Genomic DNA, 57,671 nt, shown 5'->3' with positions numbered 1-57,671 from the left:
ATCGATGCCGCAGGTTAGCATTGCGCTAGCTCCAGCAGGGTTTGTACCCGCACTTTAAGCTGTTCACGATCAGAGTTGGAGTAGTCGGTTTCCACCTTGAGGTAGGGCAGTCCCAACTGCTGCTGGACGTAATCTTGAATGAGTACCGCTTCCACGTTGTAGGTGTGACAGGCCTGCCATACCAGTTCGATCACCACATCCGCTTGGTACTCATCAGCTAGGCGCTTGAGCAGATCCTGTCGGCCCTGATTTGGAGTCATGCAGGAGCAAGGCGTATTAAAGTGTTTGCGAGCGATCGCTTCCAGCGGGTCGCCCTGTTCGTTTACCGGCTCAAATACGCCTTTGATGCCAGAGCAGGCCTCTTGCACCACCACGATGCCGCCGCACTCCTCAATGACCTCAATCAGTTTCTCGGTGCCTTGGCCGGTAGGGCAGCCGGTCAGCAGCACTCGAGGAGCACCTGCAGGTGCCGCTTGATAGCCCGAGTGCTGGCGCTGCTTGGCCATCTGCAGGAACTGTCGCATCTGATGCAAATTCTGCTCAAAGCCTGCCACTCGGTAGCGGGTTTGCGCTACCTCATAGCCGGAAACGATGGCTGGGCGATGTTTGCCCAGCTCCTGAATTTCGAGAATCAAAGCTCGCTCTTGGTTCATCTTACGAATGGCTTGAGACAGCTTGTCGTTGGTGATCTCAACCCCAAAGTGTTGCTCGAGTTTGAGTTTGAGATCCTCCACTTCCCGCAGCCAGTGCTTAAACGCCAGCTCGTTATCAACCTTTTGGGTGAGTTCCAGCACATGAATCGGCTTGGTACGCGCCATGATCTCGTACATCTTTTTCTTACCGTCGCAGGTGGTTTCTGCCACGAACAGATCGGAGTCATTTACCAGCGGACATTTGCCGCTGACCACGTAGCCAAAGGAGGATTTGATCAGTGGACACAGGTTCGACGGCAGCAGAGTTTCTGCATCGGCGATGGAGCTTTGGCTGCTGCCACACAGACAGATAGGCACAGCATCTGCGGCCAAGATCAGATCCCTTGGGGTGTACTCACAGTAGAAACCGACGATGCCTCGCCCCTTGGCCTTTTGCTCTCGAACGTATTGGATCTCACTAGAGATCGCCTTTTTGAAGTACTCCAGAGGTGCGGTGCTGATGCTGCTCTCCTCGGTGGAGATGGTACCCGGAGTGGTCTGTGTGGTTTGGGGACTAAACATAGGAATATCCTGTAAATTATTCGTCGGCAGCGACGGTGGCGGTGCAGATCGCCTTTACGGCGGCGATGGCGCAGTCGACATCCTCCGCTGTAGTGGTGGCGCCGAGGCTGAAACGGATGCTGCCCTCAGGAAACGTGCCAAGGGCGCGATGGGCCGCCGGAGCGCAGTGCAGCCCGGTGCGGCAATATATTTGATGCTGATTTCCCAGTAGGTCGTCCACCTCGCCGTTATCCATACCTTTGATAACAAAAGAGACCACCGCCGTTCTTGGAGCATTCATGGCTGGGCCGATAAGACGAACATTGGGCAGTTGGCTAAGACCCACCATTAAGCGCTGACACAGGGCTAACTCTTGTTGATGCAGCCGGTTGATACCCTGTTGCTGCAGCCACTTCACGCCAGCATTCAGACCGGCGATTCCGGGCAAGTTCGGTGTGCCGCTTTCCAGTGCGTCGGGCAGAAACTCCGGTTGGTTTTCCGATTCTGACAGGCTGCCAGTGCCACCGAGTATCAGTGGTTTGATGCCATTTTTCTGGGCTCGGGTATTAATTATCAGGCCGCCGGTACCCATGGGGCCCAGTAGGCCTTTATGACCGGTGAAGGCCAGCAGATCGATCTTAGCGCTCGCCATATCTATGGGCAGATGACCTGCGGTTTGGGCGCAGTCTGCCAGTAGTAGACACTCATGCTGGCGGCAAAGCTCGCCGATGGCATCCAGAGGCTGTAAGGTGCCAAAGGCGTTGGAGGCGTGGTTGATGGCCACGAGCTTGGTGTTGGTAGAGAGGGATTGAGCCAGCAGCTTTAGGTCAATCACTCCGGATTTGGGATCGCTTGCTATCTTGGTAATGCGCACACCTTGCTGCTCAAGTAGGCGCAGAGGGCGCATCATGGCGTTGTGCTCTAGGCTTGACACCAGCACTTCATCCCCCGGCTTGAGTAGGCCAAATAGAGCCAAATTTAAGGCTTCGGTAACGTTGGCGGTAAATACCACTTCGCCGGCCGCTTCTGCGCCTAGAAAGGTCTTTAATCGCTCCCGAGTTTCAAATAGCAACCGAGCGGCGCGATTGGCAAGAGGGTGACTGCCTCGTCCCGGATTGGCACTGCCCTCACTGGCATAGTGCGACATCGCCTCGATGACACATTGAGGCTTTGGATTGGAGGTAGCGGCGTGATCCAGATAAACCATAAACAGACACTGAGTTAGCGACCCTCAAGGGCCAAAGTTCTATTTCTATGGTTTGGTTTCTCCATCTTGATTACCGTGATCTCATTCACGGTGTGCTTTTATAAGGGCTTGGGTTAAAAATTGCGCTGAAATCATCATTTTGATAGCTATTTTTCTAAGTGGTATCGAAATGATAGTGGTCTTTATTTGTGATGGGGCGTTCATTGGATTTGGGCTGGCAGTATCAATTGTTGAAGAGTCTAGAGGTGATGACAGCACAATCTGATATTTAAGTCTTTAAAATCAATTTATTAGCATGATTCTGTTATCGATTTAGTGGGCAGGAAGATACAGGAGAAGCGCGAGCCATCATGAAAGTGTCAGCTTAGGGCCGTTTGGTTGAAATTGTGGTATTAGATAGGCATTTTTAGAAAATAGATGAACTATTATAACGATAGTGATGAGCTGAGGTGACGGGCTTCACGAATGGGGTTTCCGTTGCTTTTCCTTATGGTTGCCATACAAAAAAGGCGATGCAAAATGCATCGCCTTGGGAGTCAGAAAGAGCGCTTATTCTTCGCTGTGCTTGGACTTCTTAACGAACTCGGTCAAGATGACGATGCGCTGGCCATTCACACGGCCTTCGATGTGCAGCGGGTTGTTGGTGGTGCCGATGTTGCGCACTGCAGTACCACGCTTGGCGGTGAAGTTACCGCCTTTCACGACGAGATCTTTAATCAGGTGCACGGTGTCGCCGGCAACGATTACGTCACCATTGCTGTCACGGTGAACGATGGCATCTGGATCTTCCTCTTCTGGAAGGCCTAGATCAGCCCAAGCTTTGACGTCCTCTTCCATGTACATCATATCCAGCAGATCTTGAGCCCAGGTTTCGCCCTTCGCAACCAGTTGGTGCAGTACGCGATAAGCAACCACTTGCACAGCGGTTACCTGGCTCCACATGGCGTCGTTAACGCAGCGCCAGTGGTTTACGTCAAGTTCGCTGCCTTCGGCCAGTTCGGTTTTGCACTTCAGGCAGGTCAGTACTGCCTTGTCTTCGTGGCTTTTGTCTACCGGCGGCACATCGTAAACGCTCAGCTGATCGTTACTGCCACACAACTCACACTTGGAGTCACCACGCACCATCAGGGTGTTTTCAATGCTCATGATTTTTCTGTCCGAAAATAGAAGGTAATCGACAATTATATCAAGCCTACTCGGGATTCGGTCAACCGAGTTGGTCGCAGAAATTGCAGCGAGAGACTTAAAGGACGGTTATTTTCCCGTGGAGACACCAAAACTAGAACAAAAAAGGCCGCAATCGAGGTTGCGGCCTTAGGTTTCAAAAGGAATTAGCTCCTAACAAATGCGCGGTAGCAGCTCGCCTTTCGGCAGTTCGAGATAGCGCTGACTGCCCCAAGGGGAGGTCAGTACCACCTTACCAAGGTGCTGTTCGACCACGGTGCCGATGATGGCGGCGGTGGGTTGGCTTAAACGCAAAATCTCTAGGGCGGCGTCCCCTTGCTCTTTGGGCACGGCAAGTACGAAGGTGCCTTCGTTGGCCAGCTCCATCGGTTCAAACCCAAACAGTTCACACAGCCCTTGAACCTCATCGGTGATGGGAACCTGCTCTTGGGTAACGTCGATGCCCAACTGGCGACCATTGGCCCACTCATTAAGCACGGCAGCCAGTCCGCCTCGGGTGGCGTCGCGCATCGCTTTAACCTCAATTCCGGCATTCAGCAGTCGTTCGACATCAGGCCATAGGGTGGCGCAGTCGCTGCTGAGATTGCCCTCAAGGCTCATTCCTTCACGGTTAGCCAGAATGCAGGCTCCGTGACGACCAATGTCCCGAGACACCAGAATCAGGTCGCCCGCTTCTAGGGACTTCCAGTTAGGCGCTGCCAGACACTCGCCAACCCCAGAGGTGTTAATGAAGACGCCGTCGGCTGCACCTTTGGGCACCACCTTGGTGTCGCCACAGACGATCTTGGCACCGCTTTTGGCCAGCTCGTCGGCCATGGACTTGACCAACTGTTCTAGCTCGCTGAAGGTTAGCCCCTCTTCGATGATGAACCCACAACTTAAGTACTGAGGACGTGCGCCAGCCATGGCCAGATCGTTAACGGTACCGGCGATGGCAATCTTGCCCAGATCGCCTCCGGCAAAGGTGCGGGGGCTGACGGTAAAGCTGTCGGTGGTAAAGGCGATGGGGCCGGTCATTTCCAGCCGAGCGGCATCTTCGTCTCGAAGCAGGATGTCATTGCCAAGATACTTAAAGAACAGCTTTTGGATCAGCTGATTCATCTCAACGCCACCACCGCCGTGGCTCAGTTGTATGCGGCGTGGGGAAGGGGTGCTGGTCATAACTGAACTCCGGCGTATTTGTAGTGGGCATGGCAGGCGCCCTCGGAGCTGACCATGCAGCTGCCCATGGGCGATTGTGGGGTGCAGCCTCGGCCAAATACCTTGCAGTCGTTTGGCTTAGCGAGACCCTTTAAGATGGCGCCGCAGAGGCAGGCTTTGTGATCATCCAACTCTTCAGTCGGCAGTTGCTCGGCAAAGAGCAGTTCAGCGTTGAGATGGTTAAACTCAGCTTTTAAGGTGAGCGCCGATTCAGGTATGTTGCCTAGTCCACGCCAACGGAATTTGTCTCGAATGGCGAGGGTGTCATCGATCATCTTCTGAGCTTGCAGGTTGCCATCCATGTCGACTGCGCGGCGATATTGGATCTCCAGTTCGGCTTTATCGGCGAGCTTTTGTTCCACCAGCATCAATACCCCTTCGAGGATGTCCACCGGTTCAAAGCCAGAGACCACCACGGGAGTTTGGTAGGCATCAACAATAGGTTGGTAGATTTTAGCGCCGGTGATCACGCTAACGTGTGACGGGCCAATGAAGGCATTCACCTGGGCTTGGCCATCTGCCATGACGGCGTGTACCGCCGGTGGCACCAGTACGTGATTAACGTGCAGCAGCAAGTTGGTGAGCCCCAAACGCTCAATCTGCTGCACCAGTACCGCGGTCATCGGCGTGGTGGTTTCAAAACCGATGGCGAAATAGACCACGGTTTTGTCAGGGTGCTCCTGAGCCAGTTTGATGGCGTCCATGGGATCGTACAGGGGGCGAACGTCGGCACCTTGGGCTCGTACTTGAGACAGGCTGGACTTGGAACCTGGCACCCGAATCATGTCACCTAAGGTGCACAGAATCACTTCGGGTTGAAGGGCCAAAGCGATGGCCTGATCGATGCGCTCTTTGGGCATGATGCACACCGGACAGCCTGGGCCATGAATAAATTCGATGTTGTCGGGTAGACTCTGATGCAGGCCATATTTCATGATGGAGTGGGTATGGCCGCCGCACACCTCCATGATTTTGAGCGGTTCACTGAGGTGTTGCGCTCGCTCGGCGATGTTGGCAAGCAGTGCTTTAATCGCTTTGGGATCGCGAAAGCCTTGATAGAGGTCGTTCAGCTGCAGCTCAGGCATGTTCGGTACCCATCTTGTCGATGATCTCTTTGTACAGCTCAAGGCTCTCTTGCGCCGCTTCATTGTCGATCTTGTTCATGGCAAAGCCGACGTGGATCAGCACATAGTCCCCGATAGCCAGAGGCTCGTTAATGAGGTGGGTGCTGACCCGTCGAGTTACCCCCATGGTGTCCACGGTGGCGGTGGTGTCTTCTGGGTGCAGCTGCACCACTTTCGATGGGATAGACAAACACATGAGCTGCAGTTCCTGTAATTATTGTTCGAGTAGTATTCAATGCTTGAGCCAAAGCTGCCTTGATTTTGGACAGCTTTGGGTCGTTAATCTTGGGGCTTAACCGGCCAAAAGCATCAACCCTGTGGCCAAAGAAACTCCCCCGGCACAAGCGAAGGTGCGTTTTACGTTCTTCTGACTGGTGAGGAAGTGGCGGTTAAACAGCAATACCGCGCCACCAAATAGGCTGAAACACAGCAGCACACCAGCCACAAAGGCCGCCACGAGAGAGAGGTTGATGCTGGCGGCATCCACCACACCCAGAGTGACCAACATGCCTCGTACGCCGCCCATGCCCATCAGTGCGCCGAGAGCCAAAGCGGACGCTTTGTCTTTTTTGTCATGTTCGTGGGCTTTGCCAAACCAGATGTGGATGTGAGGCTTACCCTCGTGCATATGCTGGCGGAATTGAATTTGATTGGTGAGCGCCATGTAGAGCAGATAGGCACCCATCAAGCAGATCACTGAAGCGGCAATGAGATCGCCACTGGCGGTGACCCACTCCGGTAGAGGGTAGAGGCTTAAAATCTTGGCGAACACCAACAGCATTAGGCCATGACCTATGGCGAACAGCAGTACGTTTGCAAAAGCGGCCTTGCTCTGCTTGCCGATGGAGAAGTTGGCTATCACCACCAGATGGTCAGGACCAAAGCTGTGGAGGATGCCGTAGAAAAATAGGATGAGTAGGCCAGTTTCCATAAATGTCTCGCTAATTGGATAGGTCTGAGGATTGGGACTGGTTCAGTGCGAACCACAACTGACCCTGGGCCAAGCTGCTGTCGTTGACGGCAGTGCGCATTGGCCACAACCAACGCTCGCTGTCTATGTGGTGCTGAAGCTGTTCCAGCAAAATTCGGTTCTGCATAACGCCCCCAGCCAGCACAAGTGGCAGTTGAGGGTGAGCGTTTGCGATCTCAGCGATGAGCTGAGCAATCCCTTTAATGAATCCCAGCGCCAGAGCGGGGATCGATTCGTGTTGGCGGTTAATCATGGCCTCAACGAGTGAGTGGGTATCGATATAGCCGTCGACTGTGACCGATAACTTAAGTTCAACATCGGTTTCACAAGTGAGATCTTGATCGCCAGATAGGCCGGATTCGGCGATCGCTTCCAGCATCATGCCGGTTTGGCCATCAAAGTCGCTGTTAAGACAGACACCAAGCCAGGCCGCGACGGCGTCAAATAAGCGGCCCATGGAGCTGGAGTAGGGACTGTTGATGCCCCGCTGCCACATCCGGTGCAGGTTGGCCACCTGGCTTGAGCTCAGGCCAAAGCGCTTAGGCCAACACGAAGCTTGCACCTGCTCGAGACTCATCTGCTCAAACATCAGCGACAGTGCGATGCGATAGGGCTGCTTAATGGCCTGTTCGCCGCCAATGAGGCGAAACGGTTTGATGTGATGCAGTCGCTCATAGCCGTTAACGTCGGCTTTGAGTACCTCACCGCCCCACAAACTGCCATCGTCTCCAAGGCCGGTGCCGTCGAAGGCAAAACCCAGAACAGGGCCTGTGTGCTGATGCTCCGCCATCACCGCCAGTAGGTGGGCGTAATGATGCTGTACCTGCAATAGTGGCAGCTGTTTAGCGTGAGTGTATTGCTGTGCCCACTGGCTTGAGCCATAGCCTGGGTGGCGGTCGGAGACCACCATCGATGGCGTCAGTTGGTAGATGCGACTGAGCTGTTCTAAGGTGTGTTCAAAGTAAGTTTCGGTGGCCAGATTATCCAGGTCGCCGATGTGAGGACTGGTGATTTGGCGGCTGCCAAAGGCCAGCGATAGTCGATTCTTTTGCTGAGCGCCTACCGCCAGAATGCAGTGGTCGTCAGAGAGCGAGAGTGACGGCGGCAGCGGCTCCGTTTGTGGGGCGATGCCCCGCGCCAGTCGCCACCATTGGGGGCGACCGCACACCACTTGGACGACGGAGTCATCACAAGGGTTTAGGATGGGGCGATCGTGATCCAATATGCCGTCGACCACCGAGCCCAGTTTCGCCAATAAAGGCTCAAGTTCCGTAATGACTGGCTCGCCGGAGAGGTTGGCGCTGGTGGCCACCAGTGGCCGCTTAAGTTGGTTGAGTAGCAGCTGATGGATTGGCGTATAGGGCAAAAACACCCCGAGGCGGTCGATGCCAGGCGCCACATTCGCCGCAACGGCAGTTGGCCCGTTGTCAGTTTGAGCTTGGCGGCGCATGATCACTACCGGCCGCTCCTGGCTGGTGAGCATCTGCCATTCGGCGTCATCGCCCTGCACTAAGGTTCGCGCCGCAGTCTCGTTGGCCACCATGACCGCCAGTGGTTTGCTGGGGCGGTGCTTACGTTTTCTTAACGTGGCCACGGCCAACTCGTTGCTGGCATCACACATTAGGTGGTAGCCACCTAGCCCTTTAACGGCGATGACTTGCCCCTTGGCCAAGGCGTCGATGCATTGCTGCAGCGGCGCTTTACACTCCACGGGCTTACCGTCGGCGCTGCGCCAACTGAGCTTGGGGCCGCAGTTAGGGCAGCTTACGGGTTGGGCGTGGTAGCGGCGATTCAGTGGGTCTTGGTACTCTTTGGCGCACTCGGGGCACATCTCAAACTCGGCCATGGCGGTTAAGGGCCGGTCGTAGGGCAGATCCCGAATGATGGTGTATCTGGGGCCGCAGTTGGTGCAGTTGGTAAAGGGGTAGTTGTAGTAGCGACTGCTGGGATCGCCAATCTCCGCCAAACATTCCGGGCAGGAGGCTTTGTCGGTGGCCAGCGCCACTTGGGCCCCTTGCTTTGCTTGGCTAGCGATGATGCTAAATTCAGTTTCGGTGTCAATGACTGGGTGAGAGGTGATCTCGAAGCGATCCACCTTGGCCAGTGGCGGCAGTTGATGCCGCATCGCCTGTTCAAACTGTGCCAGCGCTTCCAGAGGGCCTTGAACTTCGATAAACACCCCGTCGGCATCGTTGAGTACGTTGCCGGTGAGTTGATTTTCGATGGCGTGGCGGTAGACAAAGGGTCGGAAGCCGACCCCTTGTACTGTGCCGCCAATCTGGTAGTGCTGACGGGCGATCATGCACGGCGCCTTTGTTGCAAGAACAGGCCGCCCATGGCCAGATTGTTGCCTTCGAAGTCGGTCTCTTGTGGCAGCAGCAGCGTGAAGTTATTGCCCAGACGCCGGTGGATGCGATCCAGCAAAATCGGCGAGTGGAACTCGTCTCCAGCCAGTGCCAGTTGATCGATGCCGATGTCATCGTCCAGTTGCTCAACCCAGTTGGCGATGAAGTCCGCCAGGGAGTCAACCACGCCGTAACATACCCCTTGGGCGCTCTGCTCATCGGCCAGGCTGTAGCTCAGGCAGGCTTGTAGGGCCTTAGCCACTTGTAGGGTGAGTACCTCCTGTTCACGCTTCAACTTGAAGTCGATGCGAGGGCTAAATTTGCCATCAAAGCCCAGAGCCAGAGCGGTAAATTTCTCTGCCGCCAGACGCGCATCATCTTCAGGGCTGGCGACCTGAATGAGCCAAGCCACTAAGGCGTACAAGCTGGAAAGGCCACCGGCCATGTCGCTGTTGCACTGCTCCTCTAGCGCTTTGGCGCGTTCAGGCTGAGCTTGCTTGAAGCGTTCCACCAACCGAGCCCCGGTATCTGGATTGGCGGCGATGGTTTCCAGTACTTTGCCTGCGCCGGGCAGGGCATCAGGCAGTTTCACCAGCCATTGATATTCACCCTGTTTGTCCTGATACAACAGGCCAGATTGGCGCTGGCGACTTAAGAACAGTACCGCGGTAACGCTGTTTTGCGGCGCGGTTAACTGCGCCGTATGCAGGGCACAGGCGGCGGCCCATTTATCGGCAATGGTGGCATCCAGCTCTGGGGCAGGTTTGACCTGAAGCTGGTCGTTGTCGATGCTGGCGCTGTAACCGCCAATTACTGCGCCATCCCATAGGGGCTTTGCAATCGATGGGGCTTTGGGTTGTTGACGGTGGCTCAGTGCCAATGGCTGCTGATCGAAGATGCTGAGCAGCAGTTTAGGTTGATTGTCCTCGACCACCACGGCATCAATGCCCTTGGCGGCCAGCGCTTGGCTTAGCGCAAGGGTCAGGCGGTCGTCCGCCAGATGCACTCGGTGCAGTACTGGGGCTAACTGGTGGCGTTCAATGAAGCTGTCTTTGGCCAGCAGTTGCAGCATCGGTTTTTCTAAACTGGAGAGCAGGCGAATGCCCTCGTTGGAGATGTGCAGCGCTTCATTTAAGGCATCAATGCGGCAGAACAGCAGCTGTTTATGGGTGCTAAGGTTGAGCTCGGTAAGCTTATGGAAACGTCTGACCGTGCCACCAATGTTGAGTTGGCACACTCCGGTTTGCATAAACTGCTCAACCGCTTGCTCAATCGGTTCGGCGCTCAGTGCTTCACTGCCGCAGTAACGGCAATCGTCAAGGTGTTCCTGGCAGTGGAAGCAGTAGGGAGACTGGCAGGGGCTGTGGCTTAAGGCCAGAGTATCACCACTGAAGTCATCAATCTGAACCATGTTGCTCTGCTTGAGCCAGCAGGAGAGTGACCACTGCTGGCCGACCTGCTCGGCCAGTTGGCTTAGCTCCGCCAGATTGCCTTCGGCTTCGAAGTAGTAGTTGTTGCCGTCGATGCCGGTGGCGAAGACATGGGGGTGGCTGAGCAGTTGGTTGCACTGCTGGGCATAGTAGGGAACAGGGCGGTGGCAGTGGAAGTTAAATCTGAGCTTCATAACGGGCGGCTCCGATGGTGGTGCTGGTATCTAGCGCCAGTTGTTGAATGTCGACATCTCGCACTTTGGTGGCGTGGATGCCGAGGCTCTGTAGGTGTTCGATTAGGGCGCGTTCCATAGTGGGCAACGCCGCTTGCACCTGCTCCGTGAGCTGGAAGCTCATGGACTCCAGAACCGTTGGAATCACCCCAAGCACATAGGTGGTTGGGCGATCGCCAATCATGTCCATCATATTCAGGGTTTGCAGCATCTCCACTTCGTGGGCGCTGCCTTGCCAGTCCACTTGGGCTGGGGCTTTGTCGAAATCGAAAAAGAAAACTTGGCCGTAAACGGCGTTGGCGGCATTGATGGTGTCCACCACCACCATGTGGTCATAGGGAGCAATCAGAGGGATTAAGGCGTTGGCAAGGGTGCCGCCGTCCATAAAATCGAGCTGGACGCCATCCTCTGACTGAAACTCATAACAGTACTGGATGTAGTTGGCAAAATGTACGCCGATGCCTTCATCGGCGTACAGTACATTGCCAATCCCCAGTATGAGGATCTTTTGTGGCATTTAGTGCTTGTCCTTCATTGGGTGGTAGTCGTAGCCAGACACGATGGAGTCCACCGAGTTGTGCTTAAAGCGAATGCCGCTAAACACCGCCATGTACACATGGATGACCACGAAGATGACAAAGAACCAAGTCAGGAAGTGGTGCAGTTCGCGCACGAATGCCAGAGTGCCAAACATCGGAATTAATGCTTCGGCAATCGGCATAAAGGCGCCACCAATTCCTTCGTGATAGACGTGTGCATGCAGGATAAGTCCGGTAATGCACATCACCACAATCACTAGGGTTAGCCCAATGTAGGTCACGTACTGCAGTGGTCCATAAACCCCTGACTTATGCATGTGGCCCATGTACATGTAGGCTTTGAGGTTCTCAATCCACGCTTTGGGGCTGATGGCGTCCTTGAAGGAGCGGCGCTCGATGTCACTCTTACCGAAGAAGTAAAGATAGAATCGAGCTAGGGTGATCGCACAGAGTGCGAACCCTGCCACCAGGTGGCCAAAGCGTACCCAGCCCTGCATCAGATTGTCGGTACCGCCGTACTGCACCAGAAATGGCCAGGACAGGTAGAAACCGGAAATCACTAGCAGCACAATGGCAAGTGCCCGCAGCCAGTGACAGATCCGAATGATCGGGCTAAAGATCAGATCCCTTGAGTGAGGGTTGTTAGCCATAGCTCCTCCTTTAGGCGTTTGGCGCCACGTGGAACTGCCCCAGATCCTGACCCTTGTAGTCCATCACGTGCACTGCACAGGCCATGCAGGGGTCAAATGAGTGGATGACTCGAATCACCTCGAGAGGCTTGGTTGGATCTTCCAGCTTCATGCCCACCAGAGATTGCTCGAATGGACCGACTTTGCCCATGGCATCCACAGGACCGGCGTTCCAAGTGGTCGGTACCACCGCCTGGTAGTTCTCGATCTTGTTGCCTTTGATGCGAATCCAGTGACTGAGCAGGCCGCGAGGGGCTTCGATGATGCCCACACCCTTGTACTCTTTGTTGGGATCCATCTGCGGCTCAACATAGGTGGACTCATCTACCTGAATGTTGCTAACCAGAGCGTCGAAGGTCTTCAAGCTGGTCTGCGCCACCAAAATGGTCTGCACCAGACGCGCCGCAGTACGGCCCAACGTGGTAAACAGAGCATCGATCGGCAGGCCGGTCGCTTTCAAGACGAAGTTAACGGCGTCGACAACGGCCTTGTTGCCCTTGGCGTAGCTCACCAGCAAGCAGGACAGTGGGCCCACTTCCATTGGCTCGCCGTTGTAGCGAGGCGACTTAACCCAGCTGTACTTGCCCTCTTCGTTAAAGGTAGGCAGCTTGCCGTAAACGGTGTCACGCTCAATAAAGCCGGTGTAGTTTGGCTCGGTAACGCCATCGTATGGGTGACGGGCTGCGCCATCTTCATACCAGGCGTGGGTGACGTCCTCTTCGATCAAGCTCAGGTCGATCTCTTGAACGTTGGCCAGATCGCCCTCCATGATCACGCCGGAGTCGAACAGGTATTCGCCGTTGCCCAGGTAGAAATCTTGTGAGGCGAGGAAGTTCTTCACGCCTACGCCGCCAAGTACCGAAGGTTCAGTCTTATAGACGTCAGCAGCCATCAGCACGTCGGCCAGATAACCTCGGTTGATGAAGTCCATTACGGTGGCGTGCTTGTCTTTCCACTCCTGCAGACGAGCAGGGCTTAACATGTCACGCACTGAGGTTACACCGCCCACAACCAGAGATTGAGGGTGCGGCTGCTTACCACCGAAGATGGCCAGCATCTCTGCAGCGATACGCTGAATTTCCAGTGCTTTTAGGTAGTGAGATACGGCGATCAGGTTCTGCTCAGGGCTGAACTTGTAGGTGCCGTTGCCCCAATACGCGTTGGCGAATGGTCCCAGCTTACCGGTGTCCACAAGGCCCTTAACGCGTTCTTGAACCGCACGCAGTTCACCTTCGCCGGCGTTGATCGGCTTGTCGGAGTACTGCATGGCAACCTGAGCCGCTTTGGCAGGATCCGCAGACAGGGCGGAGACGATATCCACCCAGTCCAGAGCGTGCAGGTGGTAGAAGTGCACCACGTGGTCGTGCATATACAGGGAGGCCTGCATCAAGCTACGCAGCAGTTTGGCGTTTTCTGGAATTTTTACATCCAGTGCATCTTCAACCGCTTCGATACTGGCACGGTAGTGGGAGTAGGTGCACACACCACAGATACGCTGAACAATCAGGCCCGCATCCATTGGGGTACGGCCTTTCAGGATGGTTTCGATGCCACGCCATAGGGTGGAGCCGGACCAGGCCTTGGTGATGACGTTATTCTCATCAACCTCAACCTCGACACGAAGGTGTCCTTCAATACGGGTAATGGGGTCGACTACGACTCGTTTGCTCATCACTTATCCTCCACGTCTTTGGCAAACACGCCAGCAACGGCGTGGGCGCCAATGCCAACTGCGGTGACACCGAGAATGGCGGTGCCGATCATGTCCGCGGTCATATCCAAGCTGTGGATGTCGCGGCGGCCTAATGGCTTCTCAAAATCAGCCATGGCGTCCCAGAAGTTCGGCTCGGAACAGCCAATGCAGCCATGACCTGCCAATACCGGCCAGCTGGTGTGGTGGTTGAAGCGCTCGGTTGGGCAGTTGTTGTAGGTGTATGGCCCTTTACAGCCCACCTTGTAGAGGCAGTAACCGTCTTTGGCGCCTTGGTCACCAAACTTCTCAACGAATTCACCGGCATCGAAACGGCCACGACGTTCACAGTTGTCGTGAACTCGAGCGCCATAAGCCCATTTTGGACGGTTGTACATATCCAATGCGGGCAGCTTGCCGAACATGATGAAGTACATCAGGGTACCCACAATGTTCTTTTCACTTGGAGGACAGCCACCTAGGTTAACCACGGGCTTGTGAATCACTTCGCCTACGCCTTTGGCTTCGGTTGGGTTAGGCGATGCCGCCTGAACCCCACCAAATGCGGCACAGGTACCTACAGACACAATGGCTGCGGCGCCTTCGGCGGCGTGGTGGATGATGTCCAGACCGGTGTGCCCCTTACAGCCAACCGTCAGGAAGTGACCGTTGTTGGCGGTAGGAATGGCCCCTTCTACTGCCAGCACATAGCCGCCTTTATAGGCTTCCAGCGCGTGCTCAAGGTTCTCTTCCGCTTGCCAGCCGGAGGCGGCCATCAAGGTTTCGTGATATTCCAGAGAGATGTGGTCAAAGATCACCGCATCGATGGAGGGGGTGTCTGCGCGAATCAGAGATTCGGAGCAGCCGGTACATTCCGCCATGTGCAACCAGATAAGCGGCACACGGTCAGCGATCTCAGCCGCTTGCGCGACCAGAGGACTGAAGGAAAGCGGGAGGGAAAGCATGGTGGTGACCTTAGCGGTCCAAGTCATGAAATCACGACGAGAAATACCATGTTGTTCCAATTTTTGCTGTAGCGGGGTGCTTTTAACTGGAGTTATTTTTTGTAACTCAGCTATACGCTTTTCTCCCCGGTTATATAAAGCATCGTACTGTCCCATATATAGATCCTTTTTTGGGGTACAACTAGAGTGCCCGTAAAGTGTATGAAGTTCGAATATTGAATTAATGATTTAAATCAATATTCCTTGGGACTATCAGAATGATTTCACAAAACCTTATTTGAACTGTGATCTGGGTCACTTTGTGTTGTTGTGGCTAGTGAAAATGGTGATCTATATGGATTTTACGTTGTTTTATAACGATTTTTCTTACTGAAAACTTTTACTATGAAGCTGATTTATTAGGCGAAAATCAGGTTTTTGAGACAAAAAGTCCCAAAGGTCAGTTGAGCGAAAATCCGTTTGGGTCGCTTTTCACTATTTTTATCCTAATTTTATTTTGTGCTTTATATATGAAAAAAAAGAATGAACCGAATTCTGAAAATAAAATTCGGCTCACTCTTATTAAAAACTATTTGCGAAATATAGGATAAATCTGATAGGTAAAGTCGAAATAAGAACTATTCCTATAAAACCAAGCTAATCGTGCTTTGGGGTTATTTTTAAACTCCGAGTCATTCTCGAGTTTTTGTTTAAATTTTTTGGCCAGTTCTGGGTCACTATCCAGCATCTGCTGTGCTAGTGGTTCTACGGCATAGGCCTCGATGTATTCGGTGCGAGTAAAGATGGTGTTGAAGAATCCCCATTGCAGCAGCGAATCGCTGCTTTGTGGCTCAAGCAGCAAAATTGCCAGATCCCCAAGAGGTTGTTTGGTGTCGACTCGCCAACTTCCTTTTGGAAGTGTGCGTTTTTCATAGATAAGGTTGGCAGTGGCGGAGACTCGCTGGCGACCTTCATAACTGCTGGTAGCAAATTTAGGCTCAGTGAGCCGATAGCTGCTGCCCTCGATGACCTGCTCCTGTTCCAAACGAGTCATCTGGATACCATGAACTTGTAGGCGCTCGATGACGTGATGCCATTGCGGAGGAATGTAATAAGCCTGTGGGCGCTCAATGCGAACCTTCGCTTTGGTGTTGCCGATTACCGGCAGGTTAGGGTAGAGCTTTGGCGTTCCTAGCCAGCGCACTACCTCGCTGCCACTGATGGGGCTGGTTTCAATGCGGTAGTCCACGCCTTTGAAATCCCAACCCTTGGCTTGCTGCTCGGAAGACCAGCTAAGGGTAATTGGCGAACTGTGGCGCTGCTGATCCGCGTTGACCGCTTGTTTAAGGCTAGCGCCATCGGATGCCAACAGTTTTAGGCTCTGTTCTAGCATCACATAGGTGCCCAAAACCCGCTGCTGATAGGGTTTTAAGCTGTGGTTTTCTAGCAAAATGGTGGGTAGATGTCGGGCATCGCCGTAGCCGTTGGAGTATCGAGGTGAGGCATTCCATAGGCTTAGGCCCTTACTCATGTCGCCATTATCGATGGCAAACACCAATGGCCCAGGAGTGTGCCCCATCTGAGTGAGCCTGGCATCCATCGCTGGACGGTAGGTGTGTTCCAACCACTGATGGATGGCGGGGCTGTAGCCGACATCTAAGTTATAGCCATAGGTGACGTCGTACTGGTAGTCGATGCCGTCGGTGACGTGGGCATCGATATAGAGATCAGGCTGCCATTGGTTGATGGCTTTGAGCATCGCCTGCATCTCAGGGGTATCGGCTTTGGCGTAGTCTCGGTTGAGATTGAGGTTAGTGGAGGTGGTGCGCCAGCCCATGGTGACTGGCCCACGTTGGTTTACTCGGTTGTAAAGCCCACGGCGTTCGTGGCCGTCAGCATTGAAAATAGGCACAAACAGTAGGTTGGCGCCTTTCAGTAGATCGGCTTTGTCCCCTTGAACGATGTCTCGCAGCAGCATCATGCCCGCATCTTTACCGTCAATTTCACCTGCATGGATCCCTGCCTGCCACAGCAAGGTGGGTTTGCCATTGGCGGCTAAGGCTTCAGCGTTGCTGGCACCCGAGTCGGAGGCGATGATCATCCACAGCTGTCGTCCTTGGGCGCTTTGTCCAATGGACACTTTTTGAAGCTTATCGCTGGTTGCTACAAGCTTATCCAGCCAAGCAAAACTGGCTTGGTAATCGGGGGAGTCGGCAAGTCGCATCTGTTCTGCTGGCGTTGCCAGAGGGTCGTCGGCGCTTCGTTGCAGTGATTGACTGGCACCGCTGAAAGGCAGTTGCGGCGGGAGAATCGAATCGTTGATGTAGTGGCCGTGAGAGCCGGCAGCCAAGATAAGTGGCAACGCTGCCAAAGTAGTCATTTGAGATGTCCTTATACTAGGGTCTGTTGACCTTTTGTGTCTGTTTTTTGCGCTTTAGGTCTATTTTCTTAAGTTTGAGTATCACCACTGGGGTGACTTAGATAGTAAACAAGCGCCCTACGGGGTCTGACTAACGGTTTATACCAAATGCAGTAATGCTCTGTGCAGTTCAGAAGCTCTCACAAGTTTTGAATCAAGGCAGCGTTGCGAAGGAATGTTGGTACCTTTCGAACGACGCTAACGCAGAGTCGGAGCTTGTGAGAGCTTCCCGGAGGGCTGATTTAATCGGCTCTCATACTGCGTTAGTAAACCTCACTTTAGACCCACTAGAGCTTCACTTTACTGCCTTGTCTGAGCACCAATTAATTTCAGCTGAATGAACAGACCATTAGTGCAATTGGTATCACTCTGCGTTAAACGATTTCGACGTAGAACCACTATGCCTTTAATCGTTTGCCTTGATTAAAACCCGTTATCCTAGACCAAAATTTCATCACAAAAGATAAACAAACCCTATGGTCTGTTGACCTTTTGTGTCTGTTTTTGCGCTATTGGTCTATTTCCCTAGGCTTGAGCATTACCAAAGATAAACAGACCTTAATTTTTAACCTCCATCTTAAGCTCAGTCGGTGCTAATACAACCAATCCAACCACTTATCTTTTGAGTGACGCCAGTTCAATTTGCAACTGATTCTTATTACATGGCACCAAATTTGATCTCGATCATCCTTATTTAAAGTTGCATCAAAAATGCCTTTTAAACTGTTTTGGGGAGGATTATGCTTTGCTCACATAAACATTCAAATGATATGCAACATTAAAGGAGCGCCCTGTGTTTTGTATTCAGTGTGAGCAAACCATGCAAACCCCAGTGGCCAATGGCTGTCAGTACGCCATGGGCATGTGTGGAAAAACTTCCGAGATTTCTGATCTTCAAGACGTACTGGTGTACATGCTGCAGGGCGTAAGTGCTTACGCAAATGCAGCTCGTGAAGTGGGCGTGGTGGATGCCGCTGCTGACGCTTACATTCCACAGGCGTTCTTCTCAACTCTGACCAACGTAAACTTCGACGCTGAACGTCTGGTGGCCTACACCGCAGAAGCGGTAGCGGCTAAAACCCGTTTGAAAGCAGCCTATGAAGCGGCCTGTACCGTGCAGGGTGTAGAACCGAAGACCCTTGTTGGTGCTGCTCAATTTGAGATCAGTGCTGAAAAAGCGGCCATGCTAAGCCAAGCGCCTCAGACTGCGGTAAACCGTGATGTGGAAACCATCGGTGAAGACATTTTGGGTCTGCGCCTACTGAACTTGTATGGCCTGAAGGGTGTGGCGGCTTACATGGAGCACGCTCGCATTCTGGGTCAGCAAGATGTTGAAGTATATGGTGAGTTCCATCGCATTATGGCTCGTCTGGGTGAAGACCCAAGCGATCTGAATGAACTGCTTGAACTGGCGATGGCCACCGGTCACCTGAACTACAAAGTGATGGAGATGTTGGACAAGGGCGAAACCGATGCTTTCGGTCACCCTGTACCAACCAAGGTTAATATGAAGACCGTTGCCGGTAAGGCAATTCTGGTTTCAGGCCACGACCTGATTGATCTGCAGCACATTCTGGAGCAGACCAAAGACAAAGGCATTAACGTTTATACCCACGGTGAGATGTTGCCAGCCCACGCATACCCAGAGCTGGGTGGCAATTACCCGCACTTGGTGGGTAACTATGGTAGTGCGTGGCAAAACCAGCAGAAGGAGTTCGCCAACTTCCCTGGTGCCATCGTAATGACCTCCAACTGTTTGATTGATCCAAACCCGGGTTCCTACGCCGATCGCATGTTCACTCGTAACATCGTTGGGTGGCCTGGCGTGGTTCACCATACTGGTGATGATTACAGCGCAGTAATCGAGAAAGCGCTGGAATGTGAAGGCTTTAAGTACGACGAAATCCCTCACTACACCATGACCGGTTTTGCACGTAACGCCCTGATGGAAGCCGCTCCAGCGGTTATCGAGCAGGTTAAAGCGGGCAACATTCGCCACTTCTTCTTGGTTGGCGGCTGTGATGGTGACAAGCAAGAGCGCAACTACTTCACTGAGTTCACCAAAGCAACTCCAGATGACACTCTGATGCTGACTCTAGCGTGCGGTAAATTTAAGTTCAACGATCTGGAGTTCGGTGACGTAAACGGCATTCCTCGTCTGCTGGACGTGGGTCAATGTAACGATGCTTACTCTGCCATCCAACTGGTGATCGCGCTGGCGGAAACCTTCGAATGTGGCGTTAATGACCTGCCTCTGTCTTTGATTCTGTCTTGGTTTGAGCAGAAGGCAATTGCCATCCTGCTGACTCTGTTGGCATTGGGCATCAAAGACATCCGTGTTGGTCCTACCGTACCGGCGTTTTTGACCGAGAACCTGATCAACCACCTGAATGAGCAGACCGGTCTGCGTCTCATCACCAACGTTGAGCAAGATTTGAAAGACATTTTGGGCTAACCAAAGTCTAGGGTTGGGGGCTGCGGCCCCCTTTTTTTGTTCCCAGACCGTTTTTTATCAATACCGCTTTTTGTTTTAGATTTGTATTGCTGTAGGAGCCTTTGATGCAACTGACCTGCACCGAAATTCGCCAAGAAACCGCTGACGTTAACACCTATCTGTTTCAGTCGAACTCCGATATCGATTTTATCCCTGGCCAGTTTTTGCCGCTGCAAGTCAGCATCGATGGCCAGCAGCACAGCCGTTGCTATAGCTTGGCATCGATTCCCGGAGACGATCATTTGGCGCTGACCATCAAGCGCATCGACGGTGGTCTGGTATCGAACTACTTGGCAGACCATGCCAAGGTCGGGGACGCTTTTGCCACTCTGCCAGCAGCGGGAGAGTTTCACTATCAGTATGCCAAGCAGGGTAAGCTGTTGCTGCTTAGTGCTGGCTGTGGCATCACGCCGGTGTACTCTATGTTGCGTCAGCGTTTGGCTCAAGATGCGGATGCCGACATTGTGTTTGTACACAGCGCCTCACACTCAGCGGATCGTATCTTCGTCAATGAGCTTGAAGCGTTAGCGGCCGCTCACCCAAACCTGACGTTGCACTGGGTGATCTCCAACGATCCCCAAAAGGGGCAGGTTCAAGGTAAGTTGGATGCGCGCCTGTTGTTGTCTTTGGCCACAGACATTCGAGATCGCACGGTACTGATGTGTGGTCCAGAGGGCTATATGTTGGCGGCCAATGAGTGGTTTAAGGCTCTGGGTGTGGCGGAAGATAAGGTATTCCAAGAAGCTTTTCACAGTGCGGTAGCGGATTACGCCAGTGGCGAATCACAGCAGGAGAGTGCCCAAGCTGGATACACCATGACGGTAGGCGACAAATCGGTGGCCATTGGTGAAGGCCAAACGGTACTGGAAGCGCTGGAGAGTGAGCAACTGCCAATTTTTGCGGCCTGTCGTTCAGGCGTGTGTGGCAGTTGCCGATGTAAAAGCAGTGATCCCACTAAAGTAACCAGCACTGCGGCATTGGCGTTGCCACCGGAAGACGTTGAGCAAGGCTACTTCCTCGCTTGCGCCAGCACCCTATCGGGAGATGTGGAAGTTAGTATTGGTTAGGCTAAAGCTGCTCCTAGATGCAAATCAAACGCTACCCTTTGGGGTAGCGTTTTTTGTTTTGGAGAACAGTCATGGCTAAAGCACTGGGTGTAGGTGGCGTCTTTTTTAAGAGCAGCAATCCGAAATTATTGGGAGAGTGGTATAAGCAGCATCTGGGAATGGACGTGGGAGAGTTTGGCTGTAATTTTGAACCAGCAAAGCTACCCGAAAACGCGTTGACGGTGTGGTGTGCCTTTGATGAACAGACTCGTTATTTTGACCCATCTGAGCGGCGCTATATGATCAATTTGATCGTGGATGATCTGGATGGCGCTTTGGCCCAGGTAGAGCAGGGCGGCGCAACACTGGTGGCAGAAGTGGTTGAGGAGAGTTATGGCCGCTTTGGTTGGTTCGTGGACCCTGAAGGCAATAAGATTGAATTGTGGCAACCGGCGTAACCCTTTAAAATCGGCATCTTTTCGTTAAGGGGGCACCAATGGAACAACATCAAAAGTGGATGCGTTATGCCATGAAATTGGCGCAGCAGGCGGAAGCCATTGGTGAGATCCCGGTCGGTGCGGTGCTGGTCAAAGGAGATCAGGTGGTCGCGGAAGGTTTTAATCGCAGTATTATTGATCACGACCCCAGTGCCCATGCAGAGATGCAGTGCCTGCGCAGTGCCGGACAGGTTCTTGAGAATTATCGTCAACTGGATACCACTCTGTATGTCACCCTTGAGCCCTGTCCTATGTGCGCGGGGGCGTTGGTGCATGCCAGAGTGGGAACCGTGGTCTTTGGCGCCAGTGATTTAAAGACCGGCGCCGGGGGTAGTGTGATGAATTTGCTACAGCATTCTGCGCTGAATCATCAAGTTGAGATAATCTCAGGGGTGCTGGCTGACGAGTGCAGCGAACAGTTGAGTGCTTTCTTTCGTCGCCGCCGAGCGGAGAAAAAAGCGCTAAAGCAGGCTCAAAGGGCCTCTAAAGCGGACTCTTGAAGGAAAACCTTAGCGCGATGCAGGGTTTTCATATGGTTGCGTTTTCGCAAGTTTCTTCGGCGCTCGGATAAGCTACTCAATGCTTTACGCCTTCTGGTTGGTGTCTTCATCATAGACAGTTCTCCCTTTGTGTTTGTGGTGGAATGTATCCCCTCTGTGTTTCATGAAAATGACAGCGTGACCAGCCATAAAATGACACTAGCTGTTTGTTAAAGATGGCATTTTTTGAAAAAAGTTCAAATAAACGACAAATCTTCATCCATAAATAGTATCGCCTATGGTGGTTTTCAAGAGGTTTAGCAAAATATTGTGGGAAAGACCTTAAAAAGAGGGCTGAGCGTGAGCTGCAGTAACAGTGGCATTCGAATCTTGATTTTCCAGCAGTACTAAGGTGTCGTAGTAGCGCTTAATGTTGTCTACATAGTGGGCGGCCACTTTTCCTTCGGCAAAACCATAGCGGGTGTGTTGGTAGTAGCGTTTTTGATTGAGCCTAGGCAGCATCGATTTAACGTCGCGCCAACTGCTGGGATCGAGGCCGTGACGCTGGGCAATCACCCGGGCGTCTTCCACATGTCCCAAACCAATGTTGTATGCCGCTAAAGCAAACCAGATCCGTTCTGGCTCGGGAATGGAGGCGGGTAAGCGTTTGATGAGATCTTGCAGATATTGACTGCCGCCGCGAATGCTCTGCTCTGGATCCAGCCTGTCTTTGACTCCTACCCGTTTGGCGGTAGAGCGAGTGAGCATCATCAACCCGCGTACCCCTGTGGGGGATTTGGCTCTGGGGTTCCAGTGGGACTCCTGGTAGCTCACTGCCGCCAGTTTGCGCCAATCAAGGTTTCCCGAGTACTCCTCAAACCATGGTTGATACTTTGGCAGAGTTTTTTTGGTGGCACGAATAAAGGCCCGAGTATCAACAAAGTCGAAGCGTTTTGCGTGACCAAAGTACTTCTCTTCCAGTTGAGGCAATCGTCCCTGTTGATTGAGGCCATGCCAATAATCTAATAAGTCGCTAAACAGCGGGTTACTGGTTTTGGCATGCAGGGCCCAGCCGACTTCCAATTCCTCCCCGAGATTAAAGGCTGAAGCCAGTGTTGGGTAAAGGCGCTGGGCGGCGGCTAAGGTTTTGGCATCGGCAATGGTGTAGTCCAGTTCCCCAGAGGCGACTAACGCCAGCAGCTCGTGACTGGCTTGAGTGTCGGTTTCTTGCCAATGTAGGTAAGGGTAATCGGGACTGAGTTTGGCCAAAAGCTCCGCATGACTGGAGCCTGCCATCACCATAATGCCGTTGTTGATCTGATTGAGATTTGCCGGTTTGGGCTCACCACGGCGATAAACCAGTTGCATCTGGGTGGTATAAAGCGGCGGACTAAAACGCCAGAAGCTTCGGCTTAATGTAGTGTGTGGCAAACTGGAGGCGATCAGATCCAGCTTGTCGTTACTCATATCATTAAACAGTTGCGACAGGGAGGAGTAGGGGACGAGTTTGAGCTCTCGGCCTAGGTGACTCGCGAATCCTTCGGCCAGTTCATAATCCAGCCCCATGGGGCCAGCGCTGCCAACCACATAGGTCGTCGGGCCGTAGAGCGTGCCCACTCTAAGTGGTCCAGGCTCGGCCACTTCGACCTTAGGAGGTCGTTGCACCTCCAAGTCTAGGCAGCCACCTAAAAGCAACAAGCTTGACGCCAAGGCAGCGAATTTGATTATAAAAGGATTAAAATTCAGACCCATCTTCCTTTTAAAGTAGGCTGTTTTGCCACCGCCGTTTCCACTATAATAGCGCCACCTTTGTTTCCGGACCCAGTGATCCGATTCGGAACACGGTCACGGAGCACCCTACACACAAAAACTATATAAGGTAAAACACCGTGATTAAGATCCTCCGCGGCGCGCCGGCTTTGTCGACGTTTCGGGTTCAAAAGCTGATCTCAGCTTGTGAAGACGCCAACCTTCCCGTTACCGATCTTTATGCTGAATACGCTCACTTTGCCCATCTCTCCGCTCCGCTCAGCCCTGAACAAACCTCCCACCTCGAACAGATATTAACCTATGGCCCTAAGTTGGAACAGCACCAACCTGAAGGCAAATTGTTACTGGTGGTCCCCCGTCCTGGCACAATTTCTCCTTGGTCATCAAAGGCTACCGACATTGCTCATAACTGTGGCCTTAGCCCTGTTAAGCGTCTTGAGCGTGGTGTTGCTTGGTATGTTCAGCTTCAAGGCGAGCTAACCGCAGAGCAACAGAAGCAGCTTCTTGGCCTGATTCATGACCGCATGGTAGAGGCCGTTCTTGACAGTTTTGAGGCCGCTGATGCCCTGTTTGCCGTGGCCGAGCCTGCGCCTCATAAAAGCGTAGACATTTTAAGTGGCGGTCGTGACGCCCTAGCGGCGGCGAACCAGACCATGGGGCTGGCGCTGGCAGAAGATGAAATTGATTACCTTGTAGAGAATTTCACCCGTCTTGAGCGCAACCCTAACGACATCGAACTCTATATGTTCGCTCAGGCCAACTCGGAACATTGTCGCCATAAAATCTTCAATGCCGATTGGACTATCGACGGAAATGAACAGCCTAAATCGCTGTTTAAGATGATTAAGAACACCTTTGAGCGCAACCCGGAAAACGTACTGTCTGCTTATAAAGATAACGCCGCCGTCATGGTGGGTTCTGAGGCGGGCCGTTTCTTCCCGAATCCGCAAGGCACCTATCAATATCATCAGGAGCCGGTTCATATCCTGATGAAGGTAGAAACCCACAACCACCCAACCGCCATCAGCCCATTCCCTGGAGCGGCAACCGGTTCTGGTGGTGAGATTCGTGATGAAGGGGCTACGGGCCGAGGCTCTAAGCCGAAAGCGGGCCTGACTGGATTTACCGTTTCTAACTTGAATATTCCAGGGTTTGAACAGCCGTGGGAGCAGCCATATGGCAAGCCGGACCGCATTGTAACGCCTCTGGAGATCATGACCGAAGGTCCTCTGGGCGGCGCCGCCTTTAACAACGAGTTTGGTCGTCCGGCATTGCTGGGTTACTTCCGTACCTATGAGCAGCAAGTGAGCAGCTTTAATGGCACCGAAGTGCGTGGCTACCACAAGCCAATTATGCTGGCGGGCGGCTTGGGTAACATCCGTGAGGAGCATGTTCAAAAGGGCGAAATCCCCGTTGGCGCCAAGCTGATCGTCTTGGGCGGCCCAGCGATGAACATCGGCTTGGGTGGCGGTGCCGCATCGTCGATGGCGTCAGGCCAGTCCTCAGAGGATCTCGACTTTGCTTCGGTTCAGCGTGATAACCCTGAAATCGAACGCCGCTGCCAAGAGGTAATCGATCGCTGCTGGCAGATGGGGGATGCTAACCCTATCGCCTTTATCCACGATGTGGGTGCTGGTGGTCTGTCGAACGCCATGCCTGAGCTGGTAGACGACGGTGGCCGCGGTGGCCGCTTCCAACTGCGTGATGTGCCTAACGATGAGCCGGGCATGTCGCCGCTGGAGATCTGGTGTAACGAGTCTCAAGAGCGCTACGTCATGGCGGTTGCCCCAGAAAACCTAGCTGCTTTTGATGAGATCTGCCGCCGTGAGCGGGCGCCATATGCGGTTATCGGTGAGGCGATTGAAGAGAAGCACCTTACTCTGGAAGACAGTCACTTTGATAACGCACCTATCGACATGCCGATGGAGGTGCTGCTGGGCAAAGCGCCTAAGATGCATCGTGACGTTGAGTCTCGTACTAACCAATCACCGGCGCTGGATTTTGCCGGTGTTACTGTGGCTGACGCCGTGCGCCGAGTATTGCGCCTGCCAGCCGTGGCAGAGAAAACCTTCCTGATCACCATCGGTGACCGCAGCGTAACGGGCTTGGTCGCTCGGGATCAGATGGTTGGCCCTTGGCAGGTGCCGGTGGCCAACTGTGCGGTGACCGCTGCCACCTTAGATAGCTACCACGGTGAAGCGATGTCCATGGGTGAGCGCACGCCACTGGCGCTGATTAACTACGGTGCTTCTGCCCGCATGGCAGTCGGCGAGGCGATCACTAACATCGCTTGTGCCAACATCCCTTCACTGTCCAACATTAAGTTGTCTGCTAACTGGATGGCCGCTGCAGGTCACCCCGGTGAAGATGCCGGTCTGTACGAAGCGGTGAAAGCGGTGGGCGAAGAGCTGTGCCCAGCATTGGGCTTGACCATTCCGGTGGGCAAAGACTCCATGTCGATGAAGACCGCTTGGAATCAAGATGGTGAGGACAAGAGCGTAACCTCACCACTGTCGCTGGTGATTACCGCCTTTGGCCGTGTTGACGACGTGCGCCGTACTTTGACCCCACAGCTGCGTTTGGATAAAGGCGAATCCAGCCTAGTGCTGATTGACCTCGGTAATGGCAAACAGCGTCTGGGCGGTTCGGCTCTGGCTCAGGTCTTTAACCAGCTGGGCAACGAAGCGCCGGATGTGGACAGCCCTGAGCTGCTGAAAGGCCTGTTCAACGCGCTACAGCAACTGAACAGCGAGCAGAAGCTTATCGCCTACCACGATAAGGGCGATGGTGGTCTGTTCGTGACTCTGGCAGAGATGGCCTTCGCTGGTAAAGCGGGTGTTCAAGCGGATCTGACTGCCCTTGGCAACGACGTATTGGCATCCCTATTCAACGAAGAGTTGGGTGTGGTGCTGCAGGTTGCCGATGAGCAGTTGGAAGACGTGGCAGAGATTCTGGCACAGCATGGACTGGGCCAGTGCAGCCACGTGATTGCCAAGGTGAATGATGGTGACCGTATCGTCATCAGCCAAGGCGATGCGGTGGTGGTGGATGAATCTCGCCTTGAACTGCGTGGCATCTGGGCTGAGACTACCCATCAGATGCAGCGTCTGCGTGATAACCCAGAGTGTGCCGATGAAGAGCATCAGGCTAAGCTCAATGGCGACGATAAAGGCCTGTCAGCTCAGCTGAGCTTTGATCCTAGTGAAGATGTGGCTGCGCCATTCATTCTGTCGGGCAAGCAGCCGAAGATGGCGATTCTGCGCGAGCAGGGCGTGAACTCCCACGTTGAGATGGCCGCCGCGTTTGACCGTGCCGGTTTCGAAGCGGTAGACGTTCACATGAGCGACATTCTTGAGGGCCGCTTGACGCTAGAGCAGTTCCAAGGCCTCGTTGCCTGTGGCGGCTTCTCCTACGGTGACGTGTTAGGTGCTGGTGAAGGTTGGGCGAAGTCGATTCTGTTTAACGACCGTGCTCGCAGCCAGTTCCAGCAGTTCTTCGAGAGTGATCAGACCTTGGCACTGGGCGTGTGTAACGGTTGTCAGATGCTGTCTAACTTGAAGAGCATCATTCCGGGCTCTGAGCACTGGCCACACTTTGTGCGCAACCGCTCTGAGCGTTTTGAAGCGCGCTTCTCTTTGGTGGAAGTGCAGCAAAACCCAAGCTTGTTTTTCCAAGGCATGGCGGGATCTCGAATGCCGATTGCGGTTTCTCACGGTGAAGGTCGAGCAGAGTTTGCATCTCAAGAAGCGTTCTTGGCGGCGGATAACTCTGGCACGGTGGCGCTGCGTTATCTGAATCACGATCATCAGATTGCGACGGCATATCCAGCCAACCCGAACGGCTCTCCTGCGGGCATCACCGGTTTAACCACCACTGATGGTCGAGTGACCATCATGATGCCTCACCCAGAACGTGTCTTTAGAACGGTTGCGAATAGCTGGCATCCAGATGAGTGGGGCGAAGATTCTCCATGGATGCGGATGTTCCGTAATGCTCGGGTTGCTTTGAAATAACCTGAAGTTTAATAAAGCGGCGCCTACCCAGGCGCCGTTTTTTTATGAGGCGGAGTGGCCTCCATGATGCGCCATACCCACGACCAGAGCGCGTATTCCGGACTGTTGCAAGTAGCTGGCACCCAGATGAGTGGGGCGAAGATTCCCCATGGATGCGGATGTTCCGTAATGCGCGAGTGGCTTTGAAGTAGCACATGCTTGAATGAAATAACGGCGCCTACTCAGGCGCCGTTTTTTTATGAGGCGGAGTGGCCACCATGATGCGCTATACCCACGACAACAGATCTTTTGAAGTAAGTCCGTGCGTTTGCCTCCGGCGGGGGAGGGTTTCACCCTCTGCACACCCTAGGCCTCCAGGGTGACATATTTCCTCGCTCTCACTATCGGCCCGATGCGCCACCGGTGGCTTAGCGAGCCTTTCGGGCGTGCTGTCCTTGGTTTTGTTGCGTCGAGGTTTCTCTCGGCGTCACCAGTCGGCAACTGGCGTACGCATTTCGCTTCAGTTTTGAAGGGGAGCTTTAAAAGGAGCAGGCATTAGAAATGTTGTACAAACTAGGACGAAATGTGATGTGATTTTACATTATAAATTCGTTAGTTACGTTTTTCGGCTAGGGGGGGGCGAAGCGGTATGGGTTGGCTGGTGTAATAAAGATGACTGATTTATGTCATCGGTCAGGCGCAGAATAAAAAAAGGCCGCTCCAAGAGGGGCGGCCAAAGAATGCACTAGCATTTCGCAAAGAAGGTGATACTTGCTTGCCTAGGGAGCGGCAAGCCGGGCGATCACAGAACCTGTGATTGGTACAGTTCGGAGAAGCTACGTTGATAGTGCTTAACCAAACGAGATAGCAATAAAGTCATCAGGGTCTCCTAAAAGAAGAAACGGTTTTCAACAGTGGAATCAGCTGGCTTATAAAAAGCCCCCTTGATTCGACGGCGCTATAGTAGTTTTGGTCTGTCCAATTAACAAGACAAAAAAACTCGAAATTCGCATAAGATTTTCTAATGTTTGTTGAGGGGTTTTAGAGGATTGACAGCCTATTCAAGAGCTGTGGCTATTTAGTCACTCGCCGCAGGTCGAGATAAAGATGAATCACTCATTTGAACTCGCATAACGCAGAGGAATAATCGGTAAAGTTTATCGAATTTAGTTTACATTGGGTGTCAAAGGTTGCGGATTTGTCGTTTTGTGATTTGGCTCTCTACCAATTCAATTTTTTTCTGGCAGGGTAGAAAGCGTTGACTGGTTCAACCATAAAATAAATCGAATTTGTTAGCTGGCTCGTGGATTATTCTTGCTTATAGGCGAAGAATGACAGCCAGATTTAGGTTAAAGATGTTAATGAAGGTAGTTGGTGGAATGGGACGTCCCCTGCGTATCGTAGAGCCGAAATCATGGCGTTCAGTACTAAGCGTATTGAGCGCGTTTTGTGGTACTTGGTGTGTGGAAAGTCCGAGCCCACTGTCTTCGTTGAACTCTTTTTATTTGCCCTCCCCTAGCCACTTGTTCCTGAGTTCTTGTTATCCGCAAACAGCAACTTTAGGTATAAGGAGATCCCAATGATTGTCGATGAAGTAGTCGATCTGTCGCGGCTGCAATTTGCGCTCACGGCGATGTACCACTTTCTATTTGTGCCCCTAACTTTGGGTATGGCCTTTTTGCTTGCCATCATGGAGTCGCTCTATGTGATGACGGATAAGCAGGTCTATAAGGACATGACCAAATTCTGGGGTAAATTGTTTGCCATTAACTTTGCTCTGGGTGTTACCACGGGTATCACCATGGAGTTCCAGTTCGGTACTAACTGGGCTTACTACTCTCACTATGTGGGAGACATTTTCGGTGCGCCTTTGGCCATCGAAGCCCTGATGGCGTTCTTCCTTGAATCGACTCTGATCGGTCTGTTCTTCTTCGGTTGGGATCGCCTGTCTAAGCGCCAGCACCTTGCTGTAACTTGGTTGGTTGCTCTGGGTTCTAACATGTCCGCGCTGTGGATTCTGATTGCTAATGGTTGGATGCAGCATCCCGTTGGTGCAGAGTTCAACTACGTGACCATGCGTATGGAGATGGCCAGTTTTGCGGAGGTGGTATTTAATCCTGTTGCTCAGGTTAAATTCGTACACACCGTGGCTTCCGGCTACGTAACGGGTTCCATGTTTGTACTGGGTATCAGTGCTTACTACCTGCTGAAAGGCCGCGATATTGCGTTTGCTAAGCGTTCGTTCTACATCGCATCGGCGTTCGGTATGGCTTCGATTCTGTCTGTTATCGTACTGGGCGATGAGTCTGGTTATGAGATGGGCGACGTTCAGAAGGTGAAACTGGCAGCAGTGGAAGCGGAGTGGGAGACTCACCCAGCACCTGCGTCCTTTACCGCAGTCGGTATTCCTGACAGTGACGCCGAAGAGACGCATTTCGCGGTTAAAATTCCTTATCTGATGGGCATTATCGCCACTCGCTCTCTGGATGAAGAGGTGAAGGGCATTAAAGACCTGAAGATCGAGCATGAAGAGCGCATCCGTAACGGTATGGTGGCGTACTCTCTGCTTAAGAAAGTTCGTGATGGCTCTGCTACCGAAGCTGAAAAAGCTGAGTTCAACGACCGTAAAGTTGATTTGGGTTACGGTTTCTTGCTGAAGCGTTACTTAGAAGAGATCGACCAAGCGAGTGACTCGCAAATTAAAGCGGCCGTAGACGATTCCATTCCAAACGTTGGCCCGATGTTCTGGTCCTTCCGCGTGATGGTTGGTTTGGGCATGGCGATGCTGCTGATTATCGGCATGTCGTTCCTGCAAAGTGCCAAGCAGCGCATTACCGCCAAGCCTTGGTTGTTGAAACTGGCGGTGGTTGCCATCCCAATGCCGTGGATTGCGATTCAGTGCGGTTGGTTTGTGGCCGAGTACGGTCGTCAGCCTTGGACCATTGCTGAAATTCTGCCAACGGCGATGTCGACCTCTAGCCTGAGCGCTTCTGATCTTATCTTCAGTATCGTTCTAATCTGTGGCTTCTACACCCTGGCCTTGGTGGCTGAGATGTTCCTGATGTTCCGCTTCGCTCGCTTGGGTCCAAGCAGCCTGAAGACCGGTCGTTACCACTTTGAGTCTGATGCCAACGCCGCGGAAGATGCGCGTCTGGTAGAGCAGATGAACACTGCTGAGACAAACCGTAAGCTCGCCAAGGAGGCGTCCAGCCATGCTTGATTATGAAATGCTTCGCGCCATCTGGTGGCTGCTGATCGTCGTTCTAATGATCGGTTTTGCGGTCACTGACGGCTTTGATATGGGGGTTGGCGCTCTGCTGCCCTTCATCGGAAAAACTGACAACGAACGTCGCGTAATGATCAACTCCATTGCGCCACACTGGGACGGTAACCAGGTTTGGTTGCTGACCGCTGCCGGTGCCATCTTTGCGGCTTGGCCACTGGTATACGCTGCGGCTTTCTCAGGCCTGTATATCGCCATGGTGTTGGTGTTGTTCTCGCTGTTCTTCCGTCCTATCGGTTTTGATTACCGCTCTAAGATTGATGATAAGCGTTGGCGTAATGCGTGGGACTGGGGCCTGTTCCTAGGTGGTCTGGTTCCACCACTCATCATTGGTGTGGCGTTTGGTAACCTGTTCCAAGGGGTTCCGTTTGAGTATGACGAGTATCTGCGCGTGTTCTACCGTGGCAGCTTCTTCGGCCTGCTGAACCCATTTGCGTTGCTGGTTGGTCTGCTGTGTGTGTCCATGTTCTTGCTGCAAGGTTGTACTTGGCTGCAGATGAAGACCGAAGGTGAGCTGTATCAGCGTGTGGGTAAAGCCACTAAGGTTATCGGCGTGGCCGGTGCGGCGCTGTTTGTCCTGATTGGCCTGTGGATGTACAGCGGCATCGACGGTTATGTGGTGACCTCTGCCATGGATCACAATGGTCCATCGAACCCAACACTGAAAACCGTAGAAGCGGCTAGCGGCGCTTGGTTCAGCAACTACAATGCCATGCCTGCACTGTATGTGCTGCCTCTGCTTGCGGTACTGATGCCTTTGGCAACGGCAGCGCTGTCTAGCCTGAACCGTAACGGTTTGGCGTTTGTGACCAGCTCTTTGAACTTGATTGCGGTTATCGTAACGGCGGCAGTGTCACTGTTCCCATTCGTGATGCCTTCCTCTTTGAACCCAAGCCACTCACTGACCATGTGGGATGCGACCAGTTCTGAGATGACCCTGAACATCATGTTTGCAGTCGCTTGCATCTTCGTTCCAATCATTCTGGGTTACACCACCTGGTGTTACATCAAGATGTTTGGCCGTTTGAACAACGACTTCATTGAGTCTAACAAGCACTCGCTTTACTAAGGAGCCCAATACTATGTGGTATTTCACTTGGATTTTAGGCGTGTTGCTGGCGTGTGCATTCGGCATCATCAACGCCCTGTGGTACGAACACAGAGAAGAGATGGCCAATAAGCAGTCTGAAGACTGATTGCTGCCGTCCTAACTCACTGAGTTAATACAGAAACCGTCCTCCATTGAGGACGGTTTTTTTATGGCTAGCTGTTTTTAGTGATGCAATTGTTAATGTTTGGTTAATTTAATATTGTATCCAATATCTTATTTGTGTAGTTTGTATACAGTATGCCGATGGCATCACATTTAGGGGCAGATAAAACCAACAGTACCCGCAGTACCCAAAGCTCCAGGGATGGGACGCTTAGATTGCAATTAAAGGACAAAGATAATGAAACGCTGTCAGTTAGCTACGGTGATCGGTGCCATGATGGCTACCGCTTTACCAACCGCAGTTTTTGCTGAAGAGGCTGAAGCTGAAGAAGTTGAACGAATTGAAGTTACCGGTTCACGTATTCAACGGATTGATATGGAGGGAGCTTCTCCCGTTACCGTATTGAATGCGGATGAGTTGAAAGATCAGGGCTTCGCAACCGTTGGTGACGCGCTGCGCTCGTCAAACTTGAATGCTTTCGGCTCTTGGGGCGGTGGTGCAAACAATGGTTGGTCATCTCAAGCAACGGTTCGATTAAAAGGGGCTTCGTCCAATCACACCCTAACTCTGCTTGATGGCCATCGTATGGCCAAATCACCCGTACTGGATGGTGGCGCTTCAAACATCAACACCATTCCAATGGCGGCAGTAGATCGGATTGAGATTCTGACCGACGGTGCTTCGGCCATCTATGGTACTGACGCGATTGCAGGCGTGGTCAACGTGATTCTGAAGAAGGACTTCGAAGGCGTTATGTTTGAAGGCCGTTTGGAAGAGCCGGATCGCGATGGTGGCGGCAACTCCAATAGCTTGTCTTTTACCGGCGGCTTGAGCAGCGACAAGGGTAATTTGGTCTTTACCATTGAGCACTACGAGCAAGATAAAATCATGATGAAGGATCGCTGGTTCGCCAATGCCCGTGTTCTTCCTGGTGGCGACCCGACGGTGCAGCAGGACTGGACCAATATTAGTGGTACCGGAAGGGTACTTCAGCAAGGTGCTGCTGGCGGTTGGATGTGGTCTCACCCTTTTGAAAATGAAGATCTAACTTGCGCTGACGTCTATGGCGATCGTTTTATTGGCGTGCTGGATGACGCCAACTACCCAGGAGACACTCTGTGTGGCTACGATTACGCCCAAACTGCGGCTTTGAGCGCCGGAGTCAAACGTAATAACACGCTCATTCATTATAACTATGAGCTGACTGATAATATTGAGCTGACGGCTCGGGCCTATTGGGCTGCCAATGAAACTTTGGATTTGTCTGCTCCCGTTCCGGTTTCCAATGAATTTAAGATTCCTCAAGGTTTACCTGCTTACACCACTGCTGAAGGCATAGAGCTGCGGGAGTTGGTGGCCGATCCTGACGCAGGCATGAGCTTCCGCTTCGATACTGCAGGTAACCGTCGTGCCGAGCATTACGACAACATCTTCGATTACTTGCTGGCGTTAAACGGTACCCATGGCGATATTACCTGGGACTTTGCAGCTAACTACAACCGTTACACCAACCACACCTGGGGTACTGGTTATATTCTAACCGAGAACTTGGGCGATCTGGTGGGGTACTGGGATGAGGAAGCCAATGAGTTTGTTGGCTGGGATCCTCGAGATCCAAACTCAGAGATGCCTGGGGGTGCCGCTGCGAACTTCGATAAGCGTCGTCAAGCTTCTTACTTAGATATCTCCGGTGGCTTTAGCGTTCCTCTGTTTGAGCTTCCTGGTGGTGACGTGTCCATGTATTTGGGGGCAGCCTACCGTGAAGAGGAGCTGGACTCTAAAGTTGATGCCTTGGCTGAGGCTGGCAAAATCAAGGGCGGTAATGGCGGCTCTGGTGGCGTCGGTGAGCGTGACGTTAAGGCGGCGTTCTTCGAATTGATGGTGCCCATCATTGAGGATCTCGAGCTGAACGTCGCGGGTCGTTACGATGATTACTCCGATTTCGGTAGTACCTTCAATCCACAGGTTTCTATTCGATATAACGTATTGGACTCGCTTTTAGTTCGAGCCTCTTGGGGTGAAGGTTTCCGAGCTCCGACGCTATCGGATCTCTATAAGGGCGAAACCGAAAGCTACGGTTGGGTGAAGAACTACGTTGGTTGTTATGAAAATGGCGAAGATATCAGCTCCTGTGGCCAATGGGAGTCAAGTGTTCGCTCGGTAACCGCAGGCAACAAAGAGCTGCAACCAGAAGAGTCTGAAAGCTACAACATCGGTATCGTCTATGAACCGCTGGATAACATGAGCATTTCCATCGACTACTGGAAGCTCGAGACCGACGGCCTGATCGAAACCATCGCGGCCGATGAGATTGTTAAAACTCAAGCGATTCTGAATCAGATTGCCGATGAAGCCGGTCAACCTCGTGTCGGTGTAGATGTTATCTATCCAGGTGCCAGTGTTGAGCTCGGTGGCAATGGCCGTTTGAAGAACGTGACCTTGGTTACTGCTAACCTTGGTATGAGTGAGCGTGAAGGTACCGATGTTAACTTCAACTACAGCCAAGAAACCGCATTTGGTGATTTTGATTTAGACATCAACTGGTCTCACTACATCACTTACAAAGATACCTATACCTCTCAAGGCGTGCAGATTGTTAGCGACGATTGGACTGGTCGTGAAGACTACCCTGATGATCGCATCAACTTAACCTTAAGCTACACCTATGGTGATCACTCTCTGACTTACTTTGCCAATTATATTGATGAGCAGAAAAGTTGGGATCTGGTCAGTGACGATAGCGATGAGTTCTACTACGTAGACTCCATCACTTATCAGAACATCACATACAGCTGGAATATGCCATGGAATAACCGCTTATCTTTGGGTGTATACAACCTGGGTGACGAAGATCCTAAGTTCCAGAAAAATGGTGACTACAACGGCAGCCTATATGATGAGCGCGGTCGTACTTACTGGGTCTCTTTCCAGCAGACTTTCTAAGTTAATTAGCTAACCGCAAGAATTAAAAAACCGGAGCATCTGCTCCGGTTTTTTTATGCTGGATGGTGACCTAAAGCTTATGCCTTAAACTGTCCCAATTGCTGGCGAATTTCGCGAGCCAGTCCAGTCAACTGTTCCGCGGCTCCTACGGTTTGGCCTGCGGTCTGTTCCGACTCGTGAGCCAATTCGGTGATGCCGTTAATGTTACGCGCAATCTCTTCGGCTACGGCACCCTGCTGCTCAGTTGCGGTGGCGATGGAGGTGGCGTTTTGAGACAGGTCCGTCACGCTGCGAGAGATGTGGGTCAGCGCTTCACCGGCTTGCACACTCAAGTTAGAGGAGGTTTCCCCTAACTGGCGACTTTGATGCATCTGGCCAACGGCGTCTTGGGTACGCTGCTGCAGCTGCTCAATGGTGCCGGTAATTTCGCTGATGGAGTTCTGAGTACGTTGAGCCAGAGTACGAACCTCATCGGCTACTACCGCAAAGCCTCGGCCTTGCTCACCCGCACGGGCAGCTTCAATGGCGGCGTTCAAGGCCAACAGGTTGGTCTGCTCTGCAATCTCATTGATTACCTGTATCACTTTAGTGATGGCGTGACTGCCCTCTTCAACGCGACCAATGGCTTGGTCGCCACCATTAAGGGCTTCCCCTAGAGCAGTCATCTGGTTGATGACTCGGTCGACCTGATGGTCACCTTCACGGGCGGCTTCATCCACGCTGGCGGTTTGCTCAGCAGAGCTGGTGGCGTGGCGGGCAACTTCTTGCACCGAGGTGGTTAGCTCCTCGACAGCTGCTGCAATTTGATCGGTTTGCTGCATCATCTGCTGAGCACCGCTGCCATTCACTTGGGCAACGTTCTGCATCTCGGCCGCCGCTTGTTCCAGCTGGTTGGTCGAGGATTGCAGCGTTCCAATTAGCTCTCTTAGGCTGCCAGACATAAAGGCCACACTGGCGGTAATGCGATGCACTTCGTTTTTGCTGGTCTCATCGGCGTGGGGCAAAGATACCGTCAGATCGCCGTGGCCAATCTTATCGATTTGACGTGATAGACGTTCCAGAGGCTTGAGATTGCGGTTCAGCATCAGGTTCAGCAGCACGGTGATCAGCAGCACGCCAAATACTGATAGGCCGATGTTGGTTTGAGCCAGAGGTCCCAGAGCTTTCTTCATCTCAGCCTCTGGCACCATCAGGGCCACCATCCACTGCGCCTGAGGCACTGGGGTGGTCATGATGAACCAATTTTCACCATTAATGGTGTAGTTATGTTCGTAATGAGTGCGAGAGTCCAGCGCTTCTTTATACACGGGAACGTTGTCGTCGCTAACAAACTTGGTGTACGACTCGTGGGAGTACTCTGGGTGATAGAGGATGTTGCCATCTTCATAGCGCAGCAGTGACACATAACCGGTCTCGCCAATGCGGGTTTTTGCCAGCGCTTCCCCGAGGGAGTCCATCATGGCAGACACGTCTTGGCCGGTGTACAGAATGCCGACGATGCTGCCAGCCTTATTGCGGATTGGGCGGTAGCTGGTCAGATAACGGGTACCGAATAAAGTGGCGTAGCCTTCGTAGTTTCTACCTGCCATGATCTCTGCATAAGCAGGGTGGCTCTGTCCTAGGCTGGTACCGGTAGCGCGTTTGCCATCGGCTTTTTTTAGGGACGTAGAGATACGAACGAAATCGTTACCATCTTTTACAAATACCGTGGCTGTGCCTCCGGTCATCTTGGCAAACCGGTCAACCTGAGCCACGGAGCTGTTGACGAGGTTACGACCGTGGCGAAGACCCGGTGCATTGGCGCCGGCGATATTGACTCGGCGATCCATCAGTTTAAATTCGGCGGAGAACATCTTATCGAACAGGTCGGCGTTATTACGAACCTGACCGATCATCGACAAATATTGCAGATCCAGTGTGTCGGCCAGGGTATTGGCCATTTCCGACTCGGTGTCTTTTAAGGTTTTAGTTATGCTGTCGGCGGCTACTTGATAACCGAAATATCCGGTGATTAGGAAGGTGAAGATTGTAAGTATGAATGCTGACACGCCGAGTTGACGGCCAATATTCCAATTTTGAAAACCCATATTATGTCCCTGATGGTGCCGCATGTGGGGAGGCGACATCGACTCTCTCAATTCTTCTGCGCGATCTTAGGGGAAAATGAGATTTAATGAGATGATCTAAATCACGTTCAATGGAGCTTAAAGGTGATCAGACACTAACGGGTTTTGTTGACTTCTGAGAGGCTTGTGGCTGGCATCGACCTATGGAAATGGGTAGTCTGAGGCAAGATAAATACAGTGTTGGAGAGCAAAAATGCCTAAATGGACCTGGGTTTTACTGACCTTACTACTGGCCGGTTGCAGTAAAGTAAATCAGGAAAACTATGACAAGCTTGAATTGGGGATGTCCAAACAGGAGGTGGAAGCGGTGATTGGCGGCTCCGATGAGTGCTCCACCACCCTAGGAACAGAAACCTGCTTGTGGGGCGATGACACCACTCAAATTAAGGTGGGTTTCGCTGGCGATCGCGCCATCTTATACACTCAAAAAGGCCTGAAGTAATTTCTGCTGAGGTTGCTGGAGCGATTTACGTTCCCTGTCTAAGTTTAATGGTGGATTCTAATCGACAGAGGACACCCCTATGCTTGGAGAAAGCCACGCGCTGACGGATGATTTTCCAGATTATAAGGATCGGATCCACGCCCTGAAAACGGTGGACGTTGAGTTCGCTTCCATGGCCAAAGAGTACCACTCTTTAGACCATCGAATTCGGGGGCTGGAGATGAATGATGTACCTACCAGCGACGATGAGTTCATGCGTCTTAAGTCGCGGCGGGTAGAGCTGAAAGATCAGCTCTACAACCGCATCATCAATGGCTCAGGTCGCTAATTGGCTTGGGCTTTATACCCAGTTACATTAATGATCTGATCAGTAGTGTGATCGCTGTTAAGGGGCTTTTGGCCCCTTTTTCGTACCAGAATGTAGGCAGAGGGCACAAACACAAACGACAGGAAGGTGGTTAACAAGGTACCGCCAGCAATGGCCACTGCAAAAGGAGGCCAAAAGCCACCACCGGAGAGAATCAGTGGCAGGAAGCCGCCAAAGGTGGTGATGGTGGTCGAGCCGATGTGGCGACCACAACCAACGACGGTATCGATGATCGCCTGTGGTTTCCCCTGTTGAGCTTGCTCGTTCTCCTGCAGTTCAGACAAGATCACAATCGCGGCGTTGATCGCCAATCCCGCCAGACCCATTAGCGCAATGATCACGTTGAAGCCGAAGGGGTAGCCCATCAAATAGACCGACAACAGCCCTAAGCCTGCCGATTGGCCGGCGCTGGCTAGAATGATGGTGGTCAACTTAAATGAGTTGAAGCTCATCACCACAACGGAGATCAGCAGCACCATGATGATGGTGACCGATGACATCAGCTTCGACACCGCTTGGTCTCGCTTAGCGCTTTCTCCGCCAATTTCCAGTGTGTACCCAGCAGGGAGGCGCTGCTGAAACTCGGCAAGATCCAGCTCGATCTGGTTGAGTACTTTGGATGGCAATATTCCCGCGGTTAGGTAGCCCTCAATGGTGTTGATGCGCTGGCCATTGCGGCGGGGAATGGCTGCTCGGCCAGACTCAATTCGCATCTGTGCTACTGCGGAGAGCGGCAACATATTGGCATGCTGACCAATCAGCTGAATGGAGCCGATGTCGGCGGCCTGGTTGCGATCTTGGGCATTAAGTCGAACTCGCACCGGGAGATTCTCAACCCCTTCTAAGACACTGCCACCTTGTACGCCATCCATGGAGGCTTGCAGTTGGCGAGAGATCTGCGACAGCGCCAAACCATTGGCCAAACTGGCTTCCTCATCGATGTCCAGCTTCACTCGAGCGGCGCCACTTAACAGCGTGGCTCGAGTTTGGGTGATCTCCGGCTGGCGGTTGAGCAGCAATCTGAGCTCATCCCCAAGCTGGGTCAATCGGTCCAGCTCTGGGCCATAGACTCGCAGTTCGATAGGCGCGTTGAACGGTGGTCCTTGCTCCAGCTTGCGAACCAGAATCTGCATTTCAGGGTGACGCTGCTCCAGCGTTCGCTGCAGTTCGGGAATCAAGCGGTCCGCTTGTTCAAAGTCGGTGGCGGTGATCATCCCCTGTGCGTAGTTGGCGGCGCCGCGGCGTCGCTGCATCAGGTTGTAATAAAACGAGGGGGCGTTGCGGCCAAAAGTCCACGTGGTTTGCTCAATGCCCGGTTGCTGTGATAGCCAAGCATCCAGCTGCTGCACCTGCTCTAAGGTGTTGGGCAAGCTGGCGTGTTGCGGCATGAATACCTCAATGTGGAACATGTCGCGGTCGGCGGTGGGAAAGAACTGCTCGGTCATCTGCCCTGCGGCCCAAAACCCGGTGGCAGGGGTGAGAAACATCGCCACTAGCGTTAATTTGGGCCAAGCCAAGGCGATGGCCAAGGTTTGACGCAGGGCTCGCCCAAGCCAAGGTAGGGTGATGCCTTGAGACCACCAGCCTTGCTGCTCTCGGGGCCGAATAAATCGCCCCCCCAAACCGGCGATGACGGTCAGTGAGATAAAGTAGGAACCGGCCAAGGCAAAACTCACGGCCAGGGCGATGCCACCGACAAACTCTCCAGCGGGACCTGGCATCAAGAAGATGGGGGCGAAGGCTAAGATGGTGGTTAAGGTTGAACTCAGCAGAGGCAGCCAGAACTGCGTTAAGGTCGCGCTAACTGCGTCAACGGCACTCATGCCGCGGCTGCGCCGCTGACCGATGGCGTCCACCACCACGATGGCGTTGTCCACCATGATCCCGAGGGCAACCACGAGGCCTGTGACCGACATTTGATGAATGGGCAGGCCGTAAAGCTGCATGCCGAATAGGGTAAACAGGACGGTGATCGGCAGGGAAAATGCCACCAGCATTGCACTGCGCCAACCAAGGGTGACAAACAGCACCGACAGGATGAGCACAAACCCCAGACCCAAGTTGTTCACTAATTCCGCCAAGCGAATGTCGGTGTAACCATGTTGGTCAAATAGGGTACGTACCTCAACATTGCCAGCCAGCAGTGGTGAGAATCCAGCTAGGGTCTCCTCCACGTGGTTGCTCCAGATGTCGATGCGAGCATCCGGTAACATTCTGACCGCCACCAACACCGCTTGTTGGCCTTCATTGATGACGTACTCTTCCGGCGGCCATTTGCCACTGCGGCTGACGCTGGCAACATCCATCACTCTGAGGGTATTCAGCTCATCCCCTGGACGCAGTGGGACTTCGCGAATGCGGTTGAGAGACACCAGTTCACCGTCAACCTCCAGCTGGGCTCGAATGCGATTGCCCTCCAAGTTACCTGAGGCAGTTTTGCTGTCGGCGGCTTGCAGTTGATTGGCCAAATCGTCGATAGACAAACCCAAGGCAAACAGCTCCGCATCGTCGATGCTTACTAGAATCTCCTCCTCAAGCTCGCCAAATACCTTGGCAAAGTCGGTTCCCGGAATCAGTCGCAGACGGCTCGCCAGTTCCTGAGCGTAGCGCCCTAGCACCGTGCCGTCGGTTTGGGTTGGTCCTTGCCACTGCACCGCAAAGATGCGGGTAAAGGCGTAGGCGAGTTGGTCGTCCAGTGACGGCGTGCCGCTGCCTTGAGGCAGCGAGGGGGCAACGTCGTTGACCAGGTCTCGGGCTCGGGTCCAAACCGGTTGCGCATCGATGATGCGGTCTTGAAGCTCAATGGTGATGACCGAGATGCCAGGCCGTGAGGTGGAGGTGAGGTTTTTAATCTCATCTAGCTGCCGTAGCTGCGCCTCCAAAGGTTCGGTGAGCAGCGCCTCCACTCGCTCTGCGGTGGCGCCGGGGTAGGGGGTCACGACCGCGGCGACTCGGTTGGTTAGGTTGGGGTCTTCCGTTTGCGGCAGGTTTTTAAGGGCGCTTAGACCGGTGACCAGCAGCAGCGCCGTCATCAGGACAATGACCCTAGGATTCTCAACCAAGGCTTTGATCATAGCTGCGTACTCTCAAGGCCCGCGGTATCGAGTTGGGACTGATTGGCTTCGATCTGCACTCGCTGTCCAGCCACTAAGCGTTGCAGTCCGGTCGCGACCACCGAGTCATCATCGACGATGGCGCCGCTGACCCAAGCTTCACTGTCGTTGGCGTGCAGCACGCGCACGTCTCGGCGCTCCACTTGGAAGTCGCCATTGTCTAAGCGCTCCAATACATAGAGGCTCCATAGACCTCGCAACCCAGCGGTGAGGGCCGACAGTGGCACCTTGGCGTTGCGACTGGCGATCTGCTCTTCCACCTCTAGGTAGATAAGTTGCCCATTTAGAAGGCGTTTGTCTGGGGCCACCGCAAATCGCAGTGTCACGGTGCGGGTGCTGGCATCCACCTCGGCGCTTTGGCCTAAGTAGTTAAGGCTTAAGGGCTCACCATCCACATTGGCGCGCCAGCTGGAGTTAGGATCCAGTTTCGACAGCAATCGCACCGGCAAGCCAATGCGCGCTTCGACGGCACCTTCCGGCACCAAGGTGAAGGCCGGTTGTCCGGCACCGGTAACCTGTCCTTCGTTAATGTGGCGCTTGATGACCACACCGGAATAGGGAGCCTTAAGTTCGCTTTTTTGTAGGCGGATGGCGTTGGCATCCAGATTGGCGGTCAGCTGTTGTGATTGGGCGGTCAGCTGAGCTTTCTGGCTACGAAGCTCATCCAATTGCTGCTCAGACTGATACCCCTGCTTCGACAGAGACAGTTGACGCTTTAAGGTGGTGTTGACCAGATCCAGATCCGCTTGGATTTGGGCGAGTGAAGCTTGCAGTTGCCTGGATTCGCTTTGCAGCAGTCGAATATCCAGTCGAGCCAGAGTTTGGCCAGTGTCAACCCGTTGCCCAAGTTCTACATTAATCTGCTCTACGGTACCTGAAGGCTCGAAGCCGAGATCACTGGTTTGAGGATGGAAAATGCGGCCGACAAATTTGTGGGTGATGGGGTAGCTGTCCTGCATGCTCAGGGTGACGCTTTGAACCTGAGCAACTGGCGACTCTGCTTTGGAGGTCACCTCTGGCTGGCACCCCATTAGCAGCGAGGCTAAAAACAGGGTTGGGATTATGGCTGAATGTGTCATAACATGAACTTTACATTTAGACTGATGAGTCCAGTTTGGGTTAATCAAACTGGACTGTCTAGTCCAGTTGGTGAATTTTTTGTAAATAATTTGTGAGTTCTTATGGGCGTGGTAGCTAAGGATCGGAAAAGTAAGAAACGTTGCCAGATCATGGAAGCGGCGACAGCACTGTTTATGCAGAAAGGGCTGGAAAACACCTCCATGGACGAGGTGGCAGAACACGCCGGTGTGTCTAAGCAGACGGTCTACAGCCACTTTGGCAGCAAGAACGATCTGTTTGTGCACTGCATCGAGGATCGCTGTGTGAGCTCGCAAATGACCGCCGAGAGTTTCCAGCTGGATGCCGAGCCTGAGCCCCTGTTGCTGGACTTCTCTCATCGATTCTTGGAGATGATCCTCAGTCCCGAAGTGCGCCATGTATTTTGCTCCTGCGTGCGTTGTGCAGAGAGCCACCCTGAACTCTCCAGCCTCTATTACGAAGCTGGGCCAAAACGGATGTTAGAGATTGTCAGTGGTTACTTACACCGGCTGAATGAGGCGGGTGTCTTGGTGATCCCCAATATCACTTTTGCGGCGCAGCAGCTGCTGTTGATGTTGCACAGCTTGGATAAGATGCGTGGAGATTTAGGCTTGGCCCATGTGATGGGCCAACAGGAGCGCAAGGCTTATGCAGAGCAGACGGTCGCGATGTTTCTAAAGGGCTATCGCCCTTAGTCGCTAACGGCTTATTTTTGTTGTTGGTTCCATTCGTTGATGCGGTCGATGGAGTCTAGGTACAGCTGTTCAACCTTGTCTCTGGCCCAAGGGGTTCGACGCAGAAACTTGAGGCTGGATTTCACCGATGGGTCGCTGTTGAAGCAGTTGATGGGAATGCGGCGGCCTAGCTCTCGCCAACCATAGTATTCAGCCAGCTGTTCAACAATCTTCTGAAGCTTTACCCCATGCAGTGGGTTATTCGGTTGGTTGTCCATGGGTACCTCGGGATGGGACGGTTGAGCATAAAAGGCGGCAGTGTATCACACCCCGCCTTTTTGAGCCGGAATATCCCCTTGCTTCAGCGCCAGAGCACAGTTCAGTTGCCCAGCATCTCCTGCTTGAGATCGTCATCTGCAGGGTCGTCACCGAGCCAGATGCCAAAGAGCGTGGTTCTAAACTGCTCACCTTCAACCAAGGTCAGCAGTTCACCATTTTTGAAGGCTTCCACACCAGTACCGGGGATGGACACAAGAGTGAATTGGTCGCCCTCTTCAATGGGCTGGTTAAAGACCGCAATGAAGCGCTCGATCTGCGGCTTTAAGTTGTCGTAGTCCCCTTTGGCCGCTTTCTTAAAGCCCGCTTCGATGGTGTCGATCATCTTATCTGAGGTGATGAGCCCAGAGACAATATTGAGGCGAATGGCATTAAGGTCATCGCCGCTGAGAACTTGCTCGGCACTGATGTCAGCAGCGCTGGAGTAGAGCGACCCCACATAGAGATCCATAAAGAATTTGGAGCGGATTCCGGCGCCTTGCAGTGTCAACGGTTGCCCTTGGGTGTCGAGGCTTGGGCTGAGAGTCACGTCGGCGATGGTTTTGGCCGCTGCAGGGAGTGTGGTTGCCGCCATCAGGCTGGCCATAATCAGGTACTTTTTCATGATGATCCACAAACAACTTGGAGGGGGCTCAGTGTTGCAGGTGTTGCTGGTGGTCACAAGGGCTTTTCGGGAAAGCCTGTGCTGGTCAGAGTTGTTGTGAAAATGTAGGGAAGTGGGGGGATAAGATGGCGACATCAGGAGATATGTCGCCATCTTTTTATGATGAGCTGAGCATCAATCGGCTCATTAGGTAGACTTAGAAGCTGAAGTTATAGCTGTAGTCCAGATACAGGCGGATGTCGGTTTCATCCCCTTTCACGCCATCGACAGTGCCGGTTTCATCAGAGTTGTAATCGTGCCATACGCCGGTGAATTTCAGCCCTTTGATGGTTGGCACCTTGTAGATGACGGCGATCTCTTTCCAGTCTTCATCCGCGGTGCCTAAAGAGGCGTCGATTGAGTTCTCCGCATCCCAGCCTTGTGCGGCGGCGATCTCAGTGGTTAGCCCAGGAACGAGGCTGTTCCAGTTGTAGCTGAAGGCCAGCTTCGCCACGGTTTCATTGGCGTTGGTGAGATCCGGGCCAATACGAGAGCGGGTAGGGAATGGGTTGCGACCATGGTCGCCAGCAAAGTTATCCTCAATCCAGATGTCGTCGAACTTAGACACGGCCGCGGACAGTTGAAAATTGTTTTTGCTCCAGATCGCTTCCGCAAAGATACCGGTAGCATCGTTACTGCTTGGGGTTTCGCCTTTGACGGCGTCATTGCGATTTTCATCATCGGTATCCCCTTCGGCACCGGTCACGAACAGATCGCCATCGTCTTTGGAGGTGACCAGACCGGCGGTTAGCTTCAGTTTTGAATCGCTGAAGTTGGTAACGTAGCTGCCTTTCACTCCCAGCTTGCTGAGGTAATCTTTGGAGTTGAGGTACTCGGTTTCCAAGGTGAAGGCATCAAACTTGTACTTAAAGCCCATCACCGCCACGTAATCGATGGCACCCGGCTCAGTTTGGTCGGTGCGAAAGCCTTCAAATTCGTCGCTGTTACGGGCTGACCACTCATCGTAGACGGCGCCGTAAAGGCTCAGTCCTTTCATTGGCTTATAGCTGGCATTTACGCCTTGATAGGTGTTTGGCACCGCTCGGCTTGAGGAGGAGCTCAGCAGCATCGATTTGTGTAATTGGCGGCCGATCTTAATTGACATGGCATCGATGGGCGTCAGGTTGACGTAGGCCTGACCAAGCAGGGCAAAGCCACTCATTTCGCCGTCTTTCACCGCCAGAATATCGGCTTTAATGGCACCATCAGAGTCGATGTCTTCGACAAAGTAGGGAGACAGTCCCACGCCGATCCAGCCACCGTATTGAGGTGTGGTCCAATCGGCGGTAATTGCGAAAGCAGACTGGCTGCGATCGGAAGCATCATTTTCGTAATCACGATCAAAATAGACCAAACGCGATTTGGTTTTTAATTCGTATCCTTTGCTATCCGCATCGGCGGCAAATGCCGATGTGGATAGCAAAGCTGTGGTAATACTAAGAGCCAAAATGCTCTTATTTAATTTGCGCATGCTCACATCTCCAACTCTATTCTTGGAATGAAATGGTTTTATTAAATTGCTTTTAAATTCGGCTTCTTACTGTTTCTTTAATAAGAAAATCTCTGTTTCCTCAGTCAGTTCAAGTTCTTATGTGTCAGTGATTTTAATGGTTTCAAACTAACCTCTTGTTTTGATTGAGGTTGCCTGGCTGCATTGAGCCATCGCTGACGCATTGCTGATTAAGTTGATAATTAAGAAGAACTTTTTAATATTGTGTTTCCCGAATCTGGATACAGTGTAAATAGCGAAATAAATTCGCTTTTTGAGTTGGGTCACGTCAGTAATAATTGGCCTTCAATTTTATTGAAACGGCATTTAAATATTTGAAATGTAGTTAATGGGTAGTTTGAAGTCGGTCAAGTTTATCCCTTTGGTGGTATGGGTATTCTAAAAATGAATTAAGGCACTTATTCTTTTTAAAGGGTTTTTATTGTGAAACTTAAATTGACCTGTTTATCCGTTGCGGCGGTACTGCTGAGCTTATCTGGTACGGCTCAAGCGAAAAATGATTTGGCAGGCTTTCACTCCGAGATGGGTGGTTGCGAAACTTGTCATGCTGGCGAAAAGCTAAAGCAGATTAAACAAGGCCTGACGGACAGTCAGACCCACGAAAACCAGAGCTGTAAAGAGTGTCATGGTGGCTATGACGAACTGGCTAAAAACGATGGCCACGATCACTTTGATCCCCATGCGTCGCACCTTGGCGACATCAACTGTACCTCTTGTCACAGTGGCCACGACAAGCCCGAGCTGACCTGCAACCGCTGTCACTCCTTCGACGACATTGAGATGCCATTTGCCGATTCCAAGAAGAAGAAAGATTGGGATGCGGATTGGAACCAAGACAAGATCCAAAAAGCGATCGACAAAGGCCCGAGTGAAACCGTTGACGTGATCGTTGTTGGTGCTGGCTCTGCGGGCTTCAACGCGGCCATTTCTGCCAAGATGAATGGCGCCAATGTCATTCTTCTTGAAAAAAATGAATACACTGGCGGTAACTCCATGCTAGCGGCTGGTGGCTATAACGCTGTGGGTACCCCACAGCAAGCGAAGAAAGGCATCGAAGATTCCATTGAGTGGTTTGTGGAAGACGCCATGAAGGGCGGCCGCTACCAGAACGACGAAAAACTGGTGCAGATCATGGCGGAAAAATCCGCTGACGGCATCAAGTGGCTGGAAGAAATGGGCGCCAACATGGATGACCTGAAACGCTCAGGCGGTGCTCGCGTTGAGCGTACTCACCGTCCATCTGGCGGTTACTCCGTAGGTCCGCACATCATCCATACGTTGCGCGCTGCTGCTGAGAAGCGTGATGTTGATGTGCGTGTTAACTCCCGTGTTGAGAAGATTGTCCTTAATGAAGACAAATCCATCGCTGGTGTGGTGGTTCACGGCCGTCACTCCGGTTACAACATGATTGCTGCCGACGCGGTGATTTTGGCTACCGGTGGCTACGGCATGAACAAAGAGATGATCGCCTACTACCGTCCAACTTTTGCTGACATGACCAGCTCCAACAACGTAACTGCCACTGGTGACGGCATCAAGTTGGCGAAAGAGATTGGCGCCTCCATGACTGACATCGATTGGGTACAAGCGCACCCAACCATCGGTAAAGATTCCCGTATTCTGGTATCTGAAACCGTGCGCGGTGTGGGTGCCATCATGGTGAACACCGATGGTCAGCGTTTCATCAACGAATTGACGACCCGTGACCGAGCCTCTGATGCCATCTTGAAAACTGAAGCGCAGTGGGCGTGGTTGGTATTCGACAAGCAATTGATCGAGAAGAAAAAGATGGTACAGGGCTATGAGCACCTGGGCATGCTAAGCAAGGCCAACACCATCGAAGAGCTGGCGAAAATTACCAAGATGAAAGATCTGCCGACCACAGTCGCTAAGTACAACGAGTACCAGAAGACTGGCGTCGACAAAGACTTTGGCCGTGATCAGATGCCACTTAACCTGACTAAGGCACCATTCTACGCGGTGCGAGTTCAGCCAGGTATTCACCACACCATGGGCGGTGTGGCCGTGGATACCGATGCCAACGTACTGAACTTGCAGAGCTGGAAGATTGAAGGTCTGTACGCGGCCGGTGAAGTGACTGGTGGTGTTCATGGTTACAACCGCTTAGGTGGTAACGCCATTGCCGACACCGTAGTCTTTGGCCGCATTGCCGGTGAAAACGCGGCCAAGTTCGCCAAAGACAAGCAGTAAGCTACAGCGTTAAGGACTGGCCTTAAGAGTGGTGAGAGCACGATTAGGGCCAGATTCCAATCATCATCATTCGCGCAAATGGAGCCTTCGGGCTCCGTTTTTTTATGGCTTACGCTGTTTCGCTTGCGGCTAAGGCTGTATCGGCGCCAATCCATAGTGGTTGATGGTGCCGTCAAAGAACTGTTTTAGTACCGGCCACTTGGTGAAGTAGAGCGTCATTTTGCCTTCCCAAGGGGTGAGATCCACCTGATTCCGGTGGCCGTCGATGGCATTTTTTAGATACACCATTCCCGAGGCTCGAATGTTGGCCGCGCAGTGAACCAATACGCTTTTGCCCTGTTGCTGCGCCATCACTCGGCGAAACTGCTCCATGGAGTCAACTGGATGGGCTTCGTCGAAGGGTACGTTGTAGTAGATAAGGCCCGCTTGGCGAATGGCAGCCACATCGGGTTGGGGTTCGTCATTTTGTGGTGGAATGACATTGATCACCACCTCAACGCCAGCGTGCTGAAACTGGGCAAAATCCGCAGCGCTTGGCAATCCGGCACTGACCAGTGTAGGACTGTGCTGATAGATGCCACGAACCTGGGGAAGGGCGCTGCCGTCAATATCGGCATAGCAGTGGCTGGCTACCAGTAACGATGCCAATGTCGCCGTGCGTAGAGTTTGAGTCATGGTCGAGTCTCCAATCTAGGGGTGTTTAGGTTTGAGGAGACTGTATCCACCTTCGGCCTGCTCGCCCAGAAACACCCTGAAGGCGGTGTGCCAACTGAGACAGTGGTGGGTTATTGTCTCGCGTTTATCTTACTTGGCGCATGATTTTTGGGTTGCTGTGAGCCTGTTCTCCAATTGAGTTCAAGGCTCGAATTTTTCCCATGGCGATTGGTCTATGGGGTATTAAATACCGATTAAGAGCAGCTCATGCCCTATCAGAGAGGCCAAAGACAGAGCCGACGTAGTGTCGATTTTATTGTGTCGTCATTTTCTAAATTGATGAAAAGTCGAGATTATTGCCAGTTGACCGTGGCCAACATCAGCGAACACGCACAAGTGGGGCGCAGCACCTTCTATCGTCACTTTAACTCGAAGCTGGATATCCTGGTTCATCTCCATCGAGGTTATTTTGGTGGGGTGTATCAGGGGTATCGGCAGCCAGCGGATTGGTTTTCTGAATTGCCGCCTGCAGGGTTAGCCCGGTGTCTCCAGCGTTTTGTGAGCGGCAGTCGTCTGCGAAGTTCGGTGTGGCATCAGTTAGGTGCCGACAGAGATCAAGCCCAGCGGCGTATTGAGGAGGCGATGGCTGAAGTGTTGAAGGATCAACTGTATCAGAGTTTTGTCGCCAGCCAGTTTGCGTTGCCGATGGAGGAGTTGGCTTGGTCAATGAACGCGGTGGTTCGGGCACAATTGGCTCGCTGGAAACAGGCGGATCATAGCCTGTCGGCTGATGAGATGGCCAAGCGTTGCCATCTATTGCTGAAAGCCTTGCTGCAAGGGGCGATGAGGTCGCAATCTCAAACAAATTAAGGAGTGCAAAAGTGTGATTGCTGAGGCGGCAATTTAGGGCTTTCGCGGCGGGGATAACAGAAGCAAAGCCGTTTTTGATATAGGCTTGAACTCCAGTCGAGGAGAGCCGTAATGCGCATCACGTTAAAACAACTTTTGGTCTTTAAAACCGTCTGCGAGACCCAGCAGATCTCGAAGGCCGCCAGACAGCTGCATCTGTCGGTGTCTGCCGTCAGTATGAGCCTGAAAGAGTTGGAATCTTCACTGGATGCTCAGCTAGTGGAACGCACTCCGTCAGGATTGGTGGTCAATCAATCCGGACAGCGGGTGTTGCAACATGCCAACTCAATTCTGTCTCAAGTGCAGCATCTGGAAACCCAATTTCAGGAGCAGGCGGCTGGTTTGGGCGGCAGTTTGGTGATTGGTGCCAACAAGACGGCTGGCAACTACGTGCTGTCTCGACGTTTGCCGCACTTTAAGCGCATGAACCCCAATGTGCAGACACGGCTTAAGATCCTTTCCAGTGTCGCCATCGAAAAGATGCTCATCAACAATGAGTTAGACTTGGCTTTCATTGGCCATCCTCCGAAAGACAAAGGCTTGCATTACATACGCTGGCGCAGCGATCGCTTGTGTGTGGTGGCCAGCCCTGGCCACAAGTTGGCGCATCGGCCGGCATCGGCAGCGGATCTGTCTGCAGCCACTTGGGTACTGGATGAGGAGGACTCGGCAACCCGAATTGAGTCGCTGCACCTGCTTAAAGCCTTAGGAGTGAGTGTGCACGATGAGATCATCATGAACACCATGGGGGCCATCAAGCGGGCAGTGGGGACCGGGTTGGGGCTCAGCGTATTGCCGCTGTTGTCGGTCGATGCAGAGCTGGAGCGGGGCGAGCTTCGTGAAGTGGCGACTGGCAGTGAAGCGCAATCGCGTTACATCTACGTCATTTTTAAACCCGAGCGTCGTAATGCGTTGATTGAGAACTTCCTCAACAGTTGCGATGTGCCATTGGACGATTGAGTCAAAATATTTTCATATAAAAATCAATCGCATGATAATTTATTTCTAATTTTGTGGAAATAAATCTTGCGCTTAATATTCGTCTTCTCTAATATTTCGACAAAATTCGAAATGAGTTAGTCTTTTTTAGGAGGCGACCATGAGTCCCGAACTGTTATCCCAATTGGCAGAAACTGCTGACATGTTTCTGTTCCTTGCTGCAGAGCTCACCATTCTGTTTTTGGTGATCAGTTACCTAGTTGGTGTGCTGCAGGAGTTTTTAACGCCGCAAAAGATCCAATCGATCTTGAGCAGTCGTAAAGGCAAAGGTTACATCGTTGCGTCACTGCTGGGTTCCATCACCCCGTTCTGCTCCTGCTCCACCATCCCATTTTTGAAAGGGTTGTTGCGTGCTCGAGCTGGGTTTGGTCCGATGATGGTGTTCCTGTTTTCAAGCCCATTGTTGAACCCAGTGATCATTGGTCTGTTTGTGGTGACCTTCGGCATTAAAGTGGCGGTGTTTTACTTCCTCGTTGCCATGGTGGTTTCCGTGGTGGCCGGTATTGTGCTGGAGAAACTTGGTTTTGAGCGTTATGTAAAGCCAGAAGCGTATGAGTCTGCTACCGATTCAGGTTGTGGAACCAGCTGTGGCGACAGCGCCAAGCCTGCAGCCACTGAGTCGTGTTGTGGTGACACCGCTGAGCCAGCTGCCAAAGCCGAGTCCTGCTGTGGTGACACTGCTAAGCCAGTTGCTAAAGCGGAGTCCTGCTGTGGCGACACTGCCAAGCCGGTAGCTAAAGCCGAGTCCTGCTGCGGTGATACCCCTAAGCCTGCTGCGAAAGCGCAGAGCCGTTGGGTACGAATTTGGAATACCACTTGGAAAGATTTTAAGCAGGTGTTCCCGTATCTGTTGCTGGGCATCTCATTGGGTTCGGTTATCTATGGTTTCATGCCAACCGAACTGATTGCGAAGTACGCTGGCGAGGGTAACTGGTATGCGATTCCGGTGGCGGCTGTGATTGGTATCCCACTGTACATCCGTGCTGAGGCCGTAATTCCTCTGAGCTCGGCTCTGGTTGCCAAAGGCATGGCGCTGGGTTCGGTGATGGCCTTGATTATCGGTAGTGCTGGTGCCAGTTTGACCGAAGTGATTCTGCTGAAGTCTATCTTCAAGAATCCAATGATCATCGCCTTTGTGACCGTGATTCTGACCATGGCCATGGGAGCTGGTGTGCTGTACACCGTAATCTTCTAAGCCGAAGTCGTCGAGTTAGCAAAACCACAAGGCCCAGCATTTGCTGGGCCTTTTTTAGTTTCACCGTTACTAAATCGTGCTTACCGATCTTTCGCTCGTCTGAAGATCTTCATTGCGGGCAACATCGGCCGACTCGGAACGCCGAGTGTAGCGGCGATGAACTGACGGCTTTGGTTCTTCGCTTTGGCAATTCTCGGTTAACAAGCTTAGCTACCTGATTGTTCCTGCTTAGCTGGCTCCGTCTTTGCGGGCGTAGTCTTAGCTGGCTCAGTCCTCGCTACCCACACAATCAGCAGCAGTACCGGCAGGCCTATCAGGCAGCATAGGCTGAAAAACAGCGGGTAGCCCATGGCATCTACCAGCGCGCCAGAGAACCCGGCCAAGCCCTTCGGCAGTAACAACATCATCGATGACATCAAAGCGTACTGAGTGGCGGAGAATGCCACATTGGTCAGGCTAGACAGGAAGGTAATGAAGGCCGCAGTTGCCAAGCCTGCACTAAAGCTATCGATGGCAATTACCGCAGTCAGCAAGGTGGTGTTATAACCAATGGTGGCTTGCAGGGTGAACAACAGGTTGGTCAGCGATACCGCCAACGCTCCAGCAAATAACATCCTCAGGGTGCCAAATTTGGCAATCAATGCCCCGCCAATGGCCGCGCCAACCATGGTCATGATCACTCCGTATATCTTGGTGATGGTAGCGATCTCGGTTTTTGAAAAGCCCATGTCGACGTAAAACACGTTGGCCATTACGCCCATCATCACATCAGCGATTCGATAACAGGCGATCAGAGCCAGCAGCAGCAGCGCTCGCTTACCAAAGCGGTGGTAAAAGTCTTTGAACGGGCAAAGAATGGCGGTGTAACACCACATGGTAAGGCGTTGTAGCCAAGGTGGCAGGTGGCTAATGGAGGAGAAAGGTTCCAGCGCTTCCAACTGCAGCTTGTTGGCATCAATGGTCGGTTCTTTGGCCAGCAGGGTGGCGATAACGCCAATCACCATAGCAACTGCCATGGAGAAATATGCCGTTTGCCAGCCCAAGGGGTCGTAGCCGGTGTCTTGCCCGGCCCAAGCGGCGATGGCTAAGGCACCGGCGGTTGCAAGCATCATCCCCAAGCGATAACCGGTTTGGTAGGCTGCGGCCAAAGCGCCCTGCATCTCTTCCGGTGCGGTTTCGATTCGGAAGGCGTCAATGATGATGTCTTGAGTAGCGGAAGCGAAGGCGACGATCAGGGCGAAGGTGATCAAGCTGGTTAAACTGCTGTTGGGCTCAGATTGGCTCATGCCAACTAATGCCCCGATCAGCACCAGTTGTGACAGCAGCATCCAGCTGCGTCGTCGCCCTAACCAGCGGCACAGAATCGGTAACGGTAATCGGTCGACTAACGGTGCCCACAAAAACTTGATGGTGTAGGCCATTGCCACCCAACTGAGAAAGCCGATGGTGGTGCGATCCAGCCCCGCTTCTCGAAGCCAGAATGACAAAGAGCCAAACACCAACATCAGTGGCAGACCGGAAGAGAACCCCAGTGCCAGCAGCACCAATACGCGCTTGTGAAGGTAAACGGAGAAAGCGCCAAAGCGCTGCTGCAGGGCGGTACGCATTCAGTTAGGCTTCCGGTAGCAGAGTGGCTTTAATCAAAATCAGCGGCTCAACCGGGCGGCTTTCTGCGCCCATGTGAGGGTCGTACTCCACGGGCACTTCTCCCATGGCATCCAACACCTCCAGCCCCTCGGTGACCATACCAAACACGGTGTAACCCCAGCGGCGACGGCTAGGATCTAAGTTGGTGTTGTCTTTGAGGTTGAAGTAGAACTCATTGGTGGCGGTGTGTGGTGAATGCTCTCGGGCCATGGCAATGGTGCCGTATTCATTAGAGAGACCGTTGCCCGATTCGTTGAAGATGGCGTCAAACGCCGGCACCGGATCGTCTTTGGGAGTATAGCCACCCCCTTGAACCACAAAGTCTTTTATCACCCGATGGAACACGGTGTTGTCAAAGCGGCCGCTGACCACATAGCGCAGGAAATTATCGACGGTGATGGGAGCGCGAGTTCGGTCCATCTCGATGGTGATGCTGCCTTTGCTGGTTTCAAACACCACGGTTGGAAACAGGTTATCTGGCTGTATGTCGTTGCTGCTGGCCATCGTCGACCAGCAACATAACAGCAGCAGAGCGGAAAGTAGCTGTCGCATCCTTACCTCTTAAATGTGGAGAAAAACTCAACGAATAAACTGCTGCAGCTCTTCGTCGTTAACGATGTTGGTCATCAGCTGTGACAAGCGGTCGTTGACCTCACGCTCGATGCGAGCCAAATCCGGCTTCATTGGTCCGGAAAACGCGCTGGTGACGGTAAAGGTTTTGGTCAGGGTTTGTACCTTGGTGTTGATCTTCACCGTGGCCTCAAACAGGCCTTTGGCATCGTGACTAAAGGTACCTTGGTCAATCTCCAGTACCGCTTTGTCCAGAACCAGAGTCATCTGAGTATTGGACGCGGGATCCAATTGGTAACCCAGTTGGCTAAAGCCTTTACGAACGCCTTGATCCAGAAGCTGGCGAGGGGCTTGTGAAGGGCTCAATAGCTCGGCGGCACCATCGCCATTGCGCACTTTCACTACGTACTGCTCGCTGCGGCGGTCAACACTGGTGAGCTGCAGGCTGCCCTGTTGGACACTGCTGGTGATCAGAGGGGCATCGGGGGCCAAAATCAGACTGGTTGGGGCGCTGGCGCAGCCCGTGAGGGCCGCGGCAACAATGGCGGCGCTCATCAGAGAACGAAACATAAAAAGTCCCTTAAATAACGTCGTTATTAGCGTTTAATTGCGTCGAGGATAACAAATTTGGCGTTGGCTGCCACAGTTTCTACCTTACCAAATAAGCGGTTTAGCTTGATGTGATAGCCCAGGTGGCGGTTGCCGATAACTCGCAGCCGGCCGCCACTTTCCAAGGTGCGCTTGGCATCGCGGAACATCTGCCAGGCGATGTGATCGGTGACAGAGCTTTGCTGGTGAAACGGCGGGTTACATAAAATCAGATCCACGCTCTCCGGTTCAAACTCGGTTAGGCAGTCGTCCCAATGCAGCTGAAACTGTGACTTGGCAACCGATGCGCTTAGGTTGTCGCCACAGCTTTTAATGGCGTGCCAGCTTTCATCAACGGCATGGATGGTAGCCTCCGGGTTGGCTTTGGCCGCCGCCAGAGACAGTACACCGTTGCCGCAGCCCAGATCGATGATGTTGTTATGCCCCTGTGGAATGTGGCTCAGCATCAGGTGGGCGGCGATGTCGAGGCGCTGTCCTGAAAATACGTTGGGGTAGTTTTTTAGCTCCCACGGGCAGCCGTCGGCTTTCCAGCTCAGTGTGAGTGGTTTTTGGCTGCGGCGGGAGGTGGTTTTGCCCACCAGCAGCCGCGCCTTTTTGCGGATGCGAGATGGCGTGATCTCATCCAGATAGGCTTCGGTGATCCCTTTTAGGGTCGTCGGCATCTCTTTCAGGCGAGCGGCGATCACCACTGGAGTTCCCTCCGGCAGGTGGCTGTTGAGGTAGTCCAGCTGGTATTCCAGATAACGCAGATTGCGAGGCAGTTTCATCCATACGCAGTCCACTGGCTGAGTCAGCTCATCAATGTCTTTTAGCATCTGCTTAGGGCTAGGCAGCGCATTGAGATCCAGATTCAAGCGGGTGCCCTGATGGGCCACGAAGGAGTCGTTTACCCAGATTGGGCTTAGCTTGGCGGTGCCGCAGGCCAGCGCACCAAAGCTGTCGTTTAGGATCAGCAGTTGGCTTTGCTCTTGCTGCATTAGCTCTTCTAAGGCTTGCGTCAGCAGCAGTTCATCGGCGGCGTCCCAGGCAATCAGATCCGACTGCTGGGTATCGGGAAATCGGCGCAGGCGCAGCTGCAAGCCATCAAGGCTAAGGGTCTCAGACATGATCAACGTATAAAAAAGGGGTAGCCTTATATTGTCGCAAAAACTCACTAGGGTTGCATCCGCAACTTAGGGTGAGAGCCTGAAGAGAGAGCAAACCGTCCATGCAGTTAATTAGTCATAACGGCGTCATTGAGATTCGAGATGGCCAGCTCCTGATAGGGCGCTGCTGGCCCAATTGGCTGGCCGATGGTGAGGCCGACAATCTCTATCGGCACTGCCTTAGTGGTGACTGGCAGCAGCCCAGCGTGAAAGTGTTTGGCCGCTGGCACCCTATTCCTCGCCAGCAGCGCTGGTTGGGCGAGGTAGGCTGTGACTACCGTTATAGCGGCTTGTTGATGTCGCCAGAAACGCTGGATAGCCAATTGTCTGCGCTGATGAGAAAGGTGAGCACGACTGCCGAGCATCGCTACAACAGCGTGTTGATGAACCGCTACCGAAATGGCGACGACAGCATGGGCTGGCACAGCGACAGTGAACCTGAGCTTGGCATTGCACCTCAGGTCGCCATTTTAAGCTTGGGGCAAGCTCGGCCACTGCAGCTGCGAGATAAGCGCGACCATCAACGCAAGTTGGAGCTGGAACTGCCCAGCGGCAGCCTGCTGCAACTGCTCCCCAGCGCCCAAAGCGGGTATCACCATCAACTGCCAAAACGAAAACGGATCCAAGGTGAGCGCATCAGTCTCACCTTCCGCCATATCATCCCCAACTACTGGCGAGATTAGGAGAAGTAGGGGCGTTGTTTGCGGGTTAGGTGACCACTGCTAGCTCAGTTTCACTTGCCACACTCTCAGATGGTTTACCGGCGAAAGCCGGTATCCAGAGTCTTTGACCTTTCTAATCTCCAGAGTGTCCTGCGAGCTAAGGCCGCTGGGCTCTGACGTTCGTCAGAGAATCGCTTGCGGGTCAGGTGATAACTGGTAGCTTAGTTTCACTTGCCGCACTTCCAAACGCCTTGCCGACGAACGCTGGTAGCCAGAGCCTTTGACCTTTCGAACCTCCAGAGTAGCCAAGGTCGCTGGGCTCTGACCTTCGTCAGAGAATCGTTTGTGGGGTTGGTGATAACTGCAGGTTTAGCTTCATCTGCCGCACTCCTAAACGCTTTGCCGACGTAGGTCGGTATCCTGGATCTTTGGTCTTTCGAACCTCCAGAGTAGCCAAGGCCACTGGGCTCTGACGTTGGTCAGAGAATCGTTTGAGGGTTAGGTGATAATTGCAGGTTTAGTTTCATCTGCCGCTCTATCAAGCGCTTTGCCGGCGAACGCCGGTAGCCAGAGTCTTTGACCTTTCGAACCTCCAGAGTAGCCAAGGCCGCTGGGCTCTGACGTTCGTCAGAGAATCGTTTGCAGATTAGGTGACAACTGCAGGTTTAGCTTCACCAGCCACGCTCTCAAACGCCTTGCCGGCGATGGCAGATTTTTACGCTGCGCCTTGCCGGCGAACGCCGGTATCCAGTGTCTTGGTTTTTCGAATCTCCAGAGTAGTCAAGGCCGCTCGGCTCTGACGTTCGTCAGAGAATCGTTTGCGGGTTAGGTGATAATTGCAGGTTTAGTTTCATCTGCCGCTCTATCAAGCGCTTTGCCGGCGAACGCCGGTATCCAGTGATGACCTGCTTTCTGCCAATATTGTGGGTACCTACAATGTGTTTCAGAGTGCTGCGGAAGCCGGAGTTCAGCGCGTTGTCTATGCCAGCAGCGCTCAAACTATTGAGGGTTACCCTCTCGATGTTCAAGTAAACGAAAATATGCCGACTCGGCCGAAGAACCTGTATGGGGCGAGTAAGGTGTTTGGCGAAGCTCTGGGTTCATACTATGCGTATCAGCACAACATCGAGGTGGTGGCCGTTCGTATTGGTGCATTTGAATATCAAAAAGAGTGGTGCCGATTGAGCTCACGAGATCTCAGCGCTTGGAGTGAGCCTGCGGACCTATGTTCTTTGCTGATTAACAGTATTGAAGCTGAACTCTGCGATGAGCCGTTTGGGATTGCCCACGGTATCTCAAACAACCGCTTTAAGCGCTTGGATCTGTCTGAAACCAAACGCACCTTGGGTTATCAGCCCAAAGCCGATGCGTTTGCCGCTTGGGATATTGCTCTTGCAGAACACAGTGAGCCCCAAGAGCCCGCCAAGGTGCTTCCCAGAAGTGCACTTTGGGGAGGCCTTAACACCTACTTTCATAAATCATCGGATTTAAGCTGCGAGGCTAACCAGCAGTGAACGGCTTAATACCTAAAAATGCGCATGCTCTGGTTTGTGGATAGCCAGTTTAGCTGCGCAAGAGTAATAGTGGCTACGCTTGGTTCTCAGCGTTTTAAGAACTAAATTGTTTGAGAGCTAAGCGATGCCAACCGTTAACAAGCTGCAGATTACCTTCTAAGGTATAGGGTGAGGATAAGCACGTCAGTGGCTCAGCTATTGTAGATATTCAATTGGCAGTCTCTAGTTAATTCTATGTGTCGTCCTGAAATGCGTTGACACTTTTCAGTTAGAGCCAGTTGCATCAGCAACTGGCTTTTCCATGCACCTCGTTTGGGGTTTTCATTCCCAGGCTAAGGTGCGGTCTCAAGTTGTTATAGGT

General features: G+C 52.8%; 46 protein-coding genes (1 of these 46 running past the window's edge). 19 read left to right on the top strand and 27 right to left on the bottom strand.

All coding sequences use genetic code 11. From position 1 onward, the window contains the following. The 15 genes from FCL42_RS11150 to FCL42_RS11080 form a co-directional block, all read right to left on the bottom strand. A protein-coding gene (locus FCL42_RS11150; protein ID WP_136863502.1) for an acyl-CoA dehydratase activase crosses the window boundary here: on the bottom strand, positions 1-21 show its start. The gene continues 753 nt to the left of window position 1, outside the view; 21 of the gene's 774 nt are visible here — the first part of the coding sequence; it begins with the start codon at positions 19-21; its stop codon lies off the left edge, out of view. Beyond that, complete coding sequence (locus FCL42_RS11145) at positions 15-1,214, bottom strand: double-cubane-cluster-containing anaerobic reductase (RefSeq protein WP_136863501.1); 1,200 nt, start codon at positions 1,212-1,214, stop codon at positions 15-17. The genes FCL42_RS11150 and FCL42_RS11145 overlap by 7 nt, the downstream gene beginning before the upstream one ends. A gap of 16 nt (positions 1,215-1,230) precedes the next feature. Beyond that, the gene (locus FCL42_RS11140) at positions 1,231-2,400 is read right to left on the bottom strand and encodes an aminotransferase class V-fold PLP-dependent enzyme (RefSeq protein WP_205729259.1); all 1,170 of its coding nucleotides are present in this window, start codon (positions 2,398-2,400) and stop codon (positions 1,231-1,233) included. 549 nt (positions 2,401-2,949) lie between these two features. Further along, positions 2,950-3,546 (bottom strand): PhnA domain-containing protein, encoded by a 597-nt coding sequence (locus FCL42_RS11135; protein WP_136863499.1) that lies wholly within the window; start codon positions 3,544-3,546, stop codon positions 2,950-2,952. Between the two features lie 192 nt (positions 3,547-3,738). Then, positions 3,739-4,746 carry a hydrogenase expression/formation protein HypE gene (hypE, locus tag FCL42_RS11130; RefSeq protein WP_136863498.1) on the bottom strand — a complete coding sequence of 336 codons (1,008 nt, stop codon included), beginning with the start codon at positions 4,744-4,746 and terminating at the stop codon, positions 3,739-3,741. Then, positions 4,743-5,870, bottom strand: a complete 1,128-nt coding sequence (gene hypD, locus FCL42_RS11125; protein WP_136863497.1) for a hydrogenase formation protein HypD — start codon at positions 5,868-5,870, stop codon at positions 4,743-4,745. Before hypD ends, hypE begins: the two co-directional genes overlap by 4 nt. Continuing rightward, the gene (locus FCL42_RS11120; RefSeq protein WP_136863496.1) at positions 5,863-6,105 is read right to left on the bottom strand and encodes a HypC/HybG/HupF family hydrogenase formation chaperone; all 243 of its coding nucleotides are present in this window, start codon (positions 6,103-6,105) and stop codon (positions 5,863-5,865) included. Before FCL42_RS11120 ends, hypD begins: the two co-directional genes overlap by 8 nt. Before the next feature lie 96 nt (positions 6,106-6,201). Continuing rightward, positions 6,202-6,840 (bottom strand): hypothetical protein, encoded by a 639-nt coding sequence (locus tag FCL42_RS11115; protein WP_136863495.1) that lies wholly within the window; start codon positions 6,838-6,840, stop codon positions 6,202-6,204. A gap of 10 nt (positions 6,841-6,850) precedes the next feature. Continuing rightward, positions 6,851-9,181 (bottom strand): carbamoyltransferase HypF, encoded by a 2,331-nt coding sequence (gene hypF / locus FCL42_RS11110; RefSeq protein WP_136863494.1) that lies wholly within the window; start codon positions 9,179-9,181, stop codon positions 6,851-6,853. After that, entirely contained in the window at positions 9,178-10,848 is a 1,671-nt protein-coding gene (locus tag FCL42_RS11105; RefSeq protein WP_136863493.1) for a Kae1-like domain-containing protein, read from the bottom strand. Before FCL42_RS11105 ends, hypF begins: the two co-directional genes overlap by 4 nt. After that, positions 10,832-11,404, bottom strand: a complete 573-nt coding sequence (locus FCL42_RS11100; protein WP_136863492.1) for a HyaD/HybD family hydrogenase maturation endopeptidase — start codon at positions 11,402-11,404, stop codon at positions 10,832-10,834. The genes FCL42_RS11105 and FCL42_RS11100 overlap by 17 nt, the downstream gene beginning before the upstream one ends. Next, a complete protein-coding gene (cybH, locus tag FCL42_RS11095; protein ID WP_136863491.1) occupies positions 11,405-12,076 on the bottom strand; it encodes a Ni/Fe-hydrogenase, b-type cytochrome subunit in 672 nt (223 codons plus the stop codon). 10 nt (positions 12,077-12,086) lie between these two features. Then, on the bottom strand, positions 12,087-13,787 hold the full coding sequence (locus FCL42_RS11090; RefSeq protein ID WP_136863490.1) for a nickel-dependent hydrogenase large subunit: 1,701 nt from the start codon (positions 13,785-13,787) through the stop codon (positions 12,087-12,089). Further along, the gene (hyaA, locus tag FCL42_RS11085) at positions 13,787-14,926 is read right to left on the bottom strand and encodes a nickel-dependent hydrogenase small subunit (RefSeq protein WP_136863489.1); all 1,140 of its coding nucleotides are present in this window, start codon (positions 14,924-14,926) and stop codon (positions 13,787-13,789) included. Before hyaA ends, FCL42_RS11090 begins: the two co-directional genes overlap by 1 nt. 412 nt (positions 14,927-15,338) lie before the next feature. Next, positions 15,339-17,129, bottom strand: a complete 1,791-nt coding sequence (locus tag FCL42_RS11080) for a M14 family metallopeptidase (protein WP_136863488.1) — start codon at positions 17,127-17,129, stop codon at positions 15,339-15,341. Positions 17,130-17,961: 832 nt separating this feature from the next. Here FCL42_RS11080 and hcp point away from each other — a divergent pair. The 4 genes from hcp (at position 17,962) to tadA (ending at position 21,705) form a co-directional block, all read left to right on the top strand. Beyond that, positions 17,962-19,623, top strand: coding sequence for a hydroxylamine reductase (hcp, locus tag FCL42_RS11075; protein ID WP_136863487.1), 1,662 nt, complete (start codon positions 17,962-17,964; stop codon positions 19,621-19,623). A gap of 104 nt (positions 19,624-19,727) precedes the next feature. Further along, positions 19,728-20,729, top strand: coding sequence for a hybrid-cluster NAD(P)-dependent oxidoreductase (locus FCL42_RS11070; RefSeq protein ID WP_136863486.1), 1,002 nt, complete (start codon positions 19,728-19,730; stop codon positions 20,727-20,729). Positions 20,730-20,800: 71 nt separating this feature from the next. Continuing rightward, positions 20,801-21,166, top strand: coding sequence for a VOC family protein (locus tag FCL42_RS11065; protein WP_136863485.1), 366 nt, complete (start codon positions 20,801-20,803; stop codon positions 21,164-21,166). Between the two features lie 38 nt (positions 21,167-21,204). Beyond that, the gene (gene tadA / locus FCL42_RS11060) at positions 21,205-21,705 is read left to right on the top strand and encodes a tRNA adenosine(34) deaminase TadA (RefSeq protein WP_136863484.1); all 501 of its coding nucleotides are present in this window, start codon (positions 21,205-21,207) and stop codon (positions 21,703-21,705) included. Positions 21,706-22,026: 321 nt separating this feature from the next. Here the strand turns inward: tadA and mltF are convergent, their stop codons facing one another. Next, on the bottom strand, positions 22,027-23,436 hold the full coding sequence (gene mltF, locus FCL42_RS11055; RefSeq protein ID WP_136863483.1) for a membrane-bound lytic murein transglycosylase MltF: 1,410 nt from the start codon (positions 23,434-23,436) through the stop codon (positions 22,027-22,029). Positions 23,437-23,576: 140 nt separating this feature from the next. Between mltF and purL the strand changes: the two genes are divergently transcribed. The 6 genes from purL (at position 23,577) to FCL42_RS11025 (ending at position 34,886) form a co-directional block, all read left to right on the top strand. Continuing rightward, entirely contained in the window at positions 23,577-27,467 is a 3,891-nt protein-coding gene (gene purL, locus FCL42_RS11050; protein WP_136863595.1) for a phosphoribosylformylglycinamidine synthase, read from the top strand. A gap of 11 nt (positions 27,468-27,478) precedes the next feature. Beyond that, positions 27,479-27,658: a phosphoribosylformylglycinamidine synthase subunit PurQ gene (locus FCL42_RS22090; protein WP_407644374.1), complete on the top strand. Its 180-nt coding sequence runs from the start codon at positions 27,479-27,481 to the stop codon at positions 27,656-27,658. Between the two features lie 1,367 nt (positions 27,659-29,025). After that, on the top strand, positions 29,026-30,666 hold the full coding sequence (locus FCL42_RS11040; RefSeq protein WP_136863481.1) for a cytochrome ubiquinol oxidase subunit I: 1,641 nt from the start codon (positions 29,026-29,028) through the stop codon (positions 30,664-30,666). After that, complete coding sequence (gene cydB, locus FCL42_RS11035; protein WP_136863480.1) at positions 30,659-31,798, top strand: cytochrome d ubiquinol oxidase subunit II; 1,140 nt, start codon at positions 30,659-30,661, stop codon at positions 31,796-31,798. The genes FCL42_RS11040 and cydB overlap by 8 nt, the downstream gene beginning before the upstream one ends. Before the next feature lie 13 nt (positions 31,799-31,811). Then, positions 31,812-31,925, top strand: coding sequence for a cytochrome bd-I oxidase subunit CydX (cydX, locus tag FCL42_RS11030; RefSeq protein ID WP_136863479.1), 114 nt, complete (start codon positions 31,812-31,814; stop codon positions 31,923-31,925). A gap of 255 nt (positions 31,926-32,180) precedes the next feature. Then, positions 32,181-34,886: a TonB-dependent receptor domain-containing protein gene (locus FCL42_RS11025; RefSeq protein ID WP_136863478.1), complete on the top strand. Its 2,706-nt coding sequence runs from the start codon at positions 32,181-32,183 to the stop codon at positions 34,884-34,886. A gap of 77 nt (positions 34,887-34,963) precedes the next feature. Here the strand turns inward: FCL42_RS11025 and FCL42_RS11020 are convergent, their stop codons facing one another. Beyond that, the gene (locus FCL42_RS11020) at positions 34,964-36,973 is read right to left on the bottom strand and encodes a methyl-accepting chemotaxis protein (protein ID WP_169308367.1); all 2,010 of its coding nucleotides are present in this window, start codon (positions 36,971-36,973) and stop codon (positions 34,964-34,966) included. A gap of 232 nt (positions 36,974-37,205) precedes the next feature. Between FCL42_RS11020 and FCL42_RS11015 the strand changes: the two genes are divergently transcribed. After that, a complete protein-coding gene (locus FCL42_RS11015) occupies positions 37,206-37,454 on the top strand; it encodes an outer membrane protein assembly factor BamE (protein WP_136863476.1) in 249 nt (82 codons plus the stop codon). Between the two features lie 79 nt (positions 37,455-37,533). Beyond that, complete coding sequence (locus FCL42_RS11010) at positions 37,534-37,782, top strand: YdcH family protein (RefSeq protein ID WP_136863475.1); 249 nt, start codon at positions 37,534-37,536, stop codon at positions 37,780-37,782. Here FCL42_RS11010 and FCL42_RS11005 read toward each other — a convergent pair. Then, on the bottom strand, positions 37,779-40,895 hold the full coding sequence (locus tag FCL42_RS11005) for an efflux RND transporter permease subunit (protein ID WP_136863474.1): 3,117 nt from the start codon (positions 40,893-40,895) through the stop codon (positions 37,779-37,781). The genes FCL42_RS11010 and FCL42_RS11005 overlap by 4 nt on opposite strands. Then, positions 40,892-42,013, bottom strand: coding sequence for an efflux RND transporter periplasmic adaptor subunit (locus tag FCL42_RS11000; RefSeq protein ID WP_136863473.1), 1,122 nt, complete (start codon positions 42,011-42,013; stop codon positions 40,892-40,894). The genes FCL42_RS11005 and FCL42_RS11000 overlap by 4 nt, the downstream gene beginning before the upstream one ends. Before the next feature lie 102 nt (positions 42,014-42,115). Here FCL42_RS11000 and FCL42_RS10995 point away from each other — a divergent pair, with 102 nt between their 5' ends. Continuing rightward, a complete protein-coding gene (locus tag FCL42_RS10995; protein WP_136863472.1) occupies positions 42,116-42,727 on the top strand; it encodes a TetR/AcrR family transcriptional regulator in 612 nt (203 codons plus the stop codon). An 11-nt stretch (positions 42,728-42,738) separates the two neighbouring features. Here the strand turns inward: FCL42_RS10995 and FCL42_RS10990 are convergent, their stop codons facing one another. From FCL42_RS10990 to FCL42_RS10980, 3 genes are all read right to left on the bottom strand, one after another. After that, positions 42,739-42,984 carry a VF530 family protein gene (locus FCL42_RS10990; RefSeq protein WP_136863471.1) on the bottom strand — a complete coding sequence of 82 codons (246 nt, stop codon included), beginning with the start codon at positions 42,982-42,984 and terminating at the stop codon, positions 42,739-42,741. Positions 42,985-43,085: 101 nt separating this feature from the next. Further along, on the bottom strand, positions 43,086-43,646 hold the full coding sequence (locus FCL42_RS10985; protein WP_136863470.1) for a chalcone isomerase family protein: 561 nt from the start codon (positions 43,644-43,646) through the stop codon (positions 43,086-43,088). A 196-nt stretch (positions 43,647-43,842) separates the two neighbouring features. Next, positions 43,843-45,156 carry an OprD family outer membrane porin gene (locus tag FCL42_RS10980; protein ID WP_136863469.1) on the bottom strand — a complete coding sequence of 438 codons (1,314 nt, stop codon included), beginning with the start codon at positions 45,154-45,156 and terminating at the stop codon, positions 43,843-43,845. A gap of 462 nt (positions 45,157-45,618) precedes the next feature. Between FCL42_RS10980 and FCL42_RS10975 the strand changes: the two genes are divergently transcribed. After that, a complete protein-coding gene (locus tag FCL42_RS10975; protein WP_136863468.1) occupies positions 45,619-47,406 on the top strand; it encodes a flavocytochrome c in 1,788 nt (595 codons plus the stop codon). 129 nt (positions 47,407-47,535) lie between these two features. On the opposite strand, the gene FCL42_RS10970 is transcribed toward FCL42_RS10975, so the two are convergent. Then, on the bottom strand, positions 47,536-48,081 hold the full coding sequence (locus FCL42_RS10970) for a protein tyrosine phosphatase family protein (RefSeq protein ID WP_136863467.1): 546 nt from the start codon (positions 48,079-48,081) through the stop codon (positions 47,536-47,538). 246 nt (positions 48,082-48,327) lie between these two features. On the opposite strand from FCL42_RS10970, the gene FCL42_RS10965 reads away from it, so the two are divergent. From FCL42_RS10965 to FCL42_RS10955, 3 genes are all read left to right on the top strand, one after another. After that, positions 48,328-48,930 carry a TetR/AcrR family transcriptional regulator gene (locus FCL42_RS10965; protein ID WP_136863466.1) on the top strand — a complete coding sequence of 201 codons (603 nt, stop codon included), beginning with the start codon at positions 48,328-48,330 and terminating at the stop codon, positions 48,928-48,930. Positions 48,931-49,041: 111 nt separating this feature from the next. Beyond that, a complete protein-coding gene (locus tag FCL42_RS10960) occupies positions 49,042-49,929 on the top strand; it encodes a LysR family transcriptional regulator (protein ID WP_136863465.1) in 888 nt (295 codons plus the stop codon). 139 nt (positions 49,930-50,068) lie between these two features. Further along, on the top strand, positions 50,069-51,163 hold the full coding sequence (locus FCL42_RS10955; protein ID WP_136863464.1) for a permease: 1,095 nt from the start codon (positions 50,069-50,071) through the stop codon (positions 51,161-51,163). Between the two features lie 206 nt (positions 51,164-51,369). On the opposite strand, the gene FCL42_RS10950 is transcribed toward FCL42_RS10955, so the two are convergent. Genes FCL42_RS10950 through FCL42_RS10935 form a run of 4 tightly spaced genes read right to left on the bottom strand, consistent with a single transcriptional unit; the run spans position 51,370 to position 55,095 of the window. Further along, positions 51,370-52,770 (bottom strand): AmpG family muropeptide MFS transporter, encoded by a 1,401-nt coding sequence (locus FCL42_RS10950; RefSeq protein WP_136863463.1) that lies wholly within the window; start codon positions 52,768-52,770, stop codon positions 51,370-51,372. 4 nt (positions 52,771-52,774) lie between these two features. Further along, positions 52,775-53,362 carry a peptidylprolyl isomerase gene (locus tag FCL42_RS10945; protein WP_136863462.1) on the bottom strand — a complete coding sequence of 196 codons (588 nt, stop codon included), beginning with the start codon at positions 53,360-53,362 and terminating at the stop codon, positions 52,775-52,777. 27 nt (positions 53,363-53,389) lie between these two features. After that, entirely contained in the window at positions 53,390-53,950 is a 561-nt protein-coding gene (locus tag FCL42_RS10940) for a YajG family lipoprotein (RefSeq protein WP_136863461.1), read from the bottom strand. A gap of 26 nt (positions 53,951-53,976) precedes the next feature. Further along, entirely contained in the window at positions 53,977-55,095 is a 1,119-nt protein-coding gene (locus FCL42_RS10935) for a methyltransferase (RefSeq protein ID WP_136863460.1), read from the bottom strand. Between the two features lie 101 nt (positions 55,096-55,196). On the opposite strand from FCL42_RS10935, the gene FCL42_RS10930 reads away from it, so the two are divergent. Both FCL42_RS10930 and FCL42_RS10925 read left to right on the top strand, forming a co-directional pair. Next, a complete protein-coding gene (locus tag FCL42_RS10930) occupies positions 55,197-55,817 on the top strand; it encodes an alpha-ketoglutarate-dependent dioxygenase AlkB family protein (protein WP_136863459.1) in 621 nt (206 codons plus the stop codon). 833 nt (positions 55,818-56,650) lie between these two features. Then, complete coding sequence (locus FCL42_RS10925) at positions 56,651-57,310, top strand: NAD-dependent epimerase/dehydratase family protein (RefSeq protein ID WP_136863458.1); 660 nt, start codon at positions 56,651-56,653, stop codon at positions 57,308-57,310. Positions 57,311-57,671 lie beyond the last annotated feature (361 nt).

The organism is Ferrimonas aestuarii, from assembly GCF_005116665.1.
In the GTDB taxonomy this organism is placed as follows: domain Bacteria; phylum Pseudomonadota; class Gammaproteobacteria; order Enterobacterales; family Shewanellaceae; genus Ferrimonas; species Ferrimonas aestuarii.
Note: the sequence above shows the minus strand (reverse complement) of the source record. Positions and strands in the feature narration are given on the sequence as shown.

What these genes read in the sequence shown, in the direction of transcription:
- FCL42_RS11005 (WP_136863474.1), bottom strand. Translation starts at nt 40,895, where the DNA reads ATGATCAAAGCCTTGGTTGAGAATCCTAGGGTCATTGTCCTGATGACG.
- FCL42_RS10985 (WP_136863470.1), bottom strand. Translation starts at nt 43,646, where the DNA reads ATGAAAAAGTACCTGATTATGGCCAGCCTGATGGCGGCAACCACACTC.
- FCL42_RS11040 (WP_136863481.1), top strand. Translation starts at nt 29,026, where the DNA reads ATGATTGTCGATGAAGTAGTCGATCTGTCGCGGCTGCAATTTGCGCTC.
- FCL42_RS11145 (WP_136863501.1), bottom strand. Translation starts at nt 1,214, where the DNA reads ATGTTTAGTCCCCAAACCACACAGACCACTCCGGGTACCATCTCCACC.
- FCL42_RS10995 (WP_136863472.1), top strand. Translation starts at nt 42,116, where the DNA reads ATGGGCGTGGTAGCTAAGGATCGGAAAAGTAAGAAACGTTGCCAGATC.
- hypF (WP_136863494.1), bottom strand. Translation starts at nt 9,181, where the DNA reads ATGATCGCCCGTCAGCACTACCAGATTGGCGGCACAGTACAAGGGGTC.
- FCL42_RS10955 (WP_136863464.1), top strand. Translation starts at nt 50,069, where the DNA reads ATGAGTCCCGAACTGTTATCCCAATTGGCAGAAACTGCTGACATGTTT.
- FCL42_RS11015 (WP_136863476.1), top strand. Translation starts at nt 37,206, where the DNA reads ATGCCTAAATGGACCTGGGTTTTACTGACCTTACTACTGGCCGGTTGC.
- FCL42_RS11000 (WP_136863473.1), bottom strand. Translation starts at nt 42,013, where the DNA reads ATGACACATTCAGCCATAATCCCAACCCTGTTTTTAGCCTCGCTGCTA.
- FCL42_RS11135 (WP_136863499.1), bottom strand. Translation starts at nt 3,546, where the DNA reads ATGAGCATTGAAAACACCCTGATGGTGCGTGGTGACTCCAAGTGTGAG.
- FCL42_RS10940 (WP_136863461.1), bottom strand. Translation starts at nt 53,950, where the DNA reads ATGTTTCGTTCTCTGATGAGCGCCGCCATTGTTGCCGCGGCCCTCACG.
- cybH (WP_136863491.1), bottom strand. Translation starts at nt 12,076, where the DNA reads ATGGCTAACAACCCTCACTCAAGGGATCTGATCTTTAGCCCGATCATT.
- hypD (WP_136863497.1), bottom strand. Translation starts at nt 5,870, where the DNA reads ATGCCTGAGCTGCAGCTGAACGACCTCTATCAAGGCTTTCGCGATCCC.
- FCL42_RS11140 (WP_205729259.1), bottom strand. Translation starts at nt 2,400, where the DNA reads ATGGTTTATCTGGATCACGCCGCTACCTCCAATCCAAAGCCTCAATGT.
- tadA (WP_136863484.1), top strand. Translation starts at nt 21,205, where the DNA reads ATGGAACAACATCAAAAGTGGATGCGTTATGCCATGAAATTGGCGCAG.
- cydX (WP_136863479.1), top strand. Translation starts at nt 31,812, where the DNA reads ATGTGGTATTTCACTTGGATTTTAGGCGTGTTGCTGGCGTGTGCATTC.
- FCL42_RS10945 (WP_136863462.1), bottom strand. Translation starts at nt 53,362, where the DNA reads ATGCGACAGCTACTTTCCGCTCTGCTGCTGTTATGTTGCTGGTCGACG.
- cydB (WP_136863480.1), top strand. Translation starts at nt 30,659, where the DNA reads ATGCTTGATTATGAAATGCTTCGCGCCATCTGGTGGCTGCTGATCGTC.
- hypE (WP_136863498.1), bottom strand. Translation starts at nt 4,746, where the DNA reads ATGACCAGCACCCCTTCCCCACGCCGCATACAACTGAGCCACGGCGGT.
- FCL42_RS11080 (WP_136863488.1), bottom strand. Translation starts at nt 17,129, where the DNA reads ATGACTACTTTGGCAGCGTTGCCACTTATCTTGGCTGCCGGCTCTCAC.
- FCL42_RS11115 (WP_136863495.1), bottom strand. Translation starts at nt 6,840, where the DNA reads ATGGAAACTGGCCTACTCATCCTATTTTTCTACGGCATCCTCCACAGC.
- FCL42_RS11090 (WP_136863490.1), bottom strand. Translation starts at nt 13,787, where the DNA reads ATGAGCAAACGAGTCGTAGTCGACCCCATTACCCGTATTGAAGGACAC.
- FCL42_RS11010 (WP_136863475.1), top strand. Translation starts at nt 37,534, where the DNA reads ATGCTTGGAGAAAGCCACGCGCTGACGGATGATTTTCCAGATTATAAG.
- FCL42_RS11025 (WP_136863478.1), top strand. Translation starts at nt 32,181, where the DNA reads ATGAAACGCTGTCAGTTAGCTACGGTGATCGGTGCCATGATGGCTACC.
- FCL42_RS10980 (WP_136863469.1), bottom strand. Translation starts at nt 45,156, where the DNA reads ATGCGCAAATTAAATAAGAGCATTTTGGCTCTTAGTATTACCACAGCT.
- FCL42_RS11105 (WP_136863493.1), bottom strand. Translation starts at nt 10,848, where the DNA reads ATGAAGCTCAGATTTAACTTCCACTGCCACCGCCCTGTTCCCTACTAT.
- FCL42_RS11100 (WP_136863492.1), bottom strand. Translation starts at nt 11,404, where the DNA reads ATGCCACAAAAGATCCTCATACTGGGGATTGGCAATGTACTGTACGCC.
- mltF (WP_136863483.1), bottom strand. Translation starts at nt 23,436, where the DNA reads ATGGGTCTGAATTTTAATCCTTTTATAATCAAATTCGCTGCCTTGGCG.
- FCL42_RS10970 (WP_136863467.1), bottom strand. Translation starts at nt 48,081, where the DNA reads ATGACTCAAACTCTACGCACGGCGACATTGGCATCGTTACTGGTAGCC.
- FCL42_RS10935 (WP_136863460.1), bottom strand. Translation starts at nt 55,095, where the DNA reads ATGTCTGAGACCCTTAGCCTTGATGGCTTGCAGCTGCGCCTGCGCCGA.
- FCL42_RS11120 (WP_136863496.1), bottom strand. Translation starts at nt 6,105, where the DNA reads ATGTGTTTGTCTATCCCATCGAAAGTGGTGCAGCTGCACCCAGAAGAC.
- FCL42_RS10950 (WP_136863463.1), bottom strand. Translation starts at nt 52,770, where the DNA reads ATGCGTACCGCCCTGCAGCAGCGCTTTGGCGCTTTCTCCGTTTACCTT.
- FCL42_RS10990 (WP_136863471.1), bottom strand. Translation starts at nt 42,984, where the DNA reads ATGGACAACCAACCGAATAACCCACTGCATGGGGTAAAGCTTCAGAAG.
- FCL42_RS11020 (WP_169308367.1), bottom strand. Translation starts at nt 36,973, where the DNA reads ATGGGTTTTCAAAATTGGAATATTGGCCGTCAACTCGGCGTGTCAGCA.
- FCL42_RS10960 (WP_136863465.1), top strand. Translation starts at nt 49,042, where the DNA reads ATGCGCATCACGTTAAAACAACTTTTGGTCTTTAAAACCGTCTGCGAG.
- FCL42_RS10930 (WP_136863459.1), top strand. Translation starts at nt 55,197, where the DNA reads ATGCAGTTAATTAGTCATAACGGCGTCATTGAGATTCGAGATGGCCAG.
- FCL42_RS11070 (WP_136863486.1), top strand. Translation starts at nt 19,728, where the DNA reads ATGCAACTGACCTGCACCGAAATTCGCCAAGAAACCGCTGACGTTAAC.
- FCL42_RS10965 (WP_136863466.1), top strand. Translation starts at nt 48,328, where the DNA reads ATGCCCTATCAGAGAGGCCAAAGACAGAGCCGACGTAGTGTCGATTTT.
- FCL42_RS11065 (WP_136863485.1), top strand. Translation starts at nt 20,801, where the DNA reads ATGGCTAAAGCACTGGGTGTAGGTGGCGTCTTTTTTAAGAGCAGCAAT.
- hyaA (WP_136863489.1), bottom strand. Translation starts at nt 14,926, where the DNA reads ATGGGACAGTACGATGCTTTATATAACCGGGGAGAAAAGCGTATAGCT.